General features: G+C 72.3%; 45 protein-coding genes (1 of these 45 only partly in view). 28 read left to right on the top strand and 17 right to left on the bottom strand.

The features are described from left to right. Positions 1 to 205: 205 nt before the first annotated feature. The 8 genes from infA to truA all read left to right on the top strand — a co-directional run bounded on the left by infA (position 206) and on the right by truA (position 6,405). Positions 206 to 427, top strand: a complete 222-nt coding sequence (infA, locus tag BL253_RS06690; protein WP_006541558.1) for a translation initiation factor IF-1 — start codon at positions 206 to 208, stop codon at positions 425 to 427. A 192-nt stretch (positions 428 to 619) separates the two neighbouring features. Next, the gene (gene rpmJ, locus BL253_RS45790; protein ID WP_476644106.1) at positions 620 to 868 is read left to right on the top strand and encodes a 50S ribosomal protein L36; all 249 of its coding nucleotides are present in this window, start codon (positions 620 to 622) and stop codon (positions 866 to 868) included. A gap of 276 nt (positions 869 to 1,144) precedes the next feature. Next, on the top strand, positions 1,145 to 1,525 hold the full coding sequence (gene rpsM, locus BL253_RS06680; protein WP_076814507.1) for a 30S ribosomal protein S13: 381 nt from the start codon (positions 1,145 to 1,147) through the stop codon (positions 1,523 to 1,525). 169 nt (positions 1,526 to 1,694) lie between these two features. Next, complete coding sequence (gene rpsK / locus BL253_RS06675) at positions 1,695 to 2,105, top strand: 30S ribosomal protein S11 (RefSeq protein WP_076814505.1); 411 nt, start codon at positions 1,695 to 1,697, stop codon at positions 2,103 to 2,105. A 39-nt stretch (positions 2,106 to 2,144) separates the two neighbouring features. After that, positions 2,145 to 2,771: a 30S ribosomal protein S4 gene (gene rpsD / locus BL253_RS06670; RefSeq protein WP_076814503.1), complete on the top strand. Its 627-nt coding sequence runs from the start codon at positions 2,145 to 2,147 to the stop codon at positions 2,769 to 2,771. Between the two features lie 438 nt (positions 2,772 to 3,209). Beyond that, positions 3,210 to 4,262: a DNA-directed RNA polymerase subunit alpha gene (locus BL253_RS06665; protein ID WP_076814501.1), complete on the top strand. Its 1,053-nt coding sequence runs from the start codon at positions 3,210 to 3,212 to the stop codon at positions 4,260 to 4,262. A gap of 279 nt (positions 4,263 to 4,541) precedes the next feature. Further along, positions 4,542 to 5,156 carry a 50S ribosomal protein L17 gene (gene rplQ / locus BL253_RS06660; RefSeq protein WP_076814499.1) on the top strand — a complete coding sequence of 205 codons (615 nt, stop codon included), beginning with the start codon at positions 4,542 to 4,544 and terminating at the stop codon, positions 5,154 to 5,156. A gap of 412 nt (positions 5,157 to 5,568) precedes the next feature. Continuing rightward, on the top strand, positions 5,569 to 6,405 hold the full coding sequence (gene truA / locus BL253_RS06655) for a tRNA pseudouridine(38-40) synthase TruA (RefSeq protein WP_076814497.1): 837 nt from the start codon (positions 5,569 to 5,571) through the stop codon (positions 6,403 to 6,405). Positions 6,406 to 6,486: 81 nt separating this feature from the next. Here the strand turns inward: truA and BL253_RS06650 are convergent, their stop codons facing one another. Next, positions 6,487 to 7,887 (bottom strand): hypothetical protein, encoded by a 1,401-nt coding sequence (locus BL253_RS06650; protein WP_131831453.1) that lies wholly within the window; start codon positions 7,885 to 7,887, stop codon positions 6,487 to 6,489. A 562-nt stretch (positions 7,888 to 8,449) separates the two neighbouring features. Here BL253_RS06650 and rplM point away from each other — a divergent pair. From rplM to glmS, 4 genes are all read left to right on the top strand, one after another. Then, the gene (gene rplM / locus BL253_RS06645) at positions 8,450 to 8,893 is read left to right on the top strand and encodes a 50S ribosomal protein L13 (RefSeq protein ID WP_076814493.1); all 444 of its coding nucleotides are present in this window, start codon (positions 8,450 to 8,452) and stop codon (positions 8,891 to 8,893) included. 216 nt (positions 8,894 to 9,109) lie between these two features. Continuing rightward, positions 9,110 to 9,517: a 30S ribosomal protein S9 gene (gene rpsI / locus BL253_RS06640; RefSeq protein WP_076814490.1), complete on the top strand. Its 408-nt coding sequence runs from the start codon at positions 9,110 to 9,112 to the stop codon at positions 9,515 to 9,517. Positions 9,518 to 10,046: 529 nt separating this feature from the next. Further along, on the top strand, positions 10,047 to 11,441 hold the full coding sequence (gene glmM, locus BL253_RS06635) for a phosphoglucosamine mutase (protein ID WP_076814488.1): 1,395 nt from the start codon (positions 10,047 to 10,049) through the stop codon (positions 11,439 to 11,441). Between the two features lie 118 nt (positions 11,442 to 11,559). After that, complete coding sequence (gene glmS, locus BL253_RS06630) at positions 11,560 to 13,482, top strand: glutamine--fructose-6-phosphate transaminase (isomerizing) (RefSeq protein WP_076814486.1); 1,923 nt, start codon at positions 11,560 to 11,562, stop codon at positions 13,480 to 13,482. A gap of 40 nt (positions 13,483 to 13,522) precedes the next feature. On the opposite strand, the gene BL253_RS06625 is transcribed toward glmS, so the two are convergent. Continuing rightward, positions 13,523 to 14,047, bottom strand: coding sequence for an SWIM zinc finger family protein (locus tag BL253_RS06625; RefSeq protein WP_076814484.1), 525 nt, complete (start codon positions 14,045 to 14,047; stop codon positions 13,523 to 13,525). A 346-nt stretch (positions 14,048 to 14,393) separates the two neighbouring features. Here BL253_RS06625 and BL253_RS06620 point away from each other — a divergent pair, with 346 nt between their 5' ends. The 3 genes from BL253_RS06620 (at position 14,394) to alr (ending at position 18,735) form a co-directional block, all read left to right on the top strand. Then, positions 14,394 to 14,885, top strand: a complete 492-nt coding sequence (locus tag BL253_RS06620; RefSeq protein WP_076814482.1) for an Lrp/AsnC family transcriptional regulator — start codon at positions 14,394 to 14,396, stop codon at positions 14,883 to 14,885. Next, complete coding sequence (locus tag BL253_RS06615; protein WP_076814480.1) at positions 14,882 to 16,036, top strand: aminotransferase class I/II-fold pyridoxal phosphate-dependent enzyme; 1,155 nt, start codon at positions 14,882 to 14,884, stop codon at positions 16,034 to 16,036. Before BL253_RS06620 ends, BL253_RS06615 begins: the two co-directional genes overlap by 4 nt. Before the next feature lie 104 nt (positions 16,037 to 16,140). Continuing rightward, positions 16,141 to 18,735: an alanine racemase gene (gene alr, locus BL253_RS06610; protein WP_131831452.1), complete on the top strand. Its 2,595-nt coding sequence runs from the start codon at positions 16,141 to 16,143 to the stop codon at positions 18,733 to 18,735. Between the two features lie 30 nt (positions 18,736 to 18,765). Here the strand turns inward: alr and BL253_RS06605 are convergent, their stop codons facing one another. Further along, positions 18,766 to 20,337, bottom strand: a complete 1,572-nt coding sequence (locus BL253_RS06605) for a hypothetical protein (RefSeq protein ID WP_076814476.1) — start codon at positions 20,335 to 20,337, stop codon at positions 18,766 to 18,768. Between the two features lie 269 nt (positions 20,338 to 20,606). Between BL253_RS06605 and BL253_RS06600 the strand changes: the two genes are divergently transcribed. The 5 genes from BL253_RS06600 to tsaD all read left to right on the top strand — a co-directional run bounded on the left by BL253_RS06600 (position 20,607) and on the right by tsaD (position 24,093). Next, a complete protein-coding gene (locus BL253_RS06600) occupies positions 20,607 to 20,906 on the top strand; it encodes a hypothetical protein (protein ID WP_076814475.1) in 300 nt (99 codons plus the stop codon). Between the two features lie 145 nt (positions 20,907 to 21,051). Further along, complete coding sequence (tsaE, locus tag BL253_RS06595) at positions 21,052 to 21,609, top strand: tRNA (adenosine(37)-N6)-threonylcarbamoyltransferase complex ATPase subunit type 1 TsaE (protein WP_081438057.1); 558 nt, start codon at positions 21,052 to 21,054, stop codon at positions 21,607 to 21,609. Between the two features lie 71 nt (positions 21,610 to 21,680). After that, on the top strand, positions 21,681 to 22,397 hold the full coding sequence (gene tsaB, locus BL253_RS06590; RefSeq protein WP_198946193.1) for a tRNA (adenosine(37)-N6)-threonylcarbamoyltransferase complex dimerization subunit type 1 TsaB: 717 nt from the start codon (positions 21,681 to 21,683) through the stop codon (positions 22,395 to 22,397). Next, a complete protein-coding gene (gene rimI / locus BL253_RS06585; protein WP_076814471.1) occupies positions 22,394 to 23,020 on the top strand; it encodes a ribosomal protein S18-alanine N-acetyltransferase in 627 nt (208 codons plus the stop codon). Before tsaB ends, rimI begins: the two co-directional genes overlap by 4 nt. Then, the gene (gene tsaD, locus BL253_RS06580) at positions 23,017 to 24,093 is read left to right on the top strand and encodes a tRNA (adenosine(37)-N6)-threonylcarbamoyltransferase complex transferase subunit TsaD (RefSeq protein ID WP_241834579.1); all 1,077 of its coding nucleotides are present in this window, start codon (positions 23,017 to 23,019) and stop codon (positions 24,091 to 24,093) included. The genes rimI and tsaD overlap by 4 nt, the downstream gene beginning before the upstream one ends. Positions 24,094 to 24,118: 25 nt before the next feature. Here the strand turns inward: tsaD and BL253_RS06575 are convergent, their stop codons facing one another. The 3 genes from BL253_RS06575 to BL253_RS06565 all read right to left on the bottom strand — a co-directional run bounded on the left by BL253_RS06575 (position 24,119) and on the right by BL253_RS06565 (position 29,104). Next, positions 24,119 to 25,519 (bottom strand): alpha/beta fold hydrolase, encoded by a 1,401-nt coding sequence (locus tag BL253_RS06575; RefSeq protein WP_076814469.1) that lies wholly within the window; start codon positions 25,517 to 25,519, stop codon positions 24,119 to 24,121. Positions 25,520 to 25,790: 271 nt separating this feature from the next. After that, positions 25,791 to 27,392, bottom strand: coding sequence for an NAD(P)H-hydrate dehydratase (locus BL253_RS06570; protein WP_076814467.1), 1,602 nt, complete (start codon positions 27,390 to 27,392; stop codon positions 25,791 to 25,793). A 38-nt stretch (positions 27,393 to 27,430) separates the two neighbouring features. Next, entirely contained in the window at positions 27,431 to 29,104 is a 1,674-nt protein-coding gene (locus tag BL253_RS06565; protein ID WP_076814465.1) for a hypothetical protein, read from the bottom strand. 132 nt (positions 29,105 to 29,236) lie between these two features. Here BL253_RS06565 and BL253_RS06560 point away from each other — a divergent pair, with 132 nt between their 5' ends. Continuing rightward, entirely contained in the window at positions 29,237 to 29,941 is a 705-nt protein-coding gene (locus BL253_RS06560) for a DNA alkylation repair protein (RefSeq protein ID WP_081438056.1), read from the top strand. 168 nt (positions 29,942 to 30,109) lie between these two features. Next, positions 30,110 to 32,572 (top strand): DNA helicase PcrA, encoded by a 2,463-nt coding sequence (gene pcrA, locus BL253_RS06555; RefSeq protein WP_076814461.1) that lies wholly within the window; start codon positions 30,110 to 30,112, stop codon positions 32,570 to 32,572. 37 nt (positions 32,573 to 32,609) lie between these two features. Here pcrA and BL253_RS06550 read toward each other — a convergent pair whose 3' ends face one another. Next, positions 32,610 to 33,797 (bottom strand): threonine ammonia-lyase, encoded by a 1,188-nt coding sequence (locus BL253_RS06550; RefSeq protein WP_076814459.1) that lies wholly within the window; start codon positions 33,795 to 33,797, stop codon positions 32,610 to 32,612. 341 nt (positions 33,798 to 34,138) lie between these two features. Further along, positions 34,139 to 35,719, bottom strand: a complete 1,581-nt coding sequence (gene guaA / locus BL253_RS06545) for a glutamine-hydrolyzing GMP synthase (protein WP_076814458.1) — start codon at positions 35,717 to 35,719, stop codon at positions 34,139 to 34,141. Positions 35,720 to 36,422: 703 nt separating this feature from the next. Between guaA and BL253_RS06535 the strand changes: the two genes are divergently transcribed. Genes BL253_RS06535 through BL253_RS06520 form a run of 4 tightly spaced genes read left to right on the top strand, consistent with a single transcriptional unit; the run spans position 36,423 to position 41,673 of the window. Beyond that, positions 36,423 to 40,274, top strand: coding sequence for a nitrate- and nitrite sensing domain-containing protein (locus BL253_RS06535; protein WP_076814456.1), 3,852 nt, complete (start codon positions 36,423 to 36,425; stop codon positions 40,272 to 40,274). After that, positions 40,271 to 40,693: a roadblock/LC7 domain-containing protein gene (locus tag BL253_RS06530; protein ID WP_007518662.1), complete on the top strand. Its 423-nt coding sequence runs from the start codon at positions 40,271 to 40,273 to the stop codon at positions 40,691 to 40,693. The genes BL253_RS06535 and BL253_RS06530 overlap by 4 nt, the downstream gene beginning before the upstream one ends. Before the next feature lie 55 nt (positions 40,694 to 40,748). Then, positions 40,749 to 41,096: a DUF742 domain-containing protein gene (locus tag BL253_RS06525; RefSeq protein ID WP_076814576.1), complete on the top strand. Its 348-nt coding sequence runs from the start codon at positions 40,749 to 40,751 to the stop codon at positions 41,094 to 41,096. Further along, positions 41,077 to 41,673 (top strand): GTP-binding protein, encoded by a 597-nt coding sequence (locus BL253_RS06520; protein WP_007518658.1) that lies wholly within the window; start codon positions 41,077 to 41,079, stop codon positions 41,671 to 41,673. The genes BL253_RS06525 and BL253_RS06520 overlap by 20 nt, the downstream gene beginning before the upstream one ends. Positions 41,674 to 41,867: 194 nt before the next feature. Here the strand turns inward: BL253_RS06520 and BL253_RS06515 are convergent, their stop codons facing one another. Together BL253_RS06515 and BL253_RS06510 are read right to left on the bottom strand one after the other, a co-directional pair. Further along, complete coding sequence (locus tag BL253_RS06515; protein WP_076814454.1) at positions 41,868 to 43,403, bottom strand: ABC transporter substrate-binding protein; 1,536 nt, start codon at positions 43,401 to 43,403, stop codon at positions 41,868 to 41,870. Positions 43,404 to 43,568: 165 nt separating this feature from the next. After that, entirely contained in the window at positions 43,569 to 44,849 is a 1,281-nt protein-coding gene (locus tag BL253_RS06510) for a hypothetical protein (protein ID WP_076814452.1), read from the bottom strand. Positions 44,850 to 47,052: 2,203 nt separating this feature from the next. Here BL253_RS06510 and BL253_RS42210 point away from each other — a divergent pair. Further along, the gene (locus BL253_RS42210; protein WP_158230335.1) at positions 47,053 to 47,199 is read left to right on the top strand and encodes a hypothetical protein; all 147 of its coding nucleotides are present in this window, start codon (positions 47,053 to 47,055) and stop codon (positions 47,197 to 47,199) included. A gap of 483 nt (positions 47,200 to 47,682) precedes the next feature. On the opposite strand, the gene BL253_RS06500 is transcribed toward BL253_RS42210, so the two are convergent. The 4 genes from BL253_RS06500 to BL253_RS06485 form a co-directional block, all read right to left on the bottom strand. Continuing rightward, a complete protein-coding gene (locus tag BL253_RS06500) occupies positions 47,683 to 49,329 on the bottom strand; it encodes a hypothetical protein (RefSeq protein WP_076814449.1) in 1,647 nt (548 codons plus the stop codon). A gap of 280 nt (positions 49,330 to 49,609) precedes the next feature. Continuing rightward, entirely contained in the window at positions 49,610 to 50,734 is a 1,125-nt protein-coding gene (locus BL253_RS06495) for a GuaB3 family IMP dehydrogenase-related protein (RefSeq protein ID WP_076814447.1), read from the bottom strand. 364 nt (positions 50,735 to 51,098) lie between these two features. Then, complete coding sequence (gene guaB / locus BL253_RS06490; RefSeq protein ID WP_076814445.1) at positions 51,099 to 52,739, bottom strand: IMP dehydrogenase; 1,641 nt, start codon at positions 52,737 to 52,739, stop codon at positions 51,099 to 51,101. A 236-nt stretch (positions 52,740 to 52,975) separates the two neighbouring features. Next, positions 52,976 to 53,383: a DUF5319 family protein gene (locus BL253_RS06485; RefSeq protein WP_096335930.1), complete on the bottom strand. Its 408-nt coding sequence runs from the start codon at positions 53,381 to 53,383 to the stop codon at positions 52,976 to 52,978. 395 nt (positions 53,384 to 53,778) lie between these two features. Here BL253_RS06485 and BL253_RS45785 point away from each other — a divergent pair, with 395 nt between their 5' ends. Continuing rightward, complete coding sequence (locus BL253_RS45785; protein WP_076814443.1) at positions 53,779 to 54,216, top strand: WhiB family transcriptional regulator; 438 nt, start codon at positions 53,779 to 53,781, stop codon at positions 54,214 to 54,216. 443 nt (positions 54,217 to 54,659) lie between these two features. On the opposite strand, the gene groL is transcribed toward BL253_RS45785, so the two are convergent. The 3 genes from groL to BL253_RS06465 all read right to left on the bottom strand — a co-directional run. Then, complete coding sequence (groL, locus tag BL253_RS06475) at positions 54,660 to 56,303, bottom strand: chaperonin GroEL (protein WP_076814442.1); 1,644 nt, start codon at positions 56,301 to 56,303, stop codon at positions 54,660 to 54,662. 147 nt (positions 56,304 to 56,450) lie between these two features. After that, positions 56,451 to 56,756, bottom strand: a complete 306-nt coding sequence (gene groES, locus BL253_RS06470) for a co-chaperone GroES (protein ID WP_007517139.1) — start codon at positions 56,754 to 56,756, stop codon at positions 56,451 to 56,453. A 298-nt stretch (positions 56,757 to 57,054) separates the two neighbouring features. Beyond that, positions 57,055 to 57,671 carry the 3' portion of an esterase/lipase family protein gene (locus BL253_RS06465; protein ID WP_076814440.1) on the bottom strand. The gene runs 343 nt beyond the window's last position, so only the last 617 of its 960 coding nucleotides appear in the window; its start codon lies off the right edge, out of view — the gene reads right to left on this strand; its stop codon occupies positions 57,055 to 57,057.

Raw genomic sequence — 57,671 nt, 5'->3', positions numbered from 1 at the left:
CCGCGACCGTGACGGGCGGATCTCCGATCGCCCAGTCGCCGTCGGCTGGTGGTGCTGGGCGTTCCTGATCGGGCGTGGTCGCGGGAACCGCCGAGGCGCCCGTCATGGTCGCTGGCCCCAGGCCGGCTTCCTCGAGGGCCCGGGACATTGGTCCGGGGGACTCCCCGGATCCCCGTTGGTCGCAGACGTCAGGACAGTGGAGGACATGCCGAAGAAGGACGGGGCCATCGAGATCGAGGGCCGTGTGGTGGAGCCGCTTCCGAACGCGATGTTCAGGGTGGAGCTCCAGAACGGGCACCGCGTTCTCGCCCATATCAGCGGCAAGATGCGCCAGCACTACATCCGGATTCTTCCGGAGGACCGGGTGGTGGTCGAGCTGTCGCCCTACGACCTGTCCCGCGGACGCATCGTCTACCGCTACAAGTAGCTGGTTGGGTATCCCTGTTCGCCAACCTTCGGTTGGCTCCCAGGGGGACCAGCCACTGATCTTGCTCCGGGGGACGACCCCCGGACCCCCGATGCCGAGCTTCGCTCGGCCGAGGGTCGTCCGGCAGGCCCGTGTAGATTCATAGGGTAGCCGGGCGGGGCGGCCCTGTTCGCCAGCCTCTGGTTGGCCCCTATGGGACTGCCCACCGATGGTGTTTCCGGGGGCGGACCCCTGCGTCGAGCTTCGCTTGGCTCCAGGGTGTTTGTTCGATCTGTACAAGTTCACTCAAGCGCGGCTTACGGCTGCGCGCGGGAGGTAGCGGCAGCCGTGAAGGTCAAGCCGAGTGTCAAGAAGATCTGTGACAAGTGCAAGGTCATTCGTCGTCACGGGCGCGTGATGGTCATCTGCGACAATCTTCGCCACAAGCAGCGGCAGGGCTGAGTCACGCCCGTCCGCTGGGTGGATGACCGGAGCCTGCGTGGCACGGTGCGAGAGAGCTGTTCGGGCGGGGAGTAAACTCGTCCTTGCCTTTGGTGAGGCCTTCTGAGAAGGCTCATCGGTAGAAGCGTCGTCAGGGCGCGGTGGGGCCGTTCGCGCGGAACGCGCGGTCGGCAGCCCGTGTCGCAACCCCCGGTCGGAGGCCGGGGCCTCGTCGGTCACAGAGCCGATGGGGGAGGCGACGCCCAGATACCTCCGAAGCAGGAAGGAACCACCTTCATGGCACGCCTTTCGGGCGTTGACCTGCCCCGCGAGAAGCGGGTCGAGATCGGCCTGACCTACATCTTCGGGATCGGGCGCACCCGCTCGAGGGACACCCTGGCGGCGACCGGGGTCAACCCGGACACCCGGGTCCGCGACCTGACCGACGACGAGGTCGTCAAGCTGCGCGAGTGGATCGACGCGAACTACCGCGTCGAGGGCGACCTGCAGCGAGAGATCAAGCAGGACATCCGGCGCAAGATGGAGATCGGCTGCTACCAGGGTCTCCGGCACCGGCGTAACCTCCCCGTGCACGGCCAGCGGACGCACACCAACGCCCGCACCCGCAAGGGTCCGCGCCGCGCCATCGCCGGCAAGAAGAAGCCCGGCAAGAAGTAGTCACCGGTCGCGCCGCCCCAGGCTGGGGCGGGCCGCCTTCTCGCTGGCCTCTGGTCGGCGCAGCGGCGGCTCGTTCTCACTCCCGGGCACACCTCAGGGCCCTGGCCGGGCCAGGGCGGCGCTCATCCGGGCCGACCGACGACCTCGCAGACGGAGACCAAAACAGCACATGCCTCCCAAGACTCGCGCCGGCGGCGCCGGCGTCAAGAAGGTGCGCCGCAAGGAAAAGAAGAACGTCGCTCACGGGCATGCCCACATCAAGAGCACGTTCAACAACACCATCGTCTCGATCACGGACCCGTCCGGGAACGTGATCTCCTGGGCCTCGGCCGGTCACGTGGGCTTCAAGGGCTCCCGTAAGTCGACGCCGTACGCCGCGCAGATGGCCGCCGAGAACGCGGCCCGCAAGGCGCAGGAGCACGGCATGCGCAAGGTGGACGTGTTCGTGAAGGGCCCAGGCTCCGGCCGGGAGACCGCGATCCGGTCCCTCCAGGCGGCGGGCCTCGAGGTCGGCACGATCCAGGACGTCACCCCCACTCCGCACAACGGCTGCCGCCCGCCGAAGCGGCGCCGGGTCTGACCAGTCCGAGCCGGACGAGACTAGAGAGAAGAAGGACGAATGGCCCGTTACGTCGGCCCGGACTGCAAGCGTTGCCGTCGCGAGAAGACCAAGCTGTTCCTCAAGGRCAGCAAGTGCGAGTCGCCGAAGTGCCCGATCGAGATCCGGCCCTACCCRCCGGGTGAGCACGGTCGTGGGCGCACCAAGGACTCCGAGTACCTGCTCCAGAAGCGCGAGAAGCAGAAGTGCGCCCGGATCTACGGCATCCTGGAGAAGCAGTTCCGCGGCTACTACGACGAGGCGAACCGCCGCACCGGCAAGACCGGTGACGAGCTGCTGAAGATCCTCGAGTCGCGGCTGGACAACGTGATCTACCGCGCGGGCTTCGCCCCGTCCCGGGACGCCGCCCGCCAGGCCGTGCGGCACGGGCACGTGCAGGTGAACGGCCACAAGGTGGACATCCCCAGCTACCGGGTCAGCGAGAGCGACATCGTCGAGATCGCGCCGAAGGCGCGGGAGCTCACCCCGTTCATCATCGCGCGGGAGACCGCCGGTCAGCGGACCGTCCCCGGCTGGCTCGAGGTGATCTCCAGCCAGATGCGGATCCTGATCCACTCGCTGCCGGCTCGGGCCGCCATCGACACCCAGGTCCAGGAGCAGCTGATCGTCGAGCTCTACTCCAAGTAGGCGCGCGGCTCAACCGGCGCGGAGCGCCGGGTCGCCGCTTCGCGCTCGGGCGCTGAGCGCCCTCCCTGGGCGTGGTTCCGGGTTCCTGTCAGGGATCAGGGCTGGTCGGGGTTGGGAGCTTGGTCGCGTTGGCAGTGGCTGCCGGGGGCGGGGGAACCTGGTGGCTGGCGGTCGTTGGGTGGATCTTGGTTGAGTGGTCATAGGCCGTCGGGGAGACCCGGCGGCCATGGCTGTGTCCCGGGTCGGGCCGGTTGGTGGGCCGGGACGGGAGCACAATGGAAGACGGCGCGTCGTGGCCTGGCCGCGGCGCGCGAGACGGTAGGGCGGGCGGACAGAGGCCGTACCCTGCCGCTACCCCTCCCGGAGCCCTGATCGGCACCGGGGGAGGCACTTGCACGGCGTCATATGGCGGGCGTCGTGGTTGGAAGGAAGTAACACATGCTTATCGCTCAGCGTCCCACTCTGGCTGAGGAGCCGATCGCCGAGTTCCGGTCCCGGTTCGTGATCGAGCCGCTGGAGCCGGGCTTCGGCTACACCCTCGGCAACTCGCTGCGTCGCACCCTGCTGTCGTCCATTCCGGGCGCGGCGGTGACGAGCATCCGGATCGACGGTGTCCTGCACGAGTTCTCGACGGTTCCCGGTGTCAAGGAAGACGTCACCGACCTGATCCTGAACCTCAAGGAACTGGTCGTCAGCTCGGACAACGACGAGCCGACGGTGATGTACCTGCGCAAGCAGGGCCCCGGCGAGGTCACCGCGGCGGACATCGCGCCGCCGGCGGGTGTCGAGGTGCACAACCCCGACCTCCACCTGGCGACCATCAACGACAAGGGCAAGCTCGAGATCGAGCTGACCGTCGAGCGCGGCCGCGGCTATGTCAGCGCCGCGCAGAACAAGCAGCCCGGCCAGGAGATCGGCCGTATCCCGATCGACTCGATCTACTCGCCGGTGCTCAAGGTCACCTACAAGGTCGAGGCGACCCGTGTCGAGCAGCGGACCGACTTCGACAAGCTGATCGTCGACGTCGAGAGCAAGCCGTCGATCTCCCCGCGGGACGCCATGGCGAGCGCCGGCAAGACCCTGGTCGGCCTGTTCGGGCTGGCCCAGGAGCTCAACGCCGAGGCGGAGGGCGTCGACATCGGCCCGTCCGCGCAGGACGCGCAGCTGGCCGCGGACCTCGCCCTGCCGATCGAGGAGATGGACCTGACCGTCCGCTCCTACAACTGCCTCAAGCGTGAAGGCATCCACACGATCGGCGAGCTGGTCTCGCGCAGCGAGGCGGACCTGCTCGACATCCGCAACTTCGGTCAGAAGTCGATCGACGAGGTGAAGACCAAGCTGGGGGCCATGGGCCTGCAGCTGAAGGACTCMCCGCCCGGGTTCGACCCGCGGCAGGCCGTCGACACCTACGGCACCGACACGTACAACCCGCCGTTCTCCGCGGGCCAGGACGAGGACGGCACCGAGTACGTCGAGACCGAGCAGTACTGATGGTTCGGGCACAGCTTCACCAGTAAGACCTGTTCGCAGGGATCCACGTCGGGTGGTGTTCCGGAGCTGACCGGGGCACCGGGACGCCGTCCGACCTGGTCCGCTTGACGCGGYGAGATTGCCTCAAGTGGGCCAATGCGCCGGCTCGTCGAAGGACGGCTGGTGGCCGTGGAATGTCCGTCCCGGTCGTGGCTGAACGATGCGTGATCATGCTTTTTTCGCGCGTCGGGAGGTCGCCTCGATAGGTGCTCAGCACCGTGAAAGGAACGAGGGAACTCGATGCCTGCTCCGACAAAGGGCGCTCGGCTCGGTGGTAGCCCGGCGCACCAGCGGCACATGCTCGCGAACCTCGCTACCGCGCTGTTCGAGCACGGTGCGATCACCACGACCGAGACGAAGGCGAAGCGGCTGCGCCCGTACGCCGAGCACCTGATCACCTTCGCGAAGCGCGGTGACCTGCACGCTCGCCGGCAGGTGATGCGCGTCATCGGGAACAAGTCGGTCGTGCACGAGCTGTTCACCGAGATCGGCCCGCGCTACGAGAACCGCAACGGTGGCTACACCCGCATCACCAAGGTCGGTTTCCGCAAGGGTGATAACGCCCAGCTGGCCCGCATCGAGCTGGTTGAGGCGCTGACCGTCGGTCAGTCGGCCGTCGCCGAGGCCGAGCGCGCCCGCGGCACCCAGTTCGCCGGCCGCAAGGCCCCGACAGGCGCGACCGCCGAGGCCGCGGCCGACCTGGCGAAGGAGTCGCCGACCGCGGCGGCCGTCGCGGTCGAGGCCGAGGAGGCCAAGGCCGCGGAGGCCACAGCCACCGAGTCCGAGGCGACCGAGGCTCCCGCCACCACGGAGACGACCGAGGAAACGACCGAGGGCGACGCCAAGGACGCCTGAGCGCGAGCGCCGTCTCGGCCGGCCTGCCCGCCCAGCTCTTGTGGGCGGGCGGGGGCCGGCCGAGACGGCCCGGCTGGGCCAGCCTGACGGCTCTGGGAGCCCGTCACCCGCGAGGGAGGCGGGCTCTCGCCGTTTGCGCCCGCCCGGCGTCGGTACCCGCTGACGTGCGTGGGCCTACCTGGGTGGGCACCCAGGTAGGTGGTGCTGGCGGGCGCGACCCCGGCTGACAACGAGCGGCCGAAGGTGCGACCATGAGCACTTCCCAGGTCCCGGCGAGCTGTCTGTGATCAATGCAGGCATCAAGCCCACAGGCACCAAGCTCACAGAGTCCTGCGCGCCGATGGATACGCGGATCGTTCGGACAGCCGCGGGAAGTGCGGGAAGCGCGGGAAGCAAGGAGATACGAGCCGCCTTGACGAGCCTCAGCGCGGACGGCCTCCAGCGCCTGCGGATTGACATCGCCTACGACGGGACGCTCTTCGCCGGGTGGGCACGTCAGCCGGGGCRACGGACCGTCCAGGGCGAGGTGGAGGACGCCCTGATGCGGGTGGCCCGGCTGCCCGCGGTACGGCTCACCGTCGCGGGTCGGACGGACGCCGGGGTGCACGCCATCGGGCAGGTGGCGCACGTCGACATCCCCGCGGAGGTCCCGCTCGGCGGGCTTGCCCGCCGGCTCAACGGAGTGCTCGACCGCGCGGTCCGGATCACGGGTCTCGCGCCGGCGCCACGCGGGTTCGACGCCCGGTTCTCGGCCCTGTCCAGGCGGTATGCCTACCGGATCAGCGATGCGTCCTACGGGGCCGATCCGCTCCGCCGACACGACACGCTGGCCTGGCCGCGCCCGCTGGATGCCGATGGGATGCGGCGGGCCGCCCTGGTGCTGCTCGGTGAGCACGACTTCGCCGCGTTCTGCCGCCGCCGGGAGGGGGCGACGACCATCCGGACCCTGCTGCGCCTGGACGTGCGCCGCGCAGCGGACGGGGTCGTGACCGCTGACGTCGAGGCGGACGCGTTCTGCCACTCGATGGTCCGGGCCCTGGTCGGTGCCCTGGTCGCCGTCGGTGAGGGGCGGCGCCCGCCCGGCTGGGTGTCCCACATGCTGGCCAGGGCCGTGCGCGACCCGGGTGTCACCGTCCTGCCCGCGCACGGGCTCACGCTCGTCGAGGTGCGCTACCCACCCGACTCCGCGCTGGCGGCCCGCGCCGAGGCCACCCGCGCGGTCCGCGTCTCGCCGACCCTGTCTGGCTGAGGCTCGGGGCCCGAGGGCGCGGGTGCAGAGGGCGCGGGTGCAGAGGGCGCGGGTACCGAGGGCGCGGGTGCAGAGGAGGGGTCAGCCTCGGTAGCCGCGGCCGAGCAGCATCCGCTCGTCGAGCGGCTGCTTCGCCAGCGCGTGCAGGTCTGTGGCGCCGTCGGAGGGCTGCTTGTCGTTCTTCGCGCCAGCGCTCCCGTCGGAGTAGGCGAGCTGAACCATGATCGCGTAGTGGCCGTCCCCGAACGCCGCCCGCAGCTCGTTGTCACCGTTCGGCCCGGTGATCTTCGCGCCGGGCAGCGCCCCTTCGGGCAGCGGCAGCGGGCTCACCCCACCCTGGCGCGTCTCGAGCATCTGGGCGGTCTGCCTCGCGGTGTCGGCGTTGTCGACGACAAGGACGCTCACGCCGGCGAGCAGCCGCCGCCCGTTCTTGTCGGGCTCACCGAGGTAGAGCGCCCGGACCTCCTGGCGGCAGGCTGGACCCGTGATCGTGGGCGCCGCCGAGGGCGGCGCGACCGACGCCGGCCCGGCCGACGAGGCGGGTGCCGCCGCGGCGGCCACGGAGGTGGGTCCGGGCGTCGGGGCCGCGGCTGGCATCGGCGCGGCCGGGTGGTCGAGCGCGCTCCCGAGCTGGCCGGTGAGGTCGGGACAGCCGGTGTCGAGCTTGCGGGCGATCCTGGTGTAGGTATGGCTTCCAGCTGTGACCGTGGCGTCCCGGAAGAACTCGTTCTCGGTGACGGGGTCGGCATCCGTCGCGGCGGAGTTCAGGAAGTCGGCGGGAACCGCCTTGACCGTGGGTACCGGGGCCGCCGGGGTGTCACCGCCGCTCTGGGAGCCCGTCATCGTCCGGTACGTCACGCCGGCCACCGCCAGGACCGCGATCGCGACGAACAGCAGCTGCCACTTCCGTCGCGGCTTCCCGCCGGTCCGGTCGGCGAGCGGCTCCCCCTCGTCGTCATAGGAGTCCTCGTCGGGCGGGCCGTCCGGCGAGCGCCGCGCCGCGAAACGCGCGCCACGGGCGCCGAACCGGCCGCCGGTCCCGGTGCCGGTCCGGGGACCGGCACCGAAACTCCCGCCGCCCACCCGGACATACGGCTCTTCGCCGTCGTCCGGCTCTTCACCCTCGTCGGGGCTTTCGTCGAAGCCGGGCCCGCGCGATGCCGCCTCGCTGTTGATCGTCTCGTCGGCGAACGGTGCCTCACCGAAGCCGTCGTCATCGAAGCCGTCATCGAAGCCGTCGTCGTCGAAGCCGTCGTCGAGTCCGTCGTCAGCGAACCCCTCGTCGAGGCTCGCCTGGTTGTCCTGGTCCTCGCCGCCTCGGCGGAGGCCGCCGCGTTTGTGCCAGGCACGGGCGAAGCCAGGGCCGGCTTCGCGCGGTCCGTCCGGGCTGGCATGGTCCCCGTCGGGGAACTCGCCGCCGCCGAATCGGCCGGGCGGGCCGGGCGGCCTGGGCAGGCCGCCCGTGGCCGGTCCTGAGGGCATCCGGCCGAACAACGGGTCATCGCCGGGCGTCCAGCCGCCAGGCGGAGCCTGGTGGCCCTGAGCCGACGTCCACCGGTCTCGCGGGGCGTCCCGCGATTCCGGGCCGCCGCGCGGGGCCCGCCCGCCCATCGGGTTCCGGTCTGCCCAGGCCCCTGCGTCGTAGGTCCCGCCGCCGTGACCGACAGGTCTCGCGCTGTCGTACCGATCGGCGTCCGGCCTTGGATCCGTGCCGCTCATTCGACTGACGGTAGCTGACGATTCTGATCATCCAGACGTTGGTTCCGCTGCCGGATATGTCCGGCGATCGCCCGGGCCGGCCATCGAGCCCTGGAGCGAGTGCCGGAACGGCGTCGGAACGGGCGGCGCGGGGACGCCGCCGACGGGAGATGTCCGAAGCCTGGTAACCTCAAGGACTGCGACACGTGACATGACTGTCCCTACACGACTGCCCACGTGTCTGTTCCTCATATTCTCGACGCGCTCGCCGCCGGGGGCGGCAGATCCAGTTGGGTCGGACCCGGGTGGATATCGCGAGTGTCGTCCCGACCAAGAAGGCAGATCTGTGCGCACGTACCAGCCCAAGCCCGCGGATGTCCAGCGTGCGTGGCATGTCATTGACGCCAGCGACGTCGTCCTCGGCAAGCTGGYGAGCCAGGCTGCCCAGCTACTGCGTGGCAAGCACAAGGCGTACTACGCCCCACACCTTGACACCGGCGACTTCGTGATCATCATCAACGCCGGYAAGGTGGCGCTGTCGGGGGCGAAGCGGGAGCAGTCGCAGTACTACCGCCACTCGGGCTACCCGGGCGGTCTGCGCAGCACCAGCTACGGCGAGCTCCTCGACAMCCGACCGCAGCTGTTGGTCGAGAAGGCCATCAGGGGCATGCTCCCGAAGAACAAGCTCGGTCACGCCCAGATCCGCAAGCTGAAGGTCTACGCGGGTCCGACGCATCCGCACCAGGCACAGCAGCCGCAGCCGTTCGAAATCATCCAGGTCGCGCAGTAACCGCGGACCGAGCCGGCCTGCCCTGTTCGCCGAAGGGGTCCTCGCTGATCAGCGAAGCTGATCTGTGGGGGAACGCTCGCGGTCAGTTTCGCGGGGGGCCGCAATGTCTGCCCGGGGGAGCATCTCTCCCGGAGATCCGCTGGCGCGGGTCCCCGGAACCCCGGACCCCCGATGTCGCGCCTCGCGCGACCACCAATMGTAAGGAAGGAACGCGACGTGGCTGTCGTGACTGATGTCCAGGGCAACCCGCGGGCGACCGGCCGCCGCAAGGAGGCCGTTGTCCGCGTGCGCCTGCTGCCAGGCACGGGGAAATGGTCCCTCAACGGGCGCACCCTCGAGAACTACTTCCCGAACAAGGTGCACCAGCAGCTGGTCAACGAGCCGCTGAAGGCTCTCGACCGGGCCGAGACGTACGAMGTCGTCGCCCTGCTGCACGGTGGTGGCATCTCCGGCCAGGCCGGCGCGCTGCGGCTCGCCGTCGCTCGGGCGCTCCTCCTCGTCGAGGACGACTCCAGGCCGACGCTGAAGAAGGCCGGTTTCCTCTCCCGCGACGCCCGGGTCAAGGAGCGCAAGAAGTACGGCCTCAAGAAGGCCCGCAAGGCCCCGCAGTACAGCAAGCGCTAATCTCCGCCTGTTCGTCGCGCTGAGAGGCGCCTCGGCGGACTTGTGGTCGTATCGCCTGCCGGGCATTCGCTCCGAGGGTTCGTTCCCGTCGGTCCCGGGACCGGGATCGACGGGGCGCCCGGATCCCGTCGGGCCTCGCTCGACGACGGGCAGGGCGCGGATCTGCCAGGACGCAGGCGGTACGGCTTACAGGCACAGCAAAACCGCCCGTCGAGTGACGGGCGGTTTTGTCATGCCCGCGACCGGGTCCGCGCGCGCGACACGACTCGCGACACGACTCGTGGCGGGGCTCGGTAGGAAGCGGGAGCCAGGTCGGCGAAGATGTGGCGAGCCTGGTTCCACCCACGGTTCCGGAGTGGTCCGTGACGCCGGGGGCCGAGGGGCGGCCCGGGCTTCGGGGACGTGCCGGCGAGCGGCGCGGACGCTGCCACAGACGCGGCGGCCCGCGCGCCGCTGGCGCCCTTGAAGGTGCTCGGTGTGCTCGGCTTGATGGTGCTCGGCGATGTGCGACTGGTTTTGGGGGACCCCCATGGGGCGGCTGTTCGGTACCGATGGCGTTCGTGGCGTGGCCAACGTGGACCTGACCGCGGAGCTGGCCCTGCGGCTGGCGGAGTCAGCGGTCGAGGTACTCACGGAACACCGGGCGCCGGACGCGGCCCGGCCCGTGGTGGTGGTCGGGCGTGACACCCGGCCGTCGGGCGAGTTCCTGGAGGCGGCGGTCGTCGCCGGGCTCGCGTCCAGGGGCGCGGACGTCGTCCGCGTCGGCGTGGTGCCGACGCCCGCGGTCGCGCACGTCGTCGCCGCGACCGGCGCGGACCTCGGCGTGATGCTCTCGGCCAGCCACAACCCGATGCCCGACAACGGGATCAAGCTGTTCGCCGCGGAAGGGCACAAGCTGCCCGACGAGGTCGAGGACGCCATCGAGGCTCGGCTCGCGGCCCCGCCGGCGCGGCGCCCGACCGGCGCCGCCGTCGGGCGCGTCCGCGACGAGCCCGGCTACATCGCCAAGGTCATCGACGGCTACGTCGAGCACCTGCTGTCCACCCTGCCCGTCCGGCTCGACGGCCTGCGGGTCGTCGTCGACTGCGCGCAGGGGGCCGCGTCGGCGCTCGCGCCGCGGGTGCTGCGGGCCGCCGGCGCCGACGTCATCACGCTGCACGCCGACGGCGACGGCGAGCGGATCAACGACGGCTCGGGCGCCACGCACCTCGAGAGCCTGCGGGCCGCCGTGCTGGAACACGGCGCGGACGTCGGCATCGCGCACGACGGCGACGCGGACCGCTGCCTGRCCGTCGACGCCGTGGGCGAGGTCGTCGACGGGGACCAGATCATGGCCGTGTGCGCGCTGGCGCTGGCCGAGCGCGGCGAGCTGGCCGACCGGCGGGTGGTCGTGACCGTCATGTCCAACCTGGGCTTCCACCACGCCATGCGGGAGGCCGGGATCGAGGTGCTCGCCACCCCGGTCGGCGACCGGTACGTCCTCGCCGAGATGCGCCGCCAGGGCATCGCGCTGGGAGGCGAGCAGAGCGGCCACGTGGTGTTCCTGCGCCACGCCACCACCGGCGACGGCCTGCTCACCGCGCTCGCCCTGCTCGGGCGGATGCGCGAGACCGGCCAGCCGCTGGGCGAGCTGGCCAAGGCGATGACCCGCCTGCCGCAGGTCCTGGTCAACGTCCGCGGGGTGGACCGGGCGCGCGCGTCGACGTCCCCCGGCCTCGCCGCCGCGGTCCGCGGCGCCGAGGCGGAACTGGGCGACGAGGGCCGGGTGCTGCTTCGCCCTTCCGGCACCGAGCCGCTGGTGCGGGTGATGGTCGAGGCGCCCACCGACGCCCAGGCCCGCGCGATCGCCACCCATCTGGCCGAAGCCGTCGAACGGGAGCTCGCGATCCCTTCCCAGGCGGGCGCGGGGGCGCGCGAACCGTAAGAAGAGTCACGGGGACGGTGGGGTCTTCGCCGCTTCTGGTCCGGACTGTTCGCGCAACCGCTCGCGGACTCGCGGGTCCGTCGGCGCGGCGGCGGCCAGGCTGCGTACGCTGAGCCGCATGTGCGGGATCATCGGCTACGTGGGGGAGCAGTCCGCTCTCGAGGTCGCCCTCGGTGGACTGCGCCGGCTCGAGTACCGAGGGTACGACTCGGCGGGAATCGCCGTGGTCGGCGCGGGCGCGCTGCGGGTCGTCCGCCGCGCCGGGAAGCTGGCCAACCTCGAGAAGGCGCTCGCCGAGAGCGACGAGGGCGCCGTCGTCGGCGACAGCATGGCCGGCACGACCGGCATGGGCCACACCCGGTGGGCGACGCACGGCGGCCCGACGGACGTGAACGCCCACCCGCACACCGACTGCACCGGGGCCATCGGCGTCATCCACAACGGCATCATCGAGAACTTCACCGCGCTGCGCGCCGAGCTGTTCGCCGCCGGGCACGAGCTGGTCAGCGAGACCGACACCGAGGTCGTCGCGCACCTGCTGGAGGCCGAGCTCGGCCGGCCTGGCACGGGCGAGACGAACGCCGTCGCGGCGGCCGAGGGCGCCGAGGGCGGGCGCCACCCGCTCACCGAGGCGGTGCGCCGGGTCTGCCAGCGGCTGGCCGGCGCGTTCACCCTGGTGGTGCTGCACCGCGACTTCCCGGACGTGGTCATCGGCGCCCGGCGCAACAGCCCGCTGGTGATCGGGCTCGGCCAGGGCGAGACGTTCCTCGCCAGTGACGTCTCCGCCTTCATCGCGCACACCCGCTCGGCGCTGGAGATCGGGCAGGACCAGATCGTCGAGGCCCGCCGCGACGGCGTGAGCATCATCGACTTCAGCGGCGAGCCGGTCGAGGGCCGCCCGTACCACGTCGACTGGGACGCGAGCGCCGCCGAGAAGGGCGGCTTCCCGTACTTCATGCTCAAGGAGATCAGCGAGCAGCCCGCGGTGCTCGCCGACACCCTGCGCGGCCGGCTGTCCGCGGAGGGCTCGATCGTCCTTGACGAGGAGCGGCTGTCCGGCGAGGACTTCCGCGACATCGACAAGGTGTTCATCGTCGCCTGCGGCACCGCCTACCACGCCGGGCTGATCGCCAAGTACGCGATCGAGCACTGGACCAGGCTGCCCTGCGAGGTCGAGATGGCCTCGGAGTTCCGCTACCGCGACCCGGTGCTGGACCGTTCGACGCTCGTGGTGGCGATCAGYCAGAGCGGCGAGACGCTCGACACCCTGATGGCCGTCAAGCACGCCCGCGAGCAGAAGGCCCGGGTCCTGGCGATCTGCAACACCAACGGGTCGACCATCCCGCGCGAGTCCGACGCGGTGCTCTACACCCGCTGCGGCCCCGAGGTCGGTGTCGCGGCGACGAAGACGTTCCTCGGCCAGGTCGCCGCCTGCCTGCTCGTCGGGCTCTTCCTCGCGCAGGCCCGCGGCGTGCTCTACGGCGACGAGGTCGGCGCCTATGTCGAGAAGCTGCAGAAGATGCCCGACCTGGTCGCCCGCACGCTCAGCACCGTCGGCCCGGTGCGCGAGCTCGCGCGCAGCCTGGCCGGCGCGAAGGCGGTGCTCTTCCTGGGCCGGCACGTGGGTTACCCGGTGGCACTGGAAGGCGCGCTCAAGCTGAAGGAGCTCGCCTACATGCACGCGGAGGGCTTCCCGGCCGGGGAGCTCAAGCACGGGCCGATCGCCCTGGTCGAGCAGGGCGTGCCCGTGGTCGTGGTGGTGCCGTCGCCGCGGGGGCGGGCCGTGCTGCACGACAAGATCGTCTCGAACATCCAGGAGGTCCGCGCCCGCGGTGCCCGCATGATCGTGATCGCCGAGGAGGGCGACCACCAGGTCGAGCCGTTCGCCGACCACCTGATCCGGGTGCCGGCGACGCCGTCGCTGTTCGCCCCCCTGGTGACGACGATCCCGCTGCAGGTCTTCGCCTGCGAGCTGGCGCTCGCTCGCGGCCTCGACGTCGACCAGCCCCGCAACCTGGCCAAGTCGGTCACGGTCGAGTAGAGCCGTTGGCGGGAAGGCCGCGAAGCGGCCTTTCCCGCCGCTAGTCGGCGGCCTCGCTGGTGGCTCGGTCGTGGTACCAGCGGACGGTCTCGTCCCAGAGGGTGTCCGCGAGATCCTCGTTGTCGTCGGCGAGGCTGAGCACCAGATCGACGAAGTCCGCCTTGGGCAGGCTCTCCAGGAACACGCCGACGGCGGCGCGCACGTAGTCGTCCTGGTCGTCCTCGTCGTCGTCGGCCTGGATCAGGCCGGTCGCGGCCAGCGCGACCGCGACACCGTGCTGGCACAGCTCCGTCGCGGACGCGAGCTCGCAGTCGCAGTCCTGGTGCGGCCCGTCCTCGCCCACCGACAGCTTGACGGTGAACTCGCGGCTGTCATCGACGGTTCCGGAGGCGTCGCTCGGCCGGATCCTCAGGGCGGCGACCCTGCCGAGGAGCGCGAGCCCGACCCCGCGGCTGAAGGTCTCGGCGCCCGCGAGCTCCGCGCAGGCGGTCTCGGTGAAGGCCGCCTCGAGCGGTGTGAGGATGACCTCGTCGTGCGGACCGTCCCCGGAAACCCTGATGATCACCGTCCAATCCTACGCACCTGCCGCACGATCCGCTTCCGTGGGGGGCGAGGCGCTGGACGCGCTCGCCCCGTGTCGGGCGCTGGGCGCCCTCCCCGCGTGGTTCCGGGCACAGGCATATGACGGTGGTCGGGCCGGGACCGGGCTGACCACGTGGCCGGGTTGGCGCTGCGCCGATGCGCCGTCACCTGCTGTGGCCGGGTTGCGCTTGCTGGGCGCTGGGGCGATGTCGCGTGGCCGGACGTCCGAGCCCATGGGATGTCGGGCCGCGTGCGAGGTCGTCCGTGCTCCCTGGCGGGCCGCCACGCGCGCGGGCCGCCGTCGTGGGGGCCCGGAGTACGCTGGTCCGGTGCTGGAAGTGCTGGAGATTCTGCGGTCCGACGCGCAGGCAACTCCCGAGCGGATAAGCGATCTCACGGGTCTGCCGGTCGAACAAATTCGTGCCCAGATCGCGTCGTGGGAGCAGAGTGGCGTGATCCGTCGCTACAAGACGGTCATCGACCATGACAAGCTGCGGGAGCTTGAGGGCACGGATACGGTCACGGCTCTGATCGATGTGTCCGTCGCCCCGGCGCGGGGTGTGGGCTTTGACGACGTCGCGGCCAGGATATCGCGGTTCCCCGCCGTGCGGGCAGTGTATTTGATCTCCGGCACCCAGGACCTGCGGTGCATCGTGTCGGGAAACACGATGCGTACGGTGGCGGACTTCGTCGCGCAGAAGCTCGYGACGATCGAACGAGTGAGATMGACGTCGACTCACTTCGTGCTGAAGACGTACAAGGACGACGGCGAGCTCTTCCTCGACCCCGAGCCCGACCGTCGCCTCCCGGTCATTCCATGAAACCGCTGAACTCGATCGTCGCGGCCTGCCCGCCGTCGGGCATCCGTCGATTCTTCGACATCGCGGCCAACATGGACTCGGTGATCTCGCTCGGCGTCGGCGAACCCGACTTCACGACCCCGTGGAATGTTCGCGAAGCGGCCATCTACGCATTCGAGCACGGCTACACGAACTACACGTCGAACGCTGGTCTCCTCGAGCTGCGCGAGGCTGTCTGCCTCGACCTCGAGAGGCGGTGCGGCGCGAGCTACCAGCCCGACGGGGAGTGCCTCATCACCTCCGGGGTCTCGCAGGGCCTCGACATCGCGCTGCGCGCGCTGCTGGACGCCGGCGACGAGGTCATCATCCCGGAGCCCTGCTACGTCGCGTACGGCCCGTGCGTCTCGTTCGCCGGGGGCGTGCCGGTGCTGGTGYCGTCCGGCGACGCCGGCTTCCAGATCGACGTGCGCGCGATCGAGGCGGCCGTGACGGAGCGGACGAAGGCGATCCTCGTCGCGTCCCCGGCCAATCCGACGGGCGCGGTTCAGACCATCGACTCGCTGACCGCTCTGGTCGAGCTCGCGGTGTGCCACGATCTCTACATCATCTCGGACGAGATCTACGAGCAGCTGGTCTACGGCGTCCCCCATGTCAGCGTCCCCAGCCTGCCGGGCGCGCGTGAGCGCACCGTCCTGCTGGGCGGCTTCTCGAAGGCCTACGCCATGACCGGGTGGCGCGTCGGCTACCTCTGCGCGCCGGGCGAGATCGTCGAGCTCGCGGGCCGCATCCACCAGTACACGATGCTGTGCGCCCCGCACGTGTCGCAGCTGGYGGCTCTCGAGGCACTGCGCGGCGGCCGTGAAGAGGTGACCGAGATGGTGGTCGACTACGACCGCCGCCGACGGTTCTTCGTGAAGGGCCTGAATGATCTCGGACTGAGCTGCGAGGAACCGCACGGTGCCTTTTACGCTTTCCCGTCGGTGGCGTCGACGGGACTGAGCTCCGACGAGTTCGCGGAGCGGTTGCTGGTTGAGCAGCGGGTGGCCGTCGTGCCCGGCCATGTCTTCGGCCCCTCAGGAGAGGGGCATGTCCGTTGTTGCTATGCGACCGCCCTGCCGCTGATCGAGGAAGCGCTGGAACGGATGGATCGTTTTCTGGGCGCGTTGCGCTGAACCATGGCCGCCATCCGTCGTGGCGGCTGTCGCCCCGCTACCGACCGCCGTGGTCGAGGGGCCGCTCTCCTCACCGGTTGCCGGTAGGCGACTACCACCCGTGGTTGGTCCTTGCTGCCCGCTGCCTCGTCGCGGAGGCTGGGTCGCCACCTTCGGAGACGCGCTCTAGTCTTGCGGCAGAGGGTGAAGGAGGGCGAATGGATCGGATTCCGTTGGGAATGCTGGTCTCGATCGTCGAAGGTGAGCTGCTCGCCACCGGCGATGACGACGACCTGTCCATCAACAGCGTGGCGATCCATTCCGAGCGGCTTCAGTCGGACAGCGTGTTCTTCGCCCTGCGGGGTCGTTTGGACGGGCACCAGTTCGTGTCGAGAGCGCTGGACAACGGCGCGGTCGCCGCGGTCGTCTCCGCTGGGTTCGGTCTTCCCGGCTCCGCGTCCGGTCCGCTGATCGCGGTGCCGGATCCGCTCGCCGCGCTGCAGCGGCTGGCGGCCTGGTGGCGCTCCCGGCTGACCGCGACAGTGGTGGCGATCATCGGAAGCAACGGCAAGACGGTGACCAAGGATGCCCTGGTTCACGCCATGGGCGCGACACGGCACGTCTATGGCAGCTCGGGCAGCTACAACAGCCAGCTCGGCGTGGCGCTCTCGGTGCTCGACTGTCCGCCGGATGCCGAGATCGCCGTCTTCGAGGCCGCCGCCACCCGCACCGGTGAGATGGAACGCCTCCGGCGGATGGTGCGACCGGACATGGCCGTTCTCACCAACCTGGGAACGCGGCACGCGCAGAACTTCGGGGACCGTGAGTCCTACGCGCGCGAGCTGCTCTCCATGGCGACGGAGCTGCCGGCCGGCGGGTCGGTGCTGGTCGGCGCCGACGACGCCGAGCTGCGGGGCTGGGCCGAGGCGGCGGCCGGCGTTCCGGTCGTCGTGGCCGGCGAGTCCCCCGAGCTGCCAAGGCTGTCCCAGCCCACGCATGTCCGGCAGGGCCTGCTGGTCACGGCCACCCTCCCCGACGGGCTGTCGCGCGATCTCGTGCTGCCGACGCCGTCGCGCGAGGTGCTCGGCGACATCGGGCTCGCCATGTCGGCCGCGACGCTGCTGGGTGCCGAGCCTCGTTCGCTGCTGGACGCGTTCGCGGACTACACGCCGACGTCGACGCGGATGGAGATGTGGCGTCGCGCCGACGGCGCCACCGTCGTCGGTGACGTGGCGACCATCGACCCGCTGGCGCTCAGCAGCGCGATCCGGACCGCGCGAACGTTGCTGGGCGCGACGGGCCGTCTCTTCGTCCTGCTGGCCGATCCTCTCGACCAGGAGGTCTCCGAGGAGGAGCTGCGCCGAGTGGGATCCATCCTGCTCGCGGAGCGGGTGGACGTCGTCTGCGGTCTGCGGACCAGGACGCATGAGGCCGTGACGGCCGGGCTCGGAACCGAGGCCGGCGCCCMCCGTGCGCGGTTGTTCGCCGACACGGACCGGATGAGGGAGTTCGTCGCCTCCGAGCTCACGCCGGACGACGTCGCGTTCGTGTGCGCCGTGCGGGAGACCCTCGTCACCGGGGCATGGCGCCGGYTGGTGGAGAACACGGCGCCGACGCGCATGTTCGTGGACCTCGCGGCGGTGCGCAGCAACGTCGCGGCCTTCCGCCAGATGGTCGGCTCGCACACCAGGCTCATGGGCGTGGTCAAGGCCGACGCCTACGGCACCAATCCGGTCAGCCTGGCGCACTGCCTGCGCGAGACGGGTGTCGACTGGTTGGGCGTGGCGACCACCGATGAGGGGATCGCGCTGCGTCGGGCCCGGGTCCAGCTGCCCATCCTCGTCTTCCTCGGACTGCCCGAGGAGATCGAGAAGATGGTGCGGCACGGCCTGACGCCGCTGGCCTACTCCCAGGAGGTTCTGGACGCGGTCGTCGGCACGGCGAGCCGCCTTGGCCGCCCCATCGAGGCGCACCTGGAGGTCGACTCCGGGATGCACCGCACCGGTCTTCACCCGGACCTGGCCATCGACGCGCTGAAGCGGATCGGCGGAACTGGTCTGCGTCTGACAGGCCTGATGACCCACCTGGGATGCGCCGACGACCCCAAGGACGACGGGCTCACCCAGGAGCAGCTCGACAAGTTCCAGAAGGTGTGGGCGGCGGCCTCCGAGCTCGGCTTCCGTAACGTGCTGCGGCACGCGGCGGCGACGGCCGGCACGGTGCGCTTTCCCGAGGCGCGGCTCGACATGGTCCGCATCGGTATCGGCCTGTACGGGATTCATCCGTCGGCGGCGACCGCGGCGATGGTCAGCCTCACGCCGGCGATCGGCCTGGTGAGCCGGATCGTCGAGATCCACGACATGGAGCCCGGTGACTGGGCCGGATACGGCGGTCGATACCGCGCCACGGTGCCCGGACGGCGTATAGCCCTCATTCCGGCGGGCTATTACGACTCGGTGCCTCGGTCATTCAGCAATGTTGGGTTCGTTCTGGTCAACGGCCGGCGATGCAACATCGCGGGCACAGTGTCGATGGACTCCATGGCGATCGACATCTCCGAACATCCCGACGCCCATCTCGGCAATGACGTCCTCGTCTTCGGCCAGTACGCCGGCTTCTCGCTTCCTGTCGAACAGGCAGCCGAGGCGATGGGGACCGTTCCTCACGAACTGCTGACCGGCGTCGGTCCACGGGTGCAGCGGGTCTTCACACAGCACTAGTCAACCGGCCGCGCCGCGCCGCGTGAGCCGCTATGCGGCGAGGGCGGCGTGGGCCACGCGGATAAGGGTGGCCGGGTCGCCGGGTACTCCCGAGGCGGTCGACGGCGGCGTCGGCGTGGACGGCAGGGGCCGGTTCGGATCGGGCAGCGGCGCGGAGCACAGCTCGACGTGGACGACCTTCTTACCGGCCAGGGCGATGAGCCTGCCCGGCGTGCGGGCCGCGTCGTCGCCCACTCCGGCGACCGGGACCGGCGCGGTGCCCTGGTAGCAGCCGAACAGCGACCGCTCGTCCCCGAGTATCGCCCGCTGGGCCTCGAACTCGGCGCGGGCGGCCTCGCCATCCCCGAGCTCCAGCACGGCGACGTCGAGGTTGCCCAGGCCGTATCGGTCCGGGTCGGCCTGCCAGGCGCAGGAGACCGCGTGCGCCGGCCGGCCGGAGGCGCCCACGCTCTCGCTCTCCTGCGCGTAGATCTGGAAGAACGGGTCGGAGGCCTGGGCCTGCCGGCCGAACGCGGCCGCGATCTCGGTGGATGACAGCAGCGGGCAGACCGGCTGGCTGGCGCCCAGGGGAAGCTCGGCTGGCTGCCAGCGGCCCTCGAGGTAGCGGTACGGGGTGAGCTGCGTCGACGACACCGTCTGGAACGGCGGCTGCCCCGGGTTGCTGGCCGCCGGGCCGGGCCGGGCGCCGTCCTGGCCGACCGTGACCACCTGCCGCTCACCGTCCACCACCAGCGTGACCTCGAGGCGCCACCGGCAGTCACAGCCGCCCGCGAGGCCGGCGACGAGGATCGACTGGGTGTGCCCCGGTGCCACCTCGACCGTGCGCGGGGACGGCGGGACGGTGATGGTGGCGGCGTCCGGCCGCGGCCGGATCAGCTCGGAGGTGGTGCGCGCGAGGTCGAGCAGCGCGGCGCTGGCCCGGGCCAGCGCCCGCGCCTGCGGAAGCTGGTGGACCGGGTGGGAGAACTGGTCCGGCCGCGCCGCCCCGGTGCAGGTGAGCAGGGCGCCCTCGGACTCGTCGACGCGGTTGCTGTCGATGTGGACCGCGAAGCCGAGCACCTGGACCGGCACGTCCCGGCGGGCGCTGACGTCCAGGCGCACCGGCGAGACGTCGGCCTGGGCCGCGCCGATCGAGGCGGCCCAGGCGGCCCGGCCCGCGCACTCGTCCCGGCCACCGGTGGGCGGCGGGGGCAGCGCGTCGACCGGGCGGGTGGTCACGTAGCTCTCGCCGACGGCGCCGGCGACGGCGGGGGCGCCGGACAGGTCCAGAATGGCGCGGTCAGGGTTCGTCTGGGCGGCGAACCGCGCCGTGCGGGAGCAGACGACGCCGGCTCCGTCGCAGCTGGGGCCGGTGGGCCGCGGGTCGGCCGTGGCGAGCCAGACGGCGCCGCCCGCGCCCGCGAGCAGCACGACGGCGCCCACCGCGACCAGGATCCGGCCACCCGGCCGGGCGAGCAGCCGGCGGGCCGCCCCGGACACGGCGGCGAGCAGGCGCGTGAGCGGGCTGTCCGGGTCGTCGGGGTTTCGCGCCGAGCCGACGTGATCCCATCCAGGAGAGCCGGCCTGGTCGTCGGGCCGCCAGGGACCATCCGTGCCCGCCACGTGATCCCTCCTTCCGGGAAGGACGCGATCAGCATCCCGACCAGCATGTCCGCGCCGCGCCCGGTCCGCCAGATCTGTGGCGGAACGCCGTCACGTCCGAGGTCGGCGAGACGAGGCGGTGGAAGTGACCTACCGTCAGGTTGGAAGCGCGCTTGGGCCGGTGGGCGGTGGGGGCAGGGACGTCATAGCCGGACGAGAGTCCATAGCGGGACAAGAGTCCATAACGGGACGAGAGTCCGTGGCGGACGAGAAGGTGGAGGTAGGGCGACGTGAGGCTCTGGCGACGAGACGGCCGGCACCCGACCGCGGCGACCAGCCCGGCCGGTGGCGTGGACCTTGAGGAGCTCGACGACCGTGAGGAGCTGGGCGGGCTCGACGAGCCCGAGGAGGCGGCGGCCGGGCCGGGCGGGGCCAGCGGGCCGGTGATGCTCACGCTGACCACCCGTGAACAGATCGAGAAGACCGCGGTGGCCGAGGCCGCCCCGAAGGTGGTCAGGGTGCGCCCCGGCCGCGGCGCCTTCGGCGGCGTCGCCAGTGGCGGCGGCTGCGGTCCCGGCTGCTCCCACTGACCACCCCTGACCGCCGGGCATGCCGGCCTCTGTCGGCCAGTGGGACGCGTGGCGTCCATCGCGCCAGCCGGCCGTCATCCACCCGCTGGCCCGATCGCCGGGCGTCCTCGGCCGCCCGCGGCACGGGCGGATGGATGATGGGCGGATGACGACCTCACGCTCGTCTGACGCGTCGCCGGGCACCGCGCCACCCGCCTGGGCGGGCCCGCTCGTGGTCGAGACGCCAGAACAGATGCGGGCCCTGGGCGCCCGGGTCGCGGCTGCCGCGCGGCCGGGGGACCTGGTCGTGCTGGCCGGCCCGCTCGGCGCGGGCAAGACCGTGCTGGCGCAGGGGATCGCCGCCGGGCTCGGCGTGCGCGGGCCGGTGACGTCGCCGACGTTCGTGCTCGCCCGGGTCCACGCCGGCGGCCGGCTGCCGCTGGTGCACGTCGACGCCTATCGGCTCGGCGGCGTGGCCGAGGTGGACGACCTGGACCTTGACGCCGACACCGACGTGGCGCTGACCGTCGTCGAATGGGGCGCGGGCCGCGTCGAGCAGCTCGCGCAGGAGCACCTGCGCGTCGACATCGAACGCCCCGAGGGCGACGAGGCTGGCGAGGCCCGCCGTGTCCGCCTGACGCCGACCGGCCCCGGCTGGTCGGCCCGCCTCTCCGCCGTGCTCACCGCTGACCCGCCCGACCGGCTGACCCGCCCGACCGGCTGACCCGGCGGGCTGAGCGGCGGGGCCACTGGATCGGTGCGGAGCTCGCCGGTCGCGGTCCGTAGGCTGGACGGGTGTTGGTGCTCGCCCTTGACACCTCGACGCCGGCCTGCTCGGTGGCGCTCGTCCAGTTGCCGGACACGGCTCCGCCACCTGGAGCGACGCGTCCACTGGCCTCGCGGCGGATCGTCGACGCTCGCCGGCACGGGGAGCTGCTCAGCCCGCTCATGCGGGACGCGCTCGCCGAGGCGGCTGTCACCCCGGCGGATCTCGCCGGCGTGGTCGTCGGGCTGGGGCCCGGCCCGTTCACCAGCCTTCGGGTCGGGATCGTCACGGCCGCCACCTTCGCGGCCGCCCTGGGCCTGACCTGCCACGGCGTCTGCTCGCTGGACGGCATCGGCGCCGTGACGAGCGGACGAACCGGCGTGGTCACCGATGCCCGTCGCCGGGAGGTGTTCTGGGCGGCCTACGCCGACGGTGAGCGGATCGCCGGCCCGGCGGTCGACCGGCCGGACCGGGCCGCCGACCTGCTGCGCGCCGATGGAGTGGGCGGCGTCGTCGGGCCCGGGCTGGCGCTCTACCCGGACGCGTTCGCGAACGCCGCCGCGGCCCACGCCGGCACCGGCACCGGCACCGGTGCGGCGGCGGCCCAGTACCCGGATCCGGCGGTTCTCGCCGCGCTCGCGGCGCCCGACCTGCTCGCCGGCCGCGCCCCCGCGCCGCTGACACCGATCTACCTGCGGCGGCCGGACGTGGCCGAGCCGCGCCCGGCCAAGGCGGTGACCGGGTGAACGCCGGCGGTGGGCCACCTCCGGGCACGCCCGCCGTCGAGCTCACGCCGTTGCGCTGGTGGCACCTCGCCGAGGTCGCCGAGATGGAGCGGGTCGTCTTCGACGTCGACCCGTGGACGCCGGAGATGTTCTGGTCCGAGCTGGCCCAGGGAGYGAGCCGGCACTACCTCGCCGCTCTGCTGGACGGCCGGATCGTCGGCTATGCCGGGCTCGCGGTCACCGACGACGAGGCGTACATCCAGACCGTCGGTGTACACCCGGGCTGCCGGGGCCGCGGGCTCGGTGCCCGGCTGATGGTCGCGCTGCTGCTGGAGGCACGCCGKCGCGGGGCACACAGCTGCGGACTGGAGGTGCGCACCGACAACCTGGCCGCCCGCGCGCTCTACACCCGGCTCGGGTTCGTCGACATCGGGGTGCGCCGCAACTACTACCAGCCGTCCGGCGGCGACGCCTACGTCATGCGGGCCCGCCCCATCGACACCCCCGGCTACGGCGCCCAGCTTGACGCGGCCTGGGCCGCGCTCACCAGAAGGGACGGCCCCCCGCCGGCCGAGTCGGCTGACCCCGGCGCGGTGGGCGCCGCCGGCGCGCCGGCGAGCAGACCCATGGAGGGAACGCCATGACTCGGCCGACGCCGACCGGGACCGTCTCGGGTACATCCTCGGGTACATCGCCCTCACGAGGACCGGCCCCGCTGGTCCTGGGGATCGAGACGTCCTGCGACGAGACCGGTGTCGGGCTGGTGCGTGACGGCGTGCTGCTCGCCGACGCGCTCGCCTCGTCGGTCGACGAACACGCCCGCTACGGCGGCGTCGTCCCGGAGATCGCCGCCCGGGCGCACCTGGAGGCGATGGTGCCGACCATCGATCGGGCGCTGGCGACGGCGGGCGCGAAGGCGTCCGACATCGACGCCGTCGCCGTCACCGCCGGCCCCGGCCTCGCCGGGGCGCTGCTGGTCGGCGTCGCGGCCGCGAAGGCGTACGCGCTCGCTCTCGGGGTGCCGCTCTACGGCATCCACCATCTCGCCGCGCACGTCGCCGTCGACACCCTCGAGCACGGCCCGCTGCCGTCGCCGTCGATCGCGCTGCTGGTGTCCGGCGGCCACTCGTCGCTGCTCCTCGTCGAGGACCTCGCGGCCGCGCCGGTGGTCTCGCTCGGAGCCACCGTCGACGACGCGGCCGGCGAGGCCTACGACAAGGTCGCGCGGCTGCTCGGGATGCCCTTCCCCGGCGGCCCGCCGATCGACCGCGCGGCCCGCGACGGCGCGCCGACGATCCCGTTCCCGCGGGGCAAGGCCGGCGACGGCACCTTTGACTTCTCGTTCAGCGGGCTGAAGACGGCCGTCGCCCGCTGGGTGGAGGCGCGGCGCCGCGCGGGTGAGCCGGTGCCGGTCGCCGACGTGGCCGCGTCGTTCCAGGAGGCCGTCGTCGACGTGCTGACCGCGAAGGCGGTCGCGGCGGCGCGCAAGCATGGCGTCGACACGCTGGTCATCGGCGGCGGCGTGGCCGCGAACAGCCGGCTGCGTGCGCTGGCCGCCGAGCGCTGTGAGTCGGCCGGCATCACGCTGCGCGTGCCGCGGCCCGGCCTGTGCACCGACAACGGCGCGATGGTCGCCGCCCTCGGCGCGCTGAAGGTTGCTTCCGGCGTGGCGCCATCCCCACTGGACCTGCCCGCCTCGTCGACCCTGCCGCTCTGATCCCGGGCGGGCCCCCGCGCCCGCCCTACCGATGGTCGAGCAGTGGCCGGGGCAGGAGGGGGCGGCGCACCGGGTGCGCGCGGCCGACGAGGGCACGGATCTTCTCGTTGACCGCGTCCGGCCGCTCCAGCGGCAGCGCGTGCCCCGCGCCCTCCTCGACGACGAGCTCGGCCTCGGGCAGGGCGTCGGCGAGCGTGCGGCTGTGCGGCAGCGGTGTCATCAGATCGTGGTCGCCGACCATGAGCAGCGTCGGGACGTTGCGCAGCACGGCCGCGGCGGCCAGCTTGTCGTGGGCGAGCAGGGTCGGCAGGAACGACCCGATCACCGAGATCGGCGTGCCGGCGATCTCGCCCTCCAGGAACTCGACCACGGACGGCGGCACGTCGGTGGTGCCGAAGCCGACCCGCCGGGTGATCGAGTACGCGAGGTCGGTGCCGCGCAGGCGGGCCCGCTCGAACAGCGACGGGGTGTGCCGCATGCCGACGGCGAGCCCCGGCAGCACCCGCCGGACCGCCGCGGTCACCCCGGCGGGGAAACCGAACGTCACCCGCGCCAGCTCGCCGGCGCTGGTCGACAACAGCGCCACCGCGACCACGCGGTCGTCGAAGAGCTCCGGGTGGCGCTCGGCCAGGCCAAGGATGGTCATCCCGCCCATCGAATGACCGACCAGCACCAGCGGCCGGTTCGGCACCGTCGCCTCGAGCACGGCGTACAGGTCGTCGGCGAGCTGGTCGATCGTGCAGCGCGACACCTCCGACGGCCCGGATCGGCCGTGCGCCCGCTGGTCGTAGAACACCATCGGGCCGAGGTCCGCCAGCGCCCGCTGCTGGAAGCACCACGACACGGACGTGTTGCAGAACCCGTGGACGAACACGAACGTGGGACCGTCTGGCGCCCCCCGGCGCCGATGGCTCCGTCGTGACGAGGGATTCGGGTGGCTCGAGTCGTAGGCGGTGCTCCCGACCCTTTCCGTGCCCGAGACCGAGTTCCTGTGCTCCGCGGTGTCCGGGTGATCGGCGCGGCTCAGGCCACCGGTGCCGCTCGCCGCGGCGGTGTCGCCCATCACGGCGGTGTCGCCCATCACGGCGGTGTCGCCCATCGCGGCGGTGACGTCGGCCGCGGCGGTGACGTCGGCCGGGCCGCTCAGAATCACGTGCAGAGGGACGCCGTCGGTCGCGATCACGGTCGTGGCGCGGCCCAGAAGAGGACCTGGCCGCTGGTGGGCGGGCACGTCCGGCAGGGCCCTCGCCCGCCTGACCGCGTGCCGCTCGGCGATCAGGCCGGCGGCGATCACCGCCCCGGCCAGGCCCAGGCCGCCGCCCGTCCGCCGGACGGCCTTCGAGCCGGCCGCCGAACTCACCAGGTCCACGGCGCCCGCCGCGGCCCCCCGCGCGAGACCACTGACCGCCGTTCCCGCGCCCGCCACCCGCCCACCTCGCCGCTCGCCGACCCCGGCTGGTCGCCAGCCGGTCGCCAGTCGGTCACGACTGGCCCATCCGATGATGCCGCCTTCCCCATTGATCCGGGGCACATCCAGATCTGTCACGTTCGGACCCGATCTGGGTCGGGGGCGGATCGGGTGGGGGCCAAGGCCCCGCTCGACGCTCGGAGCTCGTGGTTGAGGCATGCCGATCCGACTATCAGCCCATGGGAATATCAGCCCACTGGGATATCAACCGCCCCCATCGGCCTGACATCTACCCGGCGGCACCGGCGAGGACGTGTGCGATCGCGGCGGGAAGCGTCGCGGGAAGGTCCGCGGCCGACAGCGGGCGGGGGGCGAGCTGGCCGGCCATGCCGTGCAGGTAGGCGGCCACGCTGGCCGCGTCGAGCGCTCCGAGGCCGGCGGCGAGCAGGGAGCCCGTGAGGCCGGTGAGGACGTCGCCCGTGCCGGCGCTGCCGAGCCATGGCGTGCCCGTGGTGTTCACCCTGGCGGCGCCGTCCTGGTCGACGATGAGCGTCCGGTTGCCCTTCAGCAGCAAGGTCGCGCCCAGGGCCGCGGCCGCCCGGCGGGCCGTGCCGAGGCGATCGTCGGCCAGCTCCCGCCGGGTCTCGGCGGCATCCCAGCCGAGCGCCGTCGCGGTGAGCCGGGCGAACTCACCCTCGTGCGGCGTCAGCACCACCGGCGCGCCGCGCCGCGCCAGGACATCGCGCCCGGCGGCCGCGCCCGGCTCGGCCGGGAAACCGGCGGCGAACGCCTCGGCGAACGGGTCGAGGGCGCCGGCGTCGAGCAACAGCGGAACGTCGGTGCCGATGAGGGCGTCCAGCAGGCGGCGCGCGGCCGCGTCGGGGACGACTCCCGGGCCGAACGCCCAGGCTTGCACCCGCCCGGCCGCGAGCATCGCCTCGGCGTCACCGGGCTCGATGACGGTCACCACCGTCTCCGGATGCGCGCCGCGCACGTGCTCGGCCGCCCGAGCCTCGGCGACGACCCGCAGATAGCCGGCGCCGCCGCGCAGCGCCCCGCCGGTGGCGAGCACGGCCGCCCCCGGGTAGCGGTCGCTGCCGCCGACGAGGCCCAGCACGCCGCGGGTGTACTTCGAGTCCGCCGGCCCCGGCTCCGGCAGCAGGGCGGCGACGTCAGTGTCGTCGAGCGCGACCAGGTCGGGGGTCGGCAGGTCCAGGCCGATGGGGACCAGCGCCAGCTCCCCGGTGTGCGCGGCGCCGTCGCCGAGCAGTAGGCCGCGCTTGTACGTCCCGAATGTCACGGTCAGGGCCGCCCGCACGGCGGTGCCCGGCGCGGCCCCGGTGTCCGCGTCGACCCCGCTCGGCACGTCGACGGCGATCGTCCGCTCCGGCGGCGCCAGCTCCGCGAGGCGGGCGTAGGCCCCTCGCAGCCCGGGCCGGCCGCCGATCCCCAGCAATCCGTCGAGCACGAGGTCGGCCCGCGTCAGCAGAGTGGCGACCAGTTCGTCCGGCAGCGTGCCGGAGTTATCCTCGGCCGTCTCCGCGGGGACGTCACCCGGCGCCGCGACGCCCGGCGCCGCGACGCGGTGCAGCCGGCCCCCGGCGGCGATCAGCGCCGCGGTGCTCTCCGGATGGGTCCCGCCGGGGGCCAGCACGTCCACCCGGGCGCCGCGGGCGGCCAGGCGCGCGCCGGTCCACAGCGCGTCCCCGCCGTTGTCCCCGCCGCCCGCCAGCACCACGACGCGGCTTCCGTACACCCGCCGGCCCAGCCGCCGCACCGCGTGGCTGAGCAGTCCATGGACCGCCCGCTGCATGAGCGCTCCCGGCGGCAGACCTTCCAACAACGGCGCCTCGGCGGCGCGTACCTGGGCCACGGTATGAGCAGCTCGCATGCCGCCCATCCTCCCCGCCACCGCCGTTCAGACGCCTGTCACCACGTGCTGGCCAGGACCGCTCGGGCCAGTTGGCTGAGAGCGGCCGGGTCGCCGGGCACCGCCGGCGCGCTGGTCGGATCCGCGCCCGGGCCCGCGGGGGCGCACAGCTTGACGGCGACGATCCGGCTGCCCGCTCGGGCGATCAGCAGGCCGGGAACGCTCGCTGCCTCGTCGCCGACGCCCCTGACCGCCGTCATGGCGGCGGGAGGTCCGTCGGACAGGAAGCCACACTCATCCACGAGGGGAACAGGGGACGCCTCCCGCATCATGGCGAGCTCGGCGCGCGCCGCGGCCTCGTCCGCCATGGTGAGGCCCTCGAGGTAGACGGCGCCGAGATCCGTCAAGGGGGACGGCAGCCGCCACGAGCAGAGCGCCGTCTCCCTCGTGCCGTGATCGTCCGGCTCCTGGCCTGCCCAGGCGCCGAACTGGGCCGTGCTTCTCGCCGTGACCCCCGCCGAGTCCAGCGCCGCGATGACCTCGGGCGTGGACGCGAGCAGGCAGTCCTGGGTGGACGAGAACGGGGTGGTCGCCACGTTCCGCAGGTCCAGCTGCCACCGGCCGGCGAGGTAGCGAACGGGGATGCCCCCCGACTCCTCGGTGGTCGTCTCAAAGGACGGCTGGTCGGGGTTGTCGGCCGCGGTGCCAGGGCGCGCGCCGTCGGGGCCGACGGTGACCACCTTCCGCTCGTCGCCGACCCGCAGCTCGACCTCGACCCGCCAGCGGCAGTCACAGGTGGTCGTTGTCGTGGTGAGCGCGAACGCCGTCGCGGTGCCGGGCGCGATCGGCCGAGCCTGGTCTTCTGGCAGGGCGACGACCGGGTCCTGGGAGGTGAACAGGCGGTAGTCCAGGTTCAGCGCCACCTCGGCGGCCCGCTCCGTCTCCGGCTGCCGCGCGCCCGGCACCCCCGCGCCCGACGAGGCGGTACAGGTAAGCGAAAGCCTGGCGGGGGCGGATCTCGCGAGGGAAGGAACCCCGATCTCCTCTCTGACCCGGAGCGTGAAGCCGACCACGCGCACCAGGTCGTTTCCGGTCGCGGTGACGTCGAGGCGCAGCGGGGTGGCGCCCGCCGACGCGGCACCGATCGAGGCCGCCCAGGCGGCCCACCCGCGGCAGTCCTCCCGGCCGCCCGGCGGCCGGAGACCACGCGGGTCGCCGCTGAACAGGTAGCTCGCGGTTCCCGCCGCTGGCGCGCCCGCGCCGGGCGCGACCGCGCTCGGGCCGGGCGCGAGGCCTGGGCTGGCCCCGTCTGGGTCGGCCCGCACCGCGACCCGGAACGGTGGGGGACACCCCAGCTCGAGCTGGCCGCAGGCCCAGCGCTTGCCGGTGGGCGTGACAGTGAGGACGACCGTCGTGGCCGCGACCAGCGCGACGGCCAGCCCTGCTCCGAGCAGCGTGCGGCCGCGTCGTGGCGTCCAGCCAGGCGGCCGTATCGAGGCCGGCAGCCGTACCCAGGCCGGTAGCCGTGCCCAGCTGGGTGGCGACCTGGTCGGCTGCCGCGCCGACCCGATCTCGTCCGAGGCCGGTGCGCCGAGAGGCCACGTCGCGGCGGGACGCGCCAACAGGTCCGGGACCGTCGACGTGCCCACCTGGGTCGTGGCCCGTTCATCCGCCTGGCCGTCCTCGACGCGCGGACTCTCGGCGGTCCGCCACAGCCGACGCCAGCGCCCCATGCGACCCACCCATCACGCTTCGTCGGGGATTCGTCGCAAGTATCGCTTCTGTCGCGGCTCGGGCCACAGGCCCCGCTCCAGAACCATCCGGTGGGATCCAGGGGCGCCGGCCTGGCGGGAGACAATTCGGCCGTGGAATCCTCCTCGGCCGTGGACCGGCTGGTCGACGCGGCGCGCGCGGCCCTGGCCGCGGCGGCGGACCCGGCGAAGGCGCCGGCGATGCGGGCCTACATGAAGTCCTCGATGCCCTGCCTCGGCGTCCCGAAGCCGCCGAGGGAGCTGGCGCTGCGGCCCGTCTTCGCCGCGCACCGGCTGGAGACGGAGACGGAGTGGCGGGCGGCGGCGCTGCGGCTCTGGCGCGAGGCGGGCTTCCGTGAGGAGCGCTACGCCGCGATCGCGCTCACCGGCTACCGGCCCTACCTGGCGTACTGGACCCCGGACGTGCTGCCGCTCTACCAGGAGATGATCGTCACCGGTGCCTGGTGGGACTACGTCGACGAGCTCGCCTCGCGTCGCGTCGGCCCGCTGCTGGCCGCGAGCCCCGAGATCCTGCGGCCCGTGGTGCTGCGCTGGAGCCGCGACCCCGACCGCTGGCTGCGCCGCACGTCGATCATCTGCCAGCTCGGCGCGAAGAGGAGCACGGACCTGGACCTRCTCCACGCCTGCATCGAGGCGAACCTCGACGATCCCGACTTCTTCCTCCGCAAGGCCATCGGCTGGGCGCTGCGCCAGTACGCCTGGACGGATCCCGACGAGGTCCGCCGCTACGTAGCCGCGCGGGCGGACCGGCTCTCCCCGCTCTCCAGACGGGAGGCGCTGCGCAATGTCGGTCCCTAACTACGTAATGTCGACACGTCGCGACGTCCGGCAGGCATGCGGCGGAGTCGAGGCGCGGTCCAGGTTGTCGTGGGCCGCCCCCATACGGGCCGTTGGCCGGAACGGCGGCGCGGCGCGCGGGCGTGCCAGCCAGGGCGGACGGCCTCTCGAACGTACGATCGAGGAATCATGAGCACCCTTTTCGACGACATGGTCCCCGGTTCGGGTGCCCCTGGTGCGGGTGTCCCGGCGGGCGGCGCGGCCTATGAGCCGTACGACCCGTACGACATGTTCGCCCCCGCCGTGCTGGCCGCTGCCCCGGCCGCCACGCAGGCCGCGGAGGGGCGGCGGCCGGCGCCACGCCTGGACCCGGACGAGCTGCTGGCCGAGCTGAACCCGCAGCAGCGCGCCGCCGTGGTGCACGAGGGCTCGCCGCTGCTGATCGTCGCCGGCGCCGGCTCCGGCAAGACCAGGGTGCTCGCCCACCGGATCGCCTACCTGCTCGCCGCCCGCAAGGTGCACCCCGGCGAGATCCTCGCGATCACGTTCACCAACAAGGCCGCGAACGAGATGAGGGAGCGGGTCGGCGCGCTCGTCGGCGGCCGGGTGCGGGCCATGTGGGTCAGCACCTTCCACTCCGCCTGCGTGCGGATCCTGCGCAACGAGTCGAAGCGGCTCGGGTTCGGCTCCTCGTTCTCGATCTACGACGCCGCCGACGCGCAGCGGCTGATCACGCTGGTCTGCCGCGACCTGGACCTCGACGCCAAACGTCACCCGGCCCGTGGTCTCGCCGCCCAGATCAGCACGCTGAAGAACGAGCTGATCGACCACGAGACCGCGCAGGCCAAGGCGGCCAGCCACCCCGAGCGGACCGTCGCCGAGGTCTACGCGCTCTACCAGCGCCGGCTGCGCGAGGCCAACGCGCTGGACTTCGACGACCTGATCATGACGACGGTGAACCTGCTGCAGGCGTTCCCCGACGTCGCCGAGCACTACCACCGCCGGTTCCGCCACGTGCTCGTCGACGAGTACCAGGACACCAACCACGCCCAGTACACGCTCATCCGCGAGCTGGTCGGCGGTTCCGTGTCGACGGCGGGGCGGGCGGCCGACGAGGGCATGCCGGGCCCGGCCGAGCTGTGTGTCGTCGGCGACGCCGATCAGTCGATCTACGCGTTCCGCGGCGCGGACATCCGCAACATCGTCGAGTTCGAGCAGGACTTCCCGGACGCGAAGGTCGTGCTGCTGGAGCAGAACTACCGCTCCACCCAGACCATCCTGTCCGCGGCGAACGCCGTCATCGCCCGCAACAGCCAGCGCAAGCCGAAGCGGCTGTGGTCGGACGCCGGTGACGGCGAGAAGATCGTCGGCTTCGTCGCCGACAACGAGCACGACGAGGCCGCGTTCGTCGCGGAGGAGGTCGACAAGCTCACGGACGACGGCGACGCCCGCCCGGCCGACGTGGCCGTCTTCTACCGGACCAACGCGCAGAGCCGGGTCTTTGAGGAGATCTTCATCCGCGTCGGCCTGCCCTACCGGGTCGTCGGTGGCGTGCGCTTCTACGAGCGCAAGGAGATCCGCGACCTGCTCGCCTACCTGCGGGTACTGGCGAACCCCTCGGACACGGTCAACCTGCGCCGCATCCTCAACGTGCCCCGGCGCGGGATCGGTGACCGGGCGGAGGCGATGCTCGCCGCGTTCGCCGAGCGGGAGCGCGTCCCGTTCGCCGAGGCGCTCGGCCGGGTCGGCGAGGTGCCGGGGCTGGCGACCCGCTCCGCCAAGGCCATCCGCGAGTTCGCCACCATGCTCGACGAGCTGCGCGAGACCTCCGCCGGCGATCTGGTCGAGACGGCCGAGGCCATCCTGGAACGGACCGGCTACCTCGCCGAGCTGGTCGCCGAGGACACCATCGAGGCGCAGGGCCGGGTGGAGAACCTCCAGGAGATGGTCGAGGTCGTCCGGGAGTACGTGCAGCGGTTCCCCGAGGGCACGCTCGCCGGCTTCCTGGAGCAGGTCTCACTCGTCGCCGACGCCGACCAGGTGCCCTCCGACGACGGCTCGGACGGCGTCGTCACGCTGATGACGCTGCACAGCGCCAAGGGCCTGGAGTTCCCAGTGGTCTTCCTGACCGGGCTCGAGGACGGCATCTTCCCGCACATGCGCACGCTCGGCGACCCGACGCAGATGGAAGAGGAACGCCGGCTCGCCTACGTCGGGATCACCCGGGCCCGGCAGCGGCTGTACGTGACGCGCTCGCTGGTCCGCAGCGCCTGGGGCCAGCCCGCCTACAACCCACCGTCGCGTTTCCTCACCGAGGTCCCCGAACACCTGCTGGACTGGCGCCGCCTCGCCCCCGCCCCGTCGAGCCCCAGCGGCGGCTTCGGCGGTGGCTTCGGCGGCACGGGCCGCGGCTCGGGCGGATCCGCCGGCGCGGGGAGCGGCTCGCCCGCCGGGCAGGCGCGTTCCCGCCCGGCCAGCCGCCCGATCATCCAGCTCTCGGCCGGCGACCGGGTCACCCATGACGTGTTCGGCCTCGGCGTGGTCATCGCGACGAGCGGCGTCGCCGAGTCCTCCCAGGCCAAGGTCGACTTCGGCGCGGGCACCGGCACCAAGGACCTCCTCCTGCGCTACGCGCCCCTCACCAAGCTCTGAGGCTCAGAGCTCCCGAAGGCCCGGCTGCGGCGCGGGTTCAGCGGGTGCGGGCGGCCGGGATGGTGGCGGCGGTGGCCAGGGAGGTGACGCGGTCGGCGGTGGCGAGATCCAGGTTGCCGCCGGAGAGGACCACCGCGGTCTGGCCCTGGGCGAGGTCCGGGTGGCGCAGCAGCGCGGCGACGCCCGCGGCGCCGGCCGGCTCGACGGCGTGCCCGCCCGTGCGGCGCAGCAGCACCATCGCCTCCCAGAACGCGTCCTCGTCGACGGTCACGACGTCGTCGAGCAGGGACGCGGCGAGCGCGAGCGTGAGCCGGCCCGGAGTGCGCACCGCCATCCCGTCGGCGACGGTGTCGGCGGCGACCGACAGCGGCCGGCCGGCGTGGAACGAGTCGGCGAAGGCGGGCGCGTTCTGCGCCTGCACGCCGACGACCCTGACGTTCGCGCCGCGCGCCGCCAGGGCCGCCGCGATCCCGGTCACGAGCCCACCGCCGCCGACTCCGACGATGACGGTGCGCAGGCCGGGAACCTGGTCCAGCAGTTCCAGCCCGACCGTGCCCTGGCCCGCGATCACGGCCGGGTCGTCGAAGGGGTGGACCATCAGCCGGTCACCGGCCGCGGCGAACGCCCCGGCCGCGGCGAGTGCCGCCTCGACACCGCCGTCCACATGCTCCACGCGGGCGCCCCAGCGTCGCGTCCTGGCCACCTTGACCGGATTCGCGCCGGCTGGGACGAAGATCGTCGCCTCGACGCCGAACTGGGCCGCCGCATAGGCGACGCCCTGGGCGTGGTTGCCGGCGCTCGCCGCGACCAGGCCGCGGGCCCGACGCGCCGGGTCGGCCTGGGCCACCCGGTTGTAGGCGCCGCGCAGCTTGAACGACCGGGTGTGCTGCTCGTTCTCGCACTTCAGCCAGATCGACGCGCCCGTGCGCAGGCCGAGCCCCGGGTGCCGGACGACCCGGGTGAGCCGGGAGACCCCGGCGAGAGTGGCGGCGGCCCGCTCGACGTCGACCGTTCGGAGCAGGGCCGCGTCGACTACCTCGGCGTCGTCGTCCGATTGGTCGCTGGTTCCCTCCACGTCGTCGGCTTGTGCGACCGACGGTGTCCGGGCGACCGACGGTGTCCGGGCGACCGACGGTGACTGGGCGACGGCCGTCGTGGCCGTGCCCGCCTTGCCGGTGGCGCCGGAGGTGCGCGGCGACGGCGTTGTCGCTGCTGGCTTGGTCATCGGGGCTGCTCCTGGTGGCTGGGCGGCCACCTGTGCGCCGTGGCCGCGGCAAACAAAAAAGCCCTCCGCGAGACGCGGAAGGCTTGGCGCGCGGCCTGATCGTCGCTGACGTCCTGGCGTCAGTGATCGCGGTCGCGCGCCTAGGTAATGGCCATGAGCTGGTGCGGCACACCTCCAGCCTGCTCCGTCACCCACGCCCGCGTCAAACGGGCATGGGCGACGGTGCCTCACGCTGTGCCAACCCGGTCACGTCGTCGGCCCGGGTCCAGCCCGGCCACCGCCAGCTACGTGGCGATCGGGCTATGGGTGGTCGTGGCGAGCGATGGCGCGTCCAGCGGCCATCACTCCCACTCGATGGTGCCCGGGGGCTTGGAGGTGATGTCGTAGACGACCCGGTTGACCTGAGGGACCTCGTTGACGACGCGGTTGCTGATGCGCTCCAGGACGTTCGCCGGTAGCCGCGCCCAGTCCGCCGTCATCGCGTCCTCGCTGGTCACCGCGCGCAGGACGATCGGATGGCCGTAGGTACGCTCGTCGCCCTGGACGCCGACCGAGCGCACGTCGGCCAGCAGGACGGYGAACACCTGCCAGATCTCGCGGTCGAGGCCCGCGCGGCGGATCTCGTCACGGACGATCTGGTCGGCGGCGCGCACGATCTCCAGCCGCTCCTGGGTCACCTCCCCGATGATCCGCACGGCGAGCCCGGGGCCGGGGAACGGCTGGCGCCAGACGATCTCCTCGGGCAGGCCCAGCTCCTCGCCGAGCCGGCGCACCTCGTCCTTGAACAGCGTCCGCAACGGTTCGACGAGGCCGAACTGGAGGTCGTCCGGCAGGCCGCCGACGTTGTGATGAGACTTGATCTTCGCGGCGTCCGGGGAGCCGGACTCGATCACGTCGGGGTACAGGGTGCCCTGGACGAGGTACTCGATGCGGCTGCCGGCGGCCTCGGCGCGCGCCTCGAGCTCGCGGGCCGCCTCCTCGAACACCCGGATGAACTCGCGTCCGATGATCTTGCGCTTCTGCTCCGGGTCGGTCACCCCGGCCAGCGCCGCGGCGAACCGGTCGGCGGCCTTGATGTGCACCAGTTCGACGCCGGTGGACGCGACGAAGTCGCGCTCGACCTGTTCGGCCTCGCCGGCCCGCAGCAGGCCGTGGTCGACGAAGACACAGGTGAGCGCGTCGCCGACGGCCCGCTGCACGAGCGCCGCGGCGACGGCGGAGTCCACGCCGCCGGACAGCCCGCAGATCAGTCTCGCCTCGCCGACCTGAGCGCGTACGGCGGCGACCGCCTCGTCGACGATGTTGACCATCGTCCACGCCGGGCGGGCGCCCGCGCCGTGCAGCAGGAAGCGCCGCAGCACATCCATGCCGTGCTCGGTGTGCAGCACCTCGGGGTGGAACTGCACGCCGAACAGCCCGCGCTGGACGTCCTCGAACGCGGCGACCGGGGTCGACCGTGTCGCCGCGGTGAGCTCGAAGCCGGCGGGTGCCGCGGTGACGGCGTCGCCATGTGACATCCAGACCTGCTGCTGGATCGGCAGGCCGTCGAACAGCACCCCGGGGCTGGTGACRTCCAGCTCCGTGGCGCCGTACTCGGCGGTCCCGGTGCGCTCGACGGTGCCGCCGAGGGCCTGCGCCATCACCTGGTGGCCATAGCAGATGCCCAGCACGGGGATGCCGGCGTCGAACAGCGCCGGGTCCACCCGGGGCGCGCCGGGGGAGTACACGGACTTGGGGCCGCCGGAGAGGATCACGGCGGCCGGGCGGCGGGCCAGCAGGTCCGCCACCGGCGTGTCCCACGGCACGATCTCGGAGTACACATGGCACTCCCGCACCCGGCGGGCGATCAGCTGCGCGTACTGGGCGCCGAAGTCGATGACGAGGGCCGTGTCGTAGCCGGTTCGGCCGGGGCCTCCTGGCACGGGTCCCGCCGGCTGACCTGAAAGCGGCGGCTGACCTGAGGGCGGCGATGTCGGCCCGTGGGGCGATGTCGGCCTGTCGGGCGATGTCGGCCTGTCGGGCGATGCCGGCCCGTGGGGCGATGTCGGCCTGTCGGGCGATGCCGGCCTGTCGGGCGATGCCGGCCTGTGGGGTGCGCTCACCTGCCAAGTCTACGGAGACGCGCCCGTGGCGGGTCCGCGCCGGCCCGCCACCGGGATGCTCGAGGGCCGGCCGCGGCCACGGTGGGAAGCCGGGCGGAATTTTAAGGATTGACAAATCCCGACGATGTGTATCTGACTTGGAACGTTCGGCGACCACATAGGGGGATTGATGGAGAGGAAGTTCCCGCCGCGCCCAGAGCGCGCCGTACCGTTACCGCGATGCGCCGCGATCGGCGATCAGGGACGCCTCGCCTGTGACCCGTGGGTAAGCAAGTGGTGACGCATGCGACATCGCCCTCGAATGTGGGGGCGTCCGGGGCGTCTCCGGGCCTCATAAGGCGCGCATCAGGGGCACAACTCGTGGCTTCCTAGTACATGGCGTAAGGTAGCCACCTTTCACGCGCTAACTCGGTACCGCTATGGTGCCGACCGAGGGACATCCGGTCCGATACCGAACCATCCTGGGAGTACCCCGTTCCCGGAGGCCGGCGGAGAGGTTGCGAAGTACGTGCGCAGACAACCGATGGCCAGCAGCACGGGCATCGCCACAGACTCGATGCCGATGCCGGCACCGGGATCCCCCGTCGTGGACGACGGGGGCCATGGCGAGCGRCCCGCCGCGGCCCGCCCCCCCGACGACGGTAATGGGACGCGTGCACGCGGTGGCGTCCTGGCCAGCCCGACGAGTTGGCGGGTCCGCACCAAGCTGATCGCGATCCTCGCGATCCCGGTCGTCGCGATCATCGCGAACGCGCTGATCGACGCGAGCTCGGTGCTCACCAGCACCCGTGACATCAACCGGGTGTCCAGCCTGGTCACCATCAACCAGGCGGCCGTCAAGCTGACCTACGAGCTCGAGCGCGAGCGCACCTTCACGGTCGACTATGTCGCCTTGCAGCTCAGCCCTCGCAAATCGACGACCGACCTCACCCCGCTCAAGACCCGTCGCGCAGCCGTCGACACCGCGTACAAGGCATACCAGGATGTGGCGGAGGGCAAGCGCGGGACTTTCGGTGACCAGGTGAACGAGGCGCTCGACGCCGTCGCTCTGCACATGAGCGACCTGAACACCAAGCGCGACGTACTGATCAAGATAACCGAGCCGACCTCGGTGATGCAGGCCTACGACGCCGTCATCGAGCCGCTTCTCGACCTGGTCGCCCTCATTCCGCAGGGCAACGACGACCGTGAGCTCGACAGCTCGGTCCAGGCGACGTCCCACCTCGTGCTCGCCACTGACCTGCTGGCCCAGCAGCAGTCGCAGATCGAGATCTACCTCGCGTCGCAGCAGCCGTTCAGCGGTGATGACTTCCGCGCGGCGCTGACTCTTGACTCCCAGCGCAGCACCGAGCTGGACCAGTTCACCAAGATCGCGACGCCCGATCAGCTGGCGTTGTTCGCGTCCACGGTCGACCAGCGCAACAACCGCGACGTCATCAAGACCCAGCAGTTCACCGCCCTGGTGTTGAACGCCCTGCYGGACAAGCCACTCACCGGCGATAACGGAACGCTGACGGGCGCCAGCGGCATCGACCCGGTGAAATGGCTGCAGAACACCCGCGCCACCATCGAGCTGAACTACGACGTGGTGGACAGCCTGCTCGGCCAGATCGACAAGCGGGTCGACAGCCTGCGTGGCGACATCCAGCGGCGGGCGCTCCTGTCCGCGCTGTTCACCGTCCTGATCCTGGCGGCCGCCCTCGTCATCACCCTGGTGGTGGCACAGTCGCTGATCCGCCCGCTGTTCGCGCTGCGGACCGCCGCGCTCGACATCGCCGAGCGACGTCTGCCGGAGGCCGTCCGCCGGATCCGAGATTCGTCCGAACAGGTGATCGACGACGAGATCGAAACCGTCGGTATCGATACCGACGAGGAGATCGGCGAAGTCGCCCGGGCGTTCGACCAGGTCCATCACGAGGCGGTCAAGCTCGCGTCCGAGCAGGCGGTGCTGAGGAACAACGTCAACGCGATGTTCGTCAACCTGTCCCGGCGAAGCCAGGGCCTCGTCGAGCGGCAGCTCCGGCTGATCGACGACCTGGAGAACCGCGAGCAGGACCCGGACCAGCTGTCCAACCTGTTCAAACTGGACCACCTCGCGACCCGTATGCGCCGGAACAACGAGTCGCTCCTGGTCCTCGCCGGCACCGACACCGCTCGTCGCTGGACCCACCCCGTCCCGCTCAACGAGGTGGTCCTCGCGGCCATCTCCGAGGTCGAGCAGTACACCCGGGTCAAGCAGACCAACGCCGCGTCGGTGTCGATCGCCGGTAACGGCGTCAGCGACGTCGTCCACCTGATCGCCGAGCTGCTGGAGAACGCCACGGCGTACTCCCCGCCGGCGACGGACGTCGCCGTCACCAGCCACTCCCTCGGCCCCGGCGCCGGCGCGATGATCGAGATCGTCGACCAGGGCATCGGCATGCCGGCCAAGGACCTGGAGCGGATCAACGAGCGGCTGGCGAACCCGCCGGTCGTGGACGTCTCCGTGTCCCGGACGATGGGCCTGTTCGCCGTCGGCCGGCTGGCCAGCCGGCACGGCATCCGCGTCCAGCTGCGCGAGTCGCCGACCCGCGGCATCACCGCCGTCATCCGGCTGCCAGCCAAGCTGGTCACCGGCGACGGCGCCGGCGGCACCAGCCCGGCGGCAGGCCGGCCGGCGCCGATCGGCCGGCCCGGCGGCGAGCCCGCGGCCCGGCCGGCCCAGGCCTTCGGCGCCTTCGGCCCGGGGCAGGGTGGCCGGCCGGAGCTTGGCACCGGTCCCACCCCGAACGCGCTGACCGGCCCGTCGCGCCAGCCCTCCTTCAGCGGGCCACAGCAGTACGGCCCCCCGTCCGGCGCCGAGAGCGGACGTGGCGGTCCTCGGCAGCGTCAGGACGACCTGCTGGAGGAGATGGCCGACCAGAACCAGAACCGGTTCGGGCCGCCGAGCGGCCCCATGCCGGCCCTGACCTCCCGGCAGACCCCCCAGCCCGGCCCCGCCGACCCAGGTCCGAGAACAGCCCCGGACGCCGGGCGGTTCGGGCCGCCACTGGCGATCGGCCCGGGCGGCGGCCAGCGCGAGGGCACACCGCCGAGCCCGATGACCGGCCCGCTGCCGACTCGTGAGTCGGTGAGCCGGGAGCCGGTAAATCGTGAGCCGGTAGGTCATGAGCAGGTAGGCCGTTACACCGAGCAGGACACGCAGCGGCTCGGCCCGACTCCGTTCACCGGTGGGCAGCCGGTCGCCAGGTCCGGCCAGCAGCCGGGCCCCGACGGGCCCTCCTACGCCGAGCCGGCTGGCGGGCAGCGGACCGGCCCGCCGGACACCCGCGGCCCGCGTGACGACTGGAGCGGCGATTTCCAGCGCCCGGAGGGGCTGGAACCGCTGGACCAGACCGGTCCGATGCCCCGCCAGGGCGGCTACGCGCCCAACGGCGCCGGTAACTACCGGGCACCGGGGCAGCAGCCCGGTCAGAACTACGCCGAGCCGCCGAACTACGCGGACACGCGTAACTACGCGGGCCAGGCGGACTACTCGGGCCCGCAGGAGAACGTGTTCGCCAGGCCAGCCAACAGGCCTGAGCCTGCGCCGGTGGACGTGCCCCAGCCGCGCTGGGAGGAGCAGCCGGCGACGGGCGGCTACCCGCGCCCGCAGGCCGAGGACACCGGCGAGATCTACCTCGGTGACGGCGAGGACCTGGACACCACGCCGATCTTCGACTCCGTCTCCGCCTGGTTCCAGCGCCGCTCGCCCAGCGACGAGGCACGTGCCGCCGCCGCGCCGGACCCGGTTGTCGAGGTCACGCAGCCGCCCGCGTTCACCGCGCCGCGGGCCTCGGCCGGTATGCGCGTCATGGGCAACGGCGCGGGTAGCGGCACCGCGGAGCACCCGATCCAGCGGCAGGAGGCGGCGCCCGCCGCCATGCCGGTCCGACCGGCCGCGGCCGTCCGGACGCCCGCGCCTGGGCCGGACGCCGGGTACCGCCAGCCCGCCGCTTATGGCGGCGACAACGCCTCGAACGGCTCCGCGACCGGCCCTCGGCCCGTCCAGGCGCCTGCTGAGCCGCTGCCGAGGCGCAGCGCGGACAACGGTTGGGAGTCGGCCGGCGATGCCGGCTGGCGGGCAGCCGAGGCATTGCGCGAGCCCGGTGGCCAGGAGTCGTCCACGACCCGGGCCGGACTTCCGGTGCGGGTGCCGATGAGCAACCTGGTCCCCGGCACCGCCGAGCCAACCAGCAATCGCAAGCCCCAGCAGCCGCGTCCCGCCGACGCGACAACCAGGTCCCCTGAAGCGGTTGGTGGGCGTCTCGCCAGCTTCTACCAGGGTGTTCGGCAGGGACGGGACATGGGTGCCGAGACAAGAAGCGCCCGCCGTGACGGGCAGGAGGAACGGTGAGACCGGTGAGCGCAGCGGCGCAGAACCTGAACTGGCTGATCAACAATTTCGTCGACCGGGTTCCGGGTGTCGCGCACACGGTCGTCGTGTCGGCCGACGGTCTGCTGCTCGCGGTGTCGGACGGGTTCCCACGGGACCGGGCTGACCAGCTCGCGGCCGTGTCCTCCGGGCTCGTCAGCCTGACGCAGGGTGCCGCCCGAGTCTTCGAGGCCGGGATGGTCACCCAGACCGTCGTCGAGATGGAGCACGGGTTCCTGTTCATCATGGCGATCAGCGACGGGGCGAGCATGGCGGTGCTGGCGGCGCCGTCGTGCGACATCGGCCTCGTGGGCTACGAGATGGCGCTGCTTGTGCACCGAGCGAAGGACGTCCTCACGCCGCAGCTGCGCCAGGAGCTGCAAGGGACGCTTCCTCGATGAGCGCGGGTAGCACCCCAGATCACTCCGGACCCAGGGGGAAGTCAACGTGAGCGACATGGGTGGCCCGCCCGGGCCTGTCGTCCGGCCGTACGCCATGACCGGCGGGCGGACGCGGTCGCGTTACGAGCTCGCCATCGAAGCGCTCGTCATCACCACCCAGTACGGCGAGGAACGCACGATCGCCCTCAGCCTTGAGCAGCAGTCCATCGCCGCCATGTGCCGTCAGGTCCGGTCTGTGGCGGAGATCGCCGCCGGCCTGCGGGTACCCCTCGGTGTCGCCAGGGTGCTGGTCGGCGACATGGCGGACGAGGGCTTCGTCCGCGTACACCAGCAGCCGGACCGCGACGAGGCACCAGATCTCGCGTTGCTCGAAAGGGTTCTCAGTGGCCTACGAAAGCTCTGACAACAGAAGGGTCAACTCCTCGGTCGCGACCACCTCGGTCAAGATCGTGGTTGCCGGCGGTTTCGGCGCCGGAAAGACCACCTTCGTGGGCTCAGTCTCGGAGATCGTCCCGCTTCGGACCGAAGCCGTCATGACCGAGGCCGGCGCGCACGTCGACGACCTGACTCACCTGGTCGACAAGACGACGACCACGGTGGCGATGGACTTCGGCCGGGTGTCGCTCGACGAGGACCTGATCCTCTATCTGTTCGGGACTCCGGGACAGTACCGGTTCTGGTTCATGTGGGACGACATCGTCCGTGGCGCGATCGGCGCGATCGTGCTCACGGACACCCGCCGGCTCGCGGACTGTTTCGCCGCCGTCGACTACTTCGAGCAGCGCCAGCTGCCGTTCGTGATCGGTCTGAACTGTTTCGACGGGGTGCTGCGGCACTCGATCGAGGACGTGCGCGAGGCGTTGCAGATCGGCCCGTCGGTGCCGATCATCACCTGCGACGCACGCAACCGTGACTCGACGAAGAGCGCGCTGATCGCGGTGGTCGAGCACACGATGTCCCGGGCGGCCCTGCGCGCCTGAGGCATCTCGCCACCGCGACCATCGGGCCTGGTTCGGAGGCCACGCAGAAGGGGAGGGCGTCGCGCCCTCCCCTTCTGCGTGGCTGCCGCAGGACTCCGTCGGTGCGGGCAGCGGGCCATGACAAAGAACGCCGGCCCCTCGCGACGAGGTTGTCGCGAGGGGCCGGCGTTCTTTGCGCGCGAGACGGCCTGAACTCAGACTGTCTGGTTGAGGCGCCTGAGGGGGCCGGTGTTCGGGATGTTCCCGTCGCCGGCGTTGTTGACCTGCTCCAGGTCGAACTTGAATGTGTCCGCGTGCCAGAACCACTGCCCGCCGTTCAGCGGAAGGGTCGCGACGTTCTTCGGCAGGTCCTTGCGGGCACCGAACTTCACGTCACCGACGATGGTGCGGGCCGTGAGGGTCGCCAGGACGTCCGCGAGGGCCTTCCGGTCGTCGAGCGAGTTCACCTTGGCCAGCGCCTGCGCCGCGACGTCGAACAGCGCGAGTGACGTGCCGAGCTGCTGCGACCACCCGTTGCCGTTCGTCTTCTCGTACTGGTCGGCGAGCTGCGCCGGCGTCCAGTTGGTCAGGTAGCTGCGGGTCTGGAAGCTACGTGACCAGAACATCTCCGTGGTCAGCGCGTCGGCCACCGTGCCACCGAGGATCTTCAGGTCGGTGTCGAACAGCACCCCCTTGGAAAGGGTGATGATCTTGGGGTAGAAGTTCTGGGCGCCGGCGTCCTTCTGGAACTGGATGTAGTCCGCGGCACGCGTGACGCCGGTGATGATCTGGACGTTCTGCTGCTGGAACTGGGTAATGATGTCGCCGAAGGACTTCGTGCCTGGCGTGTACAGGTGGTAGTCCGAGGTCCCGACCGGGGGACCGGCGCTGGCCAGCGTGAGGTTCGTGGCCGCGAGGCCCTGGCGGAACCGCAGCTTCGGGTTCGCGAAGGTCCGGCCGTCGATGTCATCCGGCCACAGCGCGCCGACCTTGTGGTTGCTCGGGACCTCGGCCTGTCCCCACATCGAGGAGTAGGCGGTGAAGTAGTCCGCGAGACCCGGGAAGAAGTGGTAGGTCCAGGTGGAGGCCTTGAGGTTCCCGTTGGGATCGATATACCGYGATTCCCAGGGCGCCATCGTGGAGATGCAGGGGATGCCGTTGACCTCGCACTGGTCGGCGACCGGGTCGACGGTGTCCGACGTGGCGCCCACCAGGACGATGTCCACCTGGTCGTCGGAGATCAGCTGGCTCGCCGCCTTGGCCGCTCGGGCGAAGGTCGACTGGCTGTCCCGGATGTAGATCTCGACCGGGTGGGTGGTGCCGCCGACCGACAACCCACCGTTGTTGGTGAAGAAGTCCTTCAGGACGTCGGTCACGAAGAGGTCGGCGTCGGCGAAGCTGCTGAGCGCGCCGGACTGTGGCGTCACGAGGCCGATGCGTACGGGCCGGACCTTTGAGCTCGTCGACGAGTCGGAGCCGCTGCACGCCGCGAGCAGGCCACCGGCCGGCGCGGCGAGGGCGGCCGTGCCCGCCAGGCGCAACAGCGCGCGCCGGTCGACGAACCGGAACCCCTGGCCGCCTGTGGCGGCGGGCTCCTCCTGGCCTGTGGCGACGGACGCGGCGAGGCCGTGATCGGTGCCGACCGCCGTCGTGGGGGAGGAAGCAAGCTGAGGACGGGCCGCGGTGGCGTCGCCGCCGGCCGCTTGGAAGATCGGCCGCTTCTTGCCCGTCAAACGGTCAGACCTGCGCATGACCCCCGATCCTGCCGCACGCCGGTCCAAACTCGTCAACTGGGTCCATTTGGATGCAGCTATGGCGAGCTACGCCCGAACAGACGGGTCCGCTGTGTGGCGTGGAGGGCACTTGCCGCAGCCGTGTCTGACGTACCGCGCAGGGATGGTGACCCAGGACACGTTTCAGTTCAGAGCGCAGGACATGTTGCCACCCTTGGTGACCTGCATGGTGGCCTGTGCTCGGCCGCCGGCGGGCCAGACGGCGATGCTGTTACCTACCTGCCCCTGGAGCGGGCCGCTGGTGAATGCCACGGCGGCGATGACATTGGAGGCGTCATCGAACGTCGGTGTGGCGATCGTGTAGTCGCCCTGCTGCCCGTTCCACTGGTATTTCCCATTCGTGGGCGGGACGATCAGCACTCCGGCGTGAGCACCTGGCGCGGGCCCGGCGGCGGCTGACGGCCCCGCGGCGCCCGGGGTCGTGCCCGTGCTGGCGGAGGGGGCGGCCGGAGCGGCACCCGCTATGCAGTTGTAGGTGCCGTCGGCCATCGCCTTGCCGACCTTCGCGTCCGGGTTGGTCCCGACGGGCGAGAGTATGGCGGTCGCCGCGGTGTCACTCGCGCCCGAATGGCCGCCGCCCCCGCGTCCCACGACCAGCACGTAGATCCCCAGCGACACCAGCGCCACGACGACCGCGACCGCGAGCGGACCGAGCCAGCCGTGCCGGAACCACGCCAGTCGGTCGTCCGCCGCGGCGTCGCCATCCGCGGCGGGCCCCCGTCGCGAGGTCGGCGGGCGCTCGGCTTCGTCCTCGCCCAGCTCCAACGCGTCCTCGACACCGGCCGCGGCGAAACGACGCCCAGAACCGCCCGCGCGGCCTTCCGAACCCGCCGTACCGCTCCGGGAGCGCCCCCGGCCAGCCGGCCGCGCGTCATCACCGGAACGAACGGCCTCCCGGGCGCCTCTGCCCTCAGGGTCGGTGAGTGGGTCCAGGGCCGCCGCGGAACCGCCGAACCGCGTCCGCGGCCCGTCCTCGTGCTGCCCACCCCGCGCGCCGCCCGCGTCAGGACCCGGCTTCAGGCCGCGGGACTCCCCGGCAGGACCAGCCGCCGGGCCTCGATCGGCGAGCGGCTCGTCGGACCTGCCGGCGTCCCGCGTCCCGCGGGCGGTCTTCGGGCCGGTTCTGGGGCCGGTCCTCGACCCGGTCGCCGTGCCGCTCCGGTCCTGGCCACCGCGCGCCCGGCGGCCCCCCGTGCGCTCGGGAGCATCGGCCACCGCCTCGGGGGTGACCGCCTGCAGGCTCATGGAGTCGGTCATCGCGTTCGGCGTCCGGCGCCGGTCCGCCGGCACGCTGCGCGTCGCGCCGCGCCGCGGCAGGCTGCCGGCCGTCCTGGACAGGATCGAGGTCATCTCGACCGAGGCGAGCCGGCGCGACGCCTTGGCCCGCTCGCCCGTCGGCGTCAACGGGCCGCCCCCGCCGTCTCGAGCCTCCCGCGGGACCGCTGAGACGCCTGAGGCGCCTGTGGAGGATCCGTCGGCCCGCGGTGCCAGTGGCGTGGGCTGCCGCCCCGTCCCGGCTCGCTCGGGCGCCGGGAACCCCGCGGCCTGCGCCCCTCCGGGTGGGCCCATCGCCTCGTCGCGGCGGCGAGCTCGTCGACCTCCGCCGCCTGCCTGGTGGTCCCCGTCCCGCGCGGCCGACGCGATCTCGCCGCCCGCCCGTCCCCACGGCGCCGGAGCGGCCGCTCCCGGCGGCAGCCCCCGCTCCGCCGGTCCCGTACCGGGACGAAGCGTTTTAACGTTCTGGGCCCCGCTGAGTCCCTCGACACGCCGCCCGGGCGGCGCGGGGACGGGAGCCCGACCGCCAGGGACAGGGCCGCCGGCCATGGGGCCGCCAGGAACGGGGCCGCCAGGAACGCCTCCAGAGATGGGGCCACCGGGCAGCGGGCCGCCAGGGACGGGGCCGCCAGGGACAGGGTGGCCAGGGACCGGGCGGCTGGGTGTCGGTCCGCTCGGCGCGCCGCCGGCATGGGAAGGGTGCCGGGGCAGGCCGACGAGGTCGCCGGTGCCCAAAGGGTCACGTGGGTCGATGATGGGCCTGCCCGCCGGCGTACTGGAGGCACGTGCGTGTGGCACTGATGCCCGCGTACCGGTCCGATCGGTGATCGGCGGGGCCGGCGAGCGCCAGCCCGGGCCTGGCGGGCCTTCGGGGGCTCGTCTGGCTGCGTCCGACGGCGTCGCGGCGAGCGGCGCTGCCCACCCGGCGCCGCTCACGGGCGCGGATGCCCCGGCGGAACCGGGGTCCACCCCGGGTGTCCTCCACGGGGACGGCGGCGGCGCGGCGGCGTGGTCGCCCGGACCGCCGCCGTAAGGCACGCGGCTCTCCCCGGGACCGGCGTGGGTGCGCGGATCGCCGGGCGTGCCGGCCGGCATGCCCCCGCCGGGGAAGCCCGGCGCGCCGGGAGCGGGCGTCCCGGTCGTCGGCCGAGGAAGCCCCCGCGCCGGGGTGAAGAAGATGTTCGGCGGGCGTTCGTCGCCCATCGTGCCCGGTGGCCGGGAACCGAGGTGCGCGCCCGCTGGGGACGCGGGCGCCTTGGGTTCGGGGGACACCCGCGCCCAGGGAGCGCCAGCGCCCGCCGGACCGCTGAGGGCGACCACGCCCGCGGTCGGGGCTCCCGGAACGGGCGCTCCAGCGGCCCGCGGCCCGGATTCCCAGGGCGAGACACCCCCCGCCGCGGGGAAGCCGCCTGGCGCGCCGGCTGGCCGGCCGCGCGGGTCACCGTCGACGCGCACCGACCCCGAGGCCCCTCCCGGGCCGGCGAGGCCCGGGGCGCCCGGCGGCTCGACGGGATTCGAGGCCGCCCTCGGATCGGCGACCAGGTCCCCGCCGGATCGGCCAGGCCCGGGGTCCCTGCCGGATTGGCGAGGCCCGGGGTCCCTGCCGGATTGGCGAAGCCGATCTGGGAGGTCTGCTGGGAGGTCTGCTGGGTGGTCTGCTGACGGGTCGGCGATCCGGGCGGTCCGCGGGGACGTCTGCCAGGAGCTCTGTGACGGCCCCAGGTGGAAGGGACCGCTCGCCGGACGGGAGCTAGGCGCCGCCGAGGCCGCGCCACCGACCGATGCGTCCCCCTGACCAGGCCGCGTCGACCACGGCGATGACGACGGCGCGGAAGGCGGTGTCGGCGAGGGCGCGACGGCCGACGGTGCCGGTGGCGAGGCGACGGTCGGTGACCGGTAGGCGGTCGCGGTCGGCGACGGCCCCGGTGGAAGGTACGGCGCCTGGGCGGTCCGCGCGCCATGGTCCGGCTGGCCGTAGCCCGGTCCGCCGTAGCCCGGTCCGCCGTAGTCCGGCCGGCCGTGGTCCGGCGCTTCGTGGACCCGCGACTCAGGATGCGCCGGGCCCGGCTGATAGCCGGTGGCTGACCGGGGGTCTTGGCTCGCCGTCGCCGGCGGTGGGACGGCGGCGGGTATGTCCGGCCCGACGTCGATCGCCGTGACGGACAGCCCCGTGTCCCTGTTGCCGTAGGAGCCGTTCCAGGGGGAGTCGACCGCGAACGGGTCCAGGTCCGCGCGCGGTTCGATGGGCGAGGGCGTCCCGCTCCCGGCGGCGCCGGGCCGCGCGGCGGCGGCCGGCTCGCTTGCCGCGCGCGGATCCCACTCGGACGCTGCCGTGCTTGGGGCGATGGGCGTCGCGGCCGAGCTGGCGTGGGAGGACGGCTCGGGCACGTTGACCCGCTCGACCGCGAAGAAGTCGTCGCGGCTCGCCGTCACGGGCACGACGGGAACGGCGGGCTGCCCCGCCCGTGGAACCCATTGATGGGACGCGGCATCCCAGGCCCAGACACCGTCATCGCTCAGCAAGCGGCCGTGGTCGTCGGTGGGCAACCCCTGCCCCCCTGCTCAGTGCCACGCCGCGTCTAGCGGCCGTGGAGCGCGGATGTCGAATCTCTCGAAGGCGGGAACGTCACGAGTCCCGGCGAAGCCGACTAAAGGTCATCTACCAGTATGACCTGCCCCATCCAGCGCGCGAACCCGGACCCACCGGGCGCCCCGCGTCCCACCACCGCACGCTGGAAAAATCCCGACTGATGCCGGACGGAGCGGTCCCACGCGGGGTGCTCATGACCTGACCGGCGACCTTCACCGCCCAGGCAGACCCGGCCGGGATCACCAGCCGACCCGCCAGACGCGCCTACCGCGGCGAGCCTGATCGAGGCTGCCCCGCGGTCCGCACGGGCCCGGCGACCAGATCTGGTCGGGCTCGGAGCGTCCAGTGGTCGAGGCGTCCCGTGCCCCGGCCCTACTTGAGCTTCTCGCAGGCCTGACGAATGTCCTTGATCACCCGTTGGGCCGCGGCCGACTGGACGTCGGCGTTCAGGCGCAGGAAGTCGTCCTGGCTGTAGCCGGCCTCGAGCTTGTCCAGGGTGCAGTTGCAGTAGTTCGTCATGCCGTTGTTGCCCCCGACGCAGGTATCGAGGTAGGTCTTGCGGACCGAGTCGTCGTACTTGCCGCCTGCTGTGGTGGACGTGCCGGTGCCCCCCTTGGGCGAGCTGTCGTCACCGCCAGTCACCTTCAGAAGCAGGATGACAGCGACCAGCACCACGACGAGCGCCGCCGCGCCGAAGACGAGAGCCCGGCCACGGCCCGTCTTCAGCCTCTCGACGAGACCGCCGCGGTTCTCCTGGACGTCCTCGTCGTCATCCCCGTCGTCGTCATCGTCGAGGACGTCCTCATCGTGGGCGGAGCCGGGCCGCCCGCCGGCCAGGCCCCGCAGTCGGTCGCGCGCGCCCCGCCAGGCGGGGCCGTCGGTCGCGTCGACGTCCTCGTCGCGGTCATCATCATCGAGCAGACCGGGTGCGTCGCGGTCCAGGTCGCGGGCGCGGCCTCGGTCGAGCGTGCGTCCCTCGGGGGGAGAAGCGGCGCGGGGTCCGGTGCCGGCGCCGCTCTTGGCGGGCGACGCCGCGACGAACCGGCCCGAACCTCCCGAGCTGGCGTCGCCGAGCCGGGAAGAGCCACGAACGCCGGTGCGTGTTGGATCCTCCGGCGACGGGCCGGTCACGCCCTGTCGGCCCACCACGGGAGTGGTCGGCCGGTTCATCGCCTCGGTGCCGGGGCTGTCGAGCGGGCCGGTCAGTGCCGGGCCACCGCGGCTCGCGCTGGGGCCGGTGCCCGGACCGCCTCGGCTCGCCCCCGGACCGGTGCCGGACCCACCTCGCCCAGAGCCGCCCCGGCCCGTGTCGCGCGCCCAGCTGCCGGTGCCGGACCCGGTGCCGAGCGGGTCGGCGCGGCCGAAGGGCCCCGTCAGCGGGTCGGCGCGGTCGTAGCCGCGATCCGTGCCGGTGGCGAGCGGGTCGGGCCGGTCGTAGGGCCCGGTGCCCGACGGGTCCCGGGCCGGCCAGGCACGGGACTGGCCCGTGGAGCCCGCGCCGCCACCCACCGAGCCAGGGGAGGAGGGCCCGCCCGGCTCGTGGTCAGCGGGGGATCCGCCGCGTTCCGGCACTCCACCCCTGGCCGGGGCCGGACCGCCGCGCCACTCGGTGCCGGCGTCCAGCGGGTGGCTGTCGGCCGCGAAGCCCCCAGCCCGGCCAGGCTGGGGATATGGGCCGGTGACCGGAGACCAGGTCGCCTCCCGGTCTCTGCCGGTGCGCTCCTCGGAGCCGAACAAGGGGAAGCTGCCGGTCCTCGGCTCGGTGTAGGCCTGCTGGCCCGTTCCCGGCCGGCCGCCATAGCCGCCCGCGTCCCCCGGCGTGGCCGGTCGCTGGCCGGTGCCGGCGGAGCCGTAGGCGCCGGTGGCCCCGCCCGGGCGAGGCGCGGCCGCGGGGTTCACCGCTCCGGAGGCCGCCGCACCGCCTGGCGGGCGGGACGTGGGCTGCCAGGTCTGGGCGCTCTCGTCCCACACGTAGGCGCCATCATCGCTGACCCAGCGGCCATGCTCGTCGAGGCGCATGTGTGATCCTTCGGAGTGGAGACGGACGCTCCAAGGGTGCCACGAGCGGCGCGGGCACAGCTGCGGGGGTATTCCGTTGCGATCCGGTGAGCAAGAGCACTCCTGGCTCACACAGGAGCGCCCCCGGCTCACCGCCGCCGCTCACAGGGCCGCTTCGCGCGCCTACTTCCTGTGCGGAGGGCGGTTCCCGCGCGGGACGACCCGCCGCCGCGCCCATCGCGATCTGGACAATATGGCCACAACGGACATCTGGCAAGTGTGCCCGACGCCGGCGAGCTGGTCAGCCGATGGGCGGGGAAGCGAGCATGATCTCGGCCTTCTGGAACTCCTTGAGGGTGGCGTAACCGGTGGTGGCCATGGCGGCCCGCAGCGCGCCGGCCAGGCTGACCCCGCCGACGGCTCCGGACAGGTCCGCACCGACGAGGATCTGCTCGACCGTGCCGGCCCGCTCCACCGGCTCCCACCGGCCCCTGGGCAGGTCGGAGTGCAGGACGTCCATCGACCACAGGCCACCCTGCCCCGGGGCGTCGGCGGCCGCGGCGAGCGCGCCGTCGATCATCACGGCGTCGGCGCCGCAGGCCACGGCCTTCGCGATGTCCCCACCGGTGCGCAGATCGCCGTGTGCGATGACATGGACATACCGACCGCCGGACTCGTCGAGATACCGCATCCGGGCCCCGGCGGCATCGGCGATCGCGGTCGCGAGACCCACACCGATTCCGAGCTCGGCGCGGTTCGCGTCGCCGCCGCCGGTGCCGACGCCGACGATGACGCCCGCCGCGCCGGTGCGCATGAGGTGCAGCGCGGTGGAGAACGACGCGCAGCCACCGACCAGCACCGGGATGTCGATGTCGCCGATGAAGCGCTTGAGGTTCAGCGGCTCGGTTCGCGTCGACTGGTGCTCGGCCGAGACGGCCGGGCCGTGAATGACGAGCAGGTCCGCCTGGGCGGCGAGGATGTCACCGAACAGTGCCCTGACTTTCTGGGGCCGCAGCGCGGCCGCGGTGACCAGCCCGGCGTCGCGCACCTGCCCGAGCCGCTCGGCGATCAGCTCGGGGCGGATCGGCGCCCGGTAGAGCTCGCGCAGCCGGCGGGTGGCGGCCTCCGCCGGGAGGCCCGCCAGCTCGGCGACCAGCGGCAGCGGATCCTCGTGCCGGGTCCAGAGCCCCTCGACGTGCAGGATGCCGAGGCCACCGAGCTTGCCCATGGTGATCGCCGTGTCCGGCGAGCTGACGGCGTCAGCGGCCGCCGCGACGATGGGCAGGTCGAAGTGGTACGCGTCCACCTGCCAGGCCAGCGAGACGTCCGCTGGGTCCCTGGTCCGCCGCGACGGGACGATGCCGACCGCGGCGAGGTCGTACCCCACCCGCGCGCTCTTACCGATACCGATCTCAACCTCAGCCAACGCTGGCTCTCTCTCTGGTTCGCTCCGTCCGGGCACAGCCCTCCGGCAGCCTGCTCGCCTGGGGGCTCGCAGGCTACCTCCGGGCTGTGTCCTCCTCCGCTCACGTGCCCTCCGGCGACCTCGCTGCGGCCCAGCCCACCTCGCTTCGCTCGTGGGCGGGGCCTCCGCGAGGCGCGCCTCCGGGCCAGCCCGGCGGCGTGCCGCTGGACCGTCACTAGTCCGGGCGCAGCTCTCCGGCGCCTGCGGGCCCAGCGTGGTCACCAGCCCAGCGTGGTCACCAGGTTGTGAACGTCGCCAACCCAGGCGGCCGGCGGCCCGGCGGGTTGACGTGTCCTGGGCGAGGCGTCGACCCGGACCGCCCGACTTATCTGCCGGCGTAGTTGGGCGCCTCTACGGTCATCTGGATGTCGTGCGGATGGCTCTCGACCAGCCCGGCGCTGGTGATCCGAATGAGCTGGCCGTGCTCCTGCAGATCGCGGACCGTCTGCGCGCCGGCGTAGCCCATGCCGGCCCGCAGCCCGCCGACCAGTTGGTGGGCGACGGCGGCGAGTGACCCTCGGTAGGGCACCTGGCCCTCGATGCCCTCGGGGACCAGCTTGTCGTCGGAGAGAACGTCGTCCTGGAAGTAGCGGTCCTTCGAGTAGGAACGCGCGCCGCCGCGGCTGCGCATCGCTCCGAGCGAGCCCATGCCGCGGTAGGACTTGTACTGCTTGCCGTTGATGAAGATCAGCTCGCCCGGGCTCTCGTCGACGCCGGCGAGCAGGCTGCCGAGCATGACCGTGTCCGCGCCGACGGCGATGGCCTTGGAGATGTCGCCGGAGTGCTGCAGGCCGCCGTCGCCGATCACCGGTACGCCCACCCGCCGGGCCGCCCTCGCGGCCTCGTAGATGGCGGTGATCTGGGGCACGCCGACGCCGGCCACGACGCGGGTGGTGCAGATCGAGCCCGGTCCGACGCCGACCTTGACGGCGTCGGCACCGGCGGCGATCAGCGCCGCCGCGCCGGCGGCCGTGGCCACGTTCCCGCCGATCACGTCCAGTGGGCGGCCGTTCTGGCCGGTGGGCATCTCCGCCTTGATCCGCCGGACCATCTCGGGGACGGCCCGCTGGTGCCCGTGCGCGGTGTCGACGACCAGGAAGTCCACCCCGGCGGCGACCAGCAGCTGAGCCCGCTTGAACGCGTCCTCGCCGACGCCGACCGCGGCACCGACGACGAGACGGCCGTCCGCGTCCTTGGTCGCCAGCGGGTAGCGCTCGCGCTTGGTGAAGTCCTTGACCKTGATCAGGCCGCGCAGCCGGTCCCGGTCGTCGACGATCGGCAGCTTCTCGATCTTGTGTCGACGCAGCAGGTCCAGGGCCTCATCGGCGCTCACACCGACCGGGGCGGTGATCAGCGGCATCGGTGTCATCACCGCCCTGACCGAGCGGGAGTAGTCACGCTCGAACCGGATGTCGCGGTTGGTGACAATGCCGAGCAGCGTTCCGTCCTCGGCGGTCACGGGCACACCCGAGATCCGGTAGCGGGCCATGAGCGCGTTCGCCTCTTCGATCGAGGCGTCCGGGCCGCAGGTGATCGGGGCGGTGATCATTCCGGATTCCGAGCGCTTGACCATGTCGACCTGCTGCGCCTGGTCCTCGATCGAGAGGTTGCGGTGCAGCACGCCGACCCCGCCCTGACGGGCCATCGCGATCGCCATCCGGTGCTCGGTCACCGTGTCCATCGCGGAGGAGACCAGCGGGATCGCCAGCCGGATGTTGCGCGACAGCCGGGCGGAGGTGTCGACCTCGGCCGGCACGACGTCGGATGCCGCGGGCAGCAGCAGGACGTCGTCATAGGTGAGGCCGAGCATGGCGAGCTTCGGCGCCGGGATGCCCACGGCCTCACCGTCGAGCGGTGCGGCGGACATCGAGTCCGCGCCGGCGGGCGGGAACGAGTCCCGGGCCGTGTCCGGCGCGGTCGAGGCTGAGGCCGCGATCGGGGTCGGGGTGGCGACGGGAACGTCCATGGCACCTTCCGTTCTGGTTGCGCCGACCAGCGGCGGGGAGCCGCCCCGCATAGACATCATGGCCCCCGACGGGACCCTCCACGCCAGGTAGGCAGGCAAGACCACAGGGTTCCGCCCGGCACACCCCGTGCCTGCTGGGGATACGGCGTTACCAGGCGGCAACAACATGGGGAACGTCACCCATACCGGCCGCTGACGTCGTCCACCCGGCCGTCACTCGGTGACGACCCTCGGGATCACGCCTCCGATGCCTCGGAGGCCTCGCAGACGCCGTCAGCGTAGCCACGGGCGTAGTCCCAGGAGACGTAGCAGCTCGGGTCGGGCGCGAACGCGGGCTCGTGCACCCGGGTTMGTCCCTCGTTGAGAAGCTGGCGCAGGTTCCCGGTCAGCAGGTCCCAGTCGAAGAAGTGCGGCTCCGCGCAGCCCTCACAGTCGACCACCAGGCCGCGGTAGCCCCGCGGCTCCAGCAGCGTCCTGAACACATCGAGGTCCCCGAGCTCGGCGAGGACCTCCTCCCGCTCATGCAGCGACAGCGGTTCGAGCAGGTCGACGTCCTCGACCGGGTCCAGTCGGGAGAGCTCGGACGCGGGGTCCTCCGGGTCGCCCGCGAACGGGTCGATGGGCTCGTCGCTCACCTCGCCCACGCTACGCCCAGATCTCTGGCCGGGTAGCGGCCCCGGGCGGCGTTGATCGGCGGGTGTCCGGGCGGTTCGCCCGTGGATGCGCCTGATCTGGGAAAACTCCCGCCCGGCTCACCGATTGGGCAGGTCGGAGGGGGGTAGCGACAGGACCGTTGCTTTCGGGGGCCGTTTTCCAGGCATGGTGACGCCGGACGGGCTGTCGCCCCGGGTCTGGCCGCACCTTGATCGCGGTGCGCGGCCGTGGCCGCGCATGACGCGGGGCATCTCCGGGGGTGAATTTCCAAGATCGATTGAAGGGGTGAGCCGGCCTACGGTGTGCGGGCGGCGCGGGTCGCCGCCCGGGGTGAGYGCGTACCCGCGTGTGCCTTCGGCTCGTCGCAAAGGGGGGGCTCAGGCCGATGACCGACGTCCGACGTCTACCAGGTCCCGGCGCGGAAAAGTGGGAGTGGCAGCTGCATGGCGCCTGCCGGGGCGAGAGTACCGAACTGTTCTTCCATCCCGAGGGAGAACGCGGCCCGGCGCGGGCCGCCCGGGAGGCGGCGGCCAAGGCCATCTGTTCCCGCTGCTGTGTCGTCAAGGAGTGCGGTGAGCACGCACTGTCCGCGCGCGAGCCCTATGGAGTCTGGGGAGGGATGAGCGAATCGGAGCGTGAGGCGATCCTGACCGGCCGCACGCGCAGACGGGGTTCCTCCCCGCTCGTCGAGGGGGTTCCCGCTGGATCGGCCAGGCCGGTCCGGGAGGTCGGAGATCGGGGGAGTCCAGGCACCCGCCAGGCCCCTGTCCCTGCCGGCTCCACCACGGGCTCGATGGCTCACCAGGCGTCGATCGTCGCCTGAGGTCGGCTGATGCGCCTTGCCGCTCGGCGCAGCCACAGAAGGTGACGGCTCCTTGGCGCAGCGCCAGCTTGGCCCCCGTCCTCGACCCGGCACCACGTGGACCACATGGACCACATGGACCACGGCCATGTGCCGGTATCCGGCGCCATGCGAAGAGGACGCCCAGAGTCCGACGCGAGGTGAGCGCGTCCAGCGCCTTACCTCGGCAGTGGTGTCAGATGCTGACATCGCCCGCGCGGAGTGCGGCTCACCCGCGACGGGTGCCGGTGGCGGGTAGGCGCCGCGAGCGTGGCGACGGGATACCGGAGCGGTTATGCTTCCGCCCTTTGCCCGGCGGGCATGTCGCCGCTCACGGGCTGTGGGGGGCCGGGTACAACAGGGCCAGGCAACAACGAAGGAGCCCGACCGGTGGGACCGGTCGGGCTCCTTCGTCCGTGCGAGGGCTAGAAGCCGGGGCCGTGGCTGTGCCCGTGCCCGTGGCTGTGCCCGTGGCCGCCAGCGGCGGCGACCGGCTCGGCCGGCTTGTCGACGACCAGCGCCTCCGTGGTCAGCAGCAGCGCCGTGATCGACGCCGCGTTGGCCACGGCCGAGCGGGTGACCTTGACGGGGTCGATGACGCCGTCCGCGAGCAGGTCGCCGTAGGTCTTCGTGGCCGCGTTGAAGCCGTGGTTGACCGGCAGCTCGGCGACCTTGTAGACGACGACCGGGCCGTCCAGACCGGCGTTGCGCGCGATCCAGAAGAGCGGCGAGGACAGCGCGGTGCGCACCAGGTTGACCCCGGAGCGCTCGTCGCCGGTCCTGCCCAGGCCATCGGCGAGCACCGTGGAGGCGTGCACCAGGGCGGAGCCGCCACCGGCGACCACACCCTCGTCGATCGCGGCCTTGGTGGCCGAGACCGCGTCCTCCAGGCGGTGCTTCTTCTCCTTGAGCTCGACCTCGGTGGCCGCGCCGACCCGGATGACCGCGACGCCGCCGGCGAGCTTCGCCAGCCGCTCCTGCAGCTTCTCCTTGTCCCAGTCGGAGTCGCTGGCGTCGATCTCCTGGCGGATCTGCTTGACCCGCGCGGCGACCGACTCGCCGTCACCGGCGCCGTCGACGAGGGTGGTGCTGTCCTTGTCGATGACGGCCCGACGGATGCGGCCCAGGTCCTCCAGCGTCACCGCGTCCAGCTTCAGGCCGACCTCCTCGGCGACGACCTGGCCGCCGGTGAGCACGGCCACGTCCTGGAGCATCGCCTTGCGGCGGTCGCCGAAGCCGGGCGCCTTGACGGCGACGACCTGGAAGGTCTTGCGCACCGAGTTGACGACCAGGGTCGACAGCGCCTCGCCCTCGATGTCCTCGGCGATGATCAGCAGCGGCTTGCGAGCCTGCACCACCAGCTCGAGCACGGGGAGCAGGTCGTTCAGGGAGCCGATCTTGCCGGGGTGCAGCAGGACGTAGGCGTCCTCAAGGACCGCCTCCATCCGCTCCGGGTCGGTGACGAAGTACGGGGAGATGTAGCCCTTGTCGAACTGCATCCCCTCGGTGAGCTCGAGCTCCAGACCCATGGTCTGGCTCTCCTCGATGGTGATGACACCATCCTTGCCGATCTTGTCGATCGCCTCGGCGATCAGCTCGCCCACCTGGGTGTCCTGCGCCGAGATTGCGGCGACCTGGGCGATCGTCTCCTTGGAGCTGACCTCGATCGCCGAGTCGAGCAGGGCCTTCGAGACGGCCTCGACGGCCGCCTCGATGCCGACCTTGAGCGAGACCGGCGCCGCGCCCGCGGTCACTTCCTTGAGGCCCTGGCGGACCATGGCCTGCGCCAGCACCGTCGCCGTCGTCGTACCGTCGCCGGCGACGTCGTTGGTCTTGGTCGCGACCTCCTTGACGAGCTGCGCGCCAAGGTTCTGGTTGGGGTCGGTGAGCTCCACCTCGCGGGCGATCGTCACGCCGTCGTTGGTGATGGTGGGCGCACCGTAGGACTTGTCGAGGACGACGTTGCGACCGCGCGGGCCGATCGTCACCTTGACCGCGTCGGCCAGGGTGTTCACCCCGTGCTCGAGTGCGTGGCGCGCGTCCTCGCGAAAACTGAGGATCTTGCTCATGTGATTGGGGGTCCTCCCGCTGCCGTTACCGGCACAACGCCGAGGGGGTGCGCCCCGAAGGCGGTGCCACCGTGTCTTCCCGTCGCGATGGCCCTGAAGGCCAGCGCGCGGGCCGGCTCACCGCGCTCGGGGTGCACCCCCACTCGACTACTTCTCGATGACCGCGAGCACGTCGCGGGCGGAGAGGACCAGGTACTCCTCGCCGGCGTACTTGACCTCGGTGCCGCCGTACTTGCTGTAGAGCACCACGTCGCCGACCTTCACGTCGAGCGGGACGCGCTTGCCATCCTCGAACCGGCCGGGGCCGACCGCGAGGACGGTGCCCTCCTGCGGCTTCTCCTTGGCCGTGTCCGGAATGACGATGCCCGAGGCGGTGGTCGTCTCCGCGTCCGACGGCTGGACCACAATGCGGTCCTCGAGTGGCTTGATGGCAACCTTGGTGGCGGTCGTCACGATCGACCTCCCCTTCCTGCGCTGGATGAGAGAGCGACCCTGGYGGCCTGCCGTCGCGGGTGAACAGGCGCCTCTGTCGCTTATCGTTGGCACTCTCACGTGCCGAGTGCCAACTTAGCATCAGTGCCGAACTCGTCAACCGACCTGGTCGTAACTGTGGCGTCGGTGAAGCCGTCGCCACAGTCGACGGCTTCACCGACTGCCTGGTCGAGGGGTGGATGGTTGCCGGCCGACAGGATCCAGCTTGTTCGACGGATTCCTAGAAGCCTGTGGGGGGCGCCTGGAGAGGCGGCGGGGCCTAGCGGGGCGTGGACTCGGCTGGCCAGATGATCGGGCCGTCGAGCCGGGCGAGGGCGACGGCGATGCCGTGGGCGACGTCCCCGTTGAACGGGAGCGCGTGGTGGCCGAGGCCTGGGATCGTCACGTTRCGCGCGGCGAGATCGGGATGGATCAGCGCCGCCGACTCGGGGCGTACCACCGAGTCCAGGCCGCCGCCGATCGCGAGGAAGCGGGTACGGCAGCCCGGCGCGGGCTGGGCGAGCTCCGTCAGCAGCGGCGAGCCGGGCCGCAGCGACGCGACAAGTCGGTACGGGACGGCCCGGGGCACCAGGTGGGCGAGCCTCGTGCCCCCGTGCGGTGTGCCGAGTGTGACCAGCGTGTGGACCTGCTCGTCGCCGCGGAGCCGCTGTACGTAGTAGCGGGCCACCACCCCGCCGAGCGAGTGCGCCACGATGTGGACCTGCTGATAGCCGGTCCTGGAAAGGACGTCGTTCACGGCGCCCTCGAGCATGACGGCCGCCTGCGGGACACCGGTCGCGTACAGCGGAAGGTTGATCGTCTCAACCCGACTGAACCCACGCCGGCGCAGCGTGCGCTGTAGGCGGGTGAAGATCGAGCGATTGTCCACGAGCCCGT

The organism is Pseudofrankia asymbiotica, assembly GCF_001983105.1.
Classification (GTDB): Bacteria; Actinomycetota; Actinomycetes; order Frankiales; family Frankiaceae; genus Pseudofrankia; species Pseudofrankia asymbiotica.
This window is presented reverse-complemented; position numbering and strand designations above follow the sequence as displayed.

What these genes read in the sequence shown, in the direction of transcription:
- BL253_RS06650 (WP_131831453.1), bottom strand. Translation starts at nt 7,887, where the DNA reads ATGCCCTCAGGACCGGCCACGGGCGGCCTGCCCAGGCCGCCCGGCCCG.
- BL253_RS06550 (WP_076814459.1), bottom strand. Translation starts at nt 33,797, where the DNA reads ATGACCAAGCCAGCAGCGACAACGCCGTCGCCGCGCACCTCCGGCGCC.
- BL253_RS06565 (WP_076814465.1), bottom strand. Translation starts at nt 29,104, where the DNA reads ATGGGGCGCTGGCGTCGGCTGTGGCGGACCGCCGAGAGTCCGCGCGTC.
- BL253_RS06525 (WP_076814576.1), top strand. Translation starts at nt 40,749, where the DNA reads ATGGGTGGCCCGCCCGGGCCTGTCGTCCGGCCGTACGCCATGACCGGC.
- rpmJ (WP_476644106.1), top strand. Translation starts at nt 620, where the DNA reads ATGGGACTGCCCACCGATGGTGTTTCCGGGGGCGGACCCCTGCGTCGA.
- tsaE (WP_081438057.1), top strand. Translation starts at nt 21,052, where the DNA reads ATGACGACCTCACGCTCGTCTGACGCGTCGCCGGGCACCGCGCCACCC.
- groL (WP_076814442.1), bottom strand. Translation starts at nt 56,303, where the DNA reads ATGAGCAAGATCCTCAGTTTTCGCGAGGACGCGCGCCACGCACTCGAG.
- rpsM (WP_076814507.1), top strand. Translation starts at nt 1,145, where the DNA reads ATGGCACGCCTTTCGGGCGTTGACCTGCCCCGCGAGAAGCGGGTCGAG.
- BL253_RS06500 (WP_076814449.1), bottom strand. Translation starts at nt 49,329, where the DNA reads ATGCGCCTCGACGAGCATGGCCGCTGGGTCAGCGATGATGGCGCCTAC.
- tsaD (WP_241834579.1), top strand. Translation starts at nt 23,017, where the DNA reads ATGACTCGGCCGACGCCGACCGGGACCGTCTCGGGTACATCCTCGGGT.
- BL253_RS06570 (WP_076814467.1), bottom strand. Translation starts at nt 27,392, where the DNA reads ATGCGAGCTGCTCATACCGTGGCCCAGGTACGCGCCGCCGAGGCGCCG.
- pcrA (WP_076814461.1), top strand. Translation starts at nt 30,110, where the DNA reads ATGAGCACCCTTTTCGACGACATGGTCCCCGGTTCGGGTGCCCCTGGT.
- rpsK (WP_076814505.1), top strand. Translation starts at nt 1,695, where the DNA reads ATGCCTCCCAAGACTCGCGCCGGCGGCGCCGGCGTCAAGAAGGTGCGC.
- rplQ (WP_076814499.1), top strand. Translation starts at nt 4,542, where the DNA reads ATGCCTGCTCCGACAAAGGGCGCTCGGCTCGGTGGTAGCCCGGCGCAC.
- BL253_RS45785 (WP_076814443.1), top strand. Translation starts at nt 53,779, where the DNA reads ATGACCGACGTCCGACGTCTACCAGGTCCCGGCGCGGAAAAGTGGGAG.
- infA (WP_006541558.1), top strand. Translation starts at nt 206, where the DNA reads ATGCCGAAGAAGGACGGGGCCATCGAGATCGAGGGCCGTGTGGTGGAG.